General features: G+C 74.5%; 52 protein-coding genes and 2 pseudogenes (1 of these 54 running past the window's edge). 27 read left to right on the forward strand and 27 right to left on the reverse strand.

Translation table 11 applies throughout. The annotated features are described in order from the left end of the window. Positions 1-215: pseudogene (locus CLV37_RS17125) on the reverse strand (superoxide dismutase); the annotation flags it as partial. 196 nt (positions 216-411) lie between these two features. On the opposite strand from CLV37_RS17125, the gene CLV37_RS17130 reads away from it, so the two are divergent. The 4 genes from CLV37_RS17130 (at position 412) to CLV37_RS17145 (ending at position 5,733) form a co-directional block, all read left to right on the forward strand. Then, positions 412-1,131 (forward strand): HAD family hydrolase, encoded by a 720-nt coding sequence (locus CLV37_RS17130; RefSeq protein ID WP_106212635.1) that lies wholly within the window; start codon positions 412-414, stop codon positions 1,129-1,131. A 134-nt stretch (positions 1,132-1,265) separates the two neighbouring features. Beyond that, entirely contained in the window at positions 1,266-1,649 is a 384-nt protein-coding gene (locus CLV37_RS29045) for a cold shock domain-containing protein (protein WP_106213073.1), read from the forward strand. After that, positions 1,646-2,635: a DUF3027 domain-containing protein gene (locus CLV37_RS17140; RefSeq protein ID WP_245885458.1), complete on the forward strand. Its 990-nt coding sequence runs from the start codon at positions 1,646-1,648 to the stop codon at positions 2,633-2,635. The genes CLV37_RS29045 and CLV37_RS17140 overlap by 4 nt, the downstream gene beginning before the upstream one ends. 8 nt (positions 2,636-2,643) lie before the next feature. Then, a complete protein-coding gene (locus tag CLV37_RS17145; RefSeq protein WP_106212637.1) occupies positions 2,644-5,733 on the forward strand; it encodes a sacsin N-terminal ATP-binding-like domain-containing protein in 3,090 nt (1,029 codons plus the stop codon). A gap of 16 nt (positions 5,734-5,749) precedes the next feature. Here the strand turns inward: CLV37_RS17145 and CLV37_RS17150 are convergent, their stop codons facing one another. Then, on the reverse strand, positions 5,750-7,033 hold the full coding sequence (locus CLV37_RS17150; RefSeq protein WP_146149453.1) for an MFS transporter: 1,284 nt from the start codon (positions 7,031-7,033) through the stop codon (positions 5,750-5,752). Positions 7,034-7,137: 104 nt separating this feature from the next. Here CLV37_RS17150 and CLV37_RS17155 point away from each other — a divergent pair, with 104 nt between their 5' ends. The 5 genes from CLV37_RS17155 to CLV37_RS17175 all read left to right on the forward strand — a co-directional run bounded on the left by CLV37_RS17155 (position 7,138) and on the right by CLV37_RS17175 (position 13,806). Beyond that, a complete protein-coding gene (locus tag CLV37_RS17155; RefSeq protein ID WP_146149454.1) occupies positions 7,138-7,743 on the forward strand; it encodes a CGNR zinc finger domain-containing protein in 606 nt (201 codons plus the stop codon). 168 nt (positions 7,744-7,911) lie between these two features. Next, the gene (locus CLV37_RS17160; RefSeq protein WP_211298734.1) at positions 7,912-8,850 is read left to right on the forward strand and encodes an ABC transporter ATP-binding protein; all 939 of its coding nucleotides are present in this window, start codon (positions 7,912-7,914) and stop codon (positions 8,848-8,850) included. After that, positions 8,847-10,202 carry an ABC transporter permease gene (locus CLV37_RS17165; protein WP_106212644.1) on the forward strand — a complete coding sequence of 452 codons (1,356 nt, stop codon included), beginning with the start codon at positions 8,847-8,849 and terminating at the stop codon, positions 10,200-10,202. Before CLV37_RS17160 ends, CLV37_RS17165 begins: the two co-directional genes overlap by 4 nt. 2 nt (positions 10,203-10,204) lie before the next feature. After that, on the forward strand, positions 10,205-13,018 hold the full coding sequence (locus tag CLV37_RS17170; protein ID WP_106212646.1) for a bifunctional YncE family protein/alkaline phosphatase family protein: 2,814 nt from the start codon (positions 10,205-10,207) through the stop codon (positions 13,016-13,018). A gap of 95 nt (positions 13,019-13,113) precedes the next feature. Then, entirely contained in the window at positions 13,114-13,806 is a 693-nt protein-coding gene (locus CLV37_RS17175; protein ID WP_106212648.1) for a hypothetical protein, read from the forward strand. Between the two features lie 10 nt (positions 13,807-13,816). Here CLV37_RS17175 and CLV37_RS17180 read toward each other — a convergent pair whose 3' ends face one another. Then, positions 13,817-14,065: a DUF2530 domain-containing protein gene (locus tag CLV37_RS17180; protein ID WP_211298735.1), complete on the reverse strand. Its 249-nt coding sequence runs from the start codon at positions 14,063-14,065 to the stop codon at positions 13,817-13,819. Between the two features lie 45 nt (positions 14,066-14,110). Between CLV37_RS17180 and CLV37_RS17185 the strand changes: the two genes are divergently transcribed. Together CLV37_RS17185 and CLV37_RS17190 are read left to right on the forward strand one after the other, a co-directional pair. Further along, positions 14,111-14,866: an SDR family NAD(P)-dependent oxidoreductase gene (locus CLV37_RS17185; protein ID WP_106212650.1), complete on the forward strand. Its 756-nt coding sequence runs from the start codon at positions 14,111-14,113 to the stop codon at positions 14,864-14,866. Between the two features lie 127 nt (positions 14,867-14,993). Then, the gene (locus CLV37_RS17190) at positions 14,994-16,175 is read left to right on the forward strand and encodes an aminotransferase-like domain-containing protein (RefSeq protein WP_245885459.1); all 1,182 of its coding nucleotides are present in this window, start codon (positions 14,994-14,996) and stop codon (positions 16,173-16,175) included. Here the strand turns inward: CLV37_RS17190 and CLV37_RS17195 are convergent. Continuing rightward, positions 16,164-18,386 (reverse strand): putative bifunctional diguanylate cyclase/phosphodiesterase, encoded by a 2,223-nt coding sequence (locus CLV37_RS17195; protein WP_106212654.1) that lies wholly within the window; start codon positions 18,384-18,386, stop codon positions 16,164-16,166. The genes CLV37_RS17190 and CLV37_RS17195 overlap by 12 nt on opposite strands. Before the next feature lie 162 nt (positions 18,387-18,548). Here CLV37_RS17195 and CLV37_RS17200 point away from each other — a divergent pair, with 162 nt between their 5' ends. From CLV37_RS17200 to CLV37_RS17210, 3 genes are all read left to right on the forward strand, one after another. Continuing rightward, on the forward strand, positions 18,549-19,031 hold the full coding sequence (locus CLV37_RS17200; RefSeq protein ID WP_106212656.1) for a MarR family winged helix-turn-helix transcriptional regulator: 483 nt from the start codon (positions 18,549-18,551) through the stop codon (positions 19,029-19,031). Next, positions 19,028-20,323, forward strand: a complete 1,296-nt coding sequence (locus tag CLV37_RS17205; protein ID WP_106212658.1) for an MFS transporter — start codon at positions 19,028-19,030, stop codon at positions 20,321-20,323. Before CLV37_RS17200 ends, CLV37_RS17205 begins: the two co-directional genes overlap by 4 nt. 159 nt (positions 20,324-20,482) lie before the next feature. Continuing rightward, the gene (locus CLV37_RS17210; protein ID WP_106212660.1) at positions 20,483-21,673 is read left to right on the forward strand and encodes a class I SAM-dependent methyltransferase; all 1,191 of its coding nucleotides are present in this window, start codon (positions 20,483-20,485) and stop codon (positions 21,671-21,673) included. Here CLV37_RS17210 and CLV37_RS17215 read toward each other — a convergent pair. Together CLV37_RS17215 and serC are read right to left on the reverse strand one after the other, a co-directional pair. Further along, entirely contained in the window at positions 21,658-21,957 is a 300-nt protein-coding gene (locus CLV37_RS17215; RefSeq protein ID WP_211298736.1) for a DUF1540 domain-containing protein, read from the reverse strand. The two genes, CLV37_RS17210 and CLV37_RS17215, sit on opposite strands and share 16 nt — an antisense overlap. 76 nt (positions 21,958-22,033) lie before the next feature. Beyond that, on the reverse strand, positions 22,034-23,185 hold the full coding sequence (gene serC, locus CLV37_RS17220) for a phosphoserine transaminase (protein WP_106212662.1): 1,152 nt from the start codon (positions 23,183-23,185) through the stop codon (positions 22,034-22,036). A gap of 64 nt (positions 23,186-23,249) precedes the next feature. On the opposite strand from serC, the gene CLV37_RS17225 reads away from it, so the two are divergent. Further along, positions 23,250-23,648: a DUF1810 domain-containing protein gene (locus CLV37_RS17225; protein ID WP_245885460.1), complete on the forward strand. Its 399-nt coding sequence runs from the start codon at positions 23,250-23,252 to the stop codon at positions 23,646-23,648. Positions 23,649-23,661: 13 nt separating this feature from the next. Here CLV37_RS17225 and CLV37_RS17230 read toward each other — a convergent pair whose 3' ends face one another. Next, a complete protein-coding gene (locus tag CLV37_RS17230) occupies positions 23,662-24,456 on the reverse strand; it encodes a sugar phosphate isomerase/epimerase family protein (RefSeq protein WP_106212666.1) in 795 nt (264 codons plus the stop codon). A 143-nt stretch (positions 24,457-24,599) separates the two neighbouring features. Here CLV37_RS17230 and CLV37_RS17235 point away from each other — a divergent pair, with 143 nt between their 5' ends. Continuing rightward, entirely contained in the window at positions 24,600-25,607 is a 1,008-nt protein-coding gene (locus CLV37_RS17235) for a YeiH family protein (protein ID WP_106212668.1), read from the forward strand. Between the two features lie 39 nt (positions 25,608-25,646). On the opposite strand, the gene CLV37_RS17240 is transcribed toward CLV37_RS17235, so the two are convergent. The 3 genes and pseudogenes from CLV37_RS17240 to CLV37_RS17250 all read right to left on the reverse strand — a co-directional run. Beyond that, on the reverse strand, positions 25,647-28,673 hold the full coding sequence (locus tag CLV37_RS17240) for an alpha-mannosidase (RefSeq protein WP_106212670.1): 3,027 nt from the start codon (positions 28,671-28,673) through the stop codon (positions 25,647-25,649). A gap of 71 nt (positions 28,674-28,744) precedes the next feature. Continuing rightward, complete coding sequence (locus tag CLV37_RS17245; RefSeq protein WP_170127330.1) at positions 28,745-29,740, reverse strand: LacI family DNA-binding transcriptional regulator; 996 nt, start codon at positions 29,738-29,740, stop codon at positions 28,745-28,747. A 208-nt stretch (positions 29,741-29,948) separates the two neighbouring features. Continuing rightward, a pseudogene (locus CLV37_RS17250) lies at positions 29,949-31,271 on the reverse strand (2-isopropylmalate synthase); the annotation flags it as partial. A 189-nt stretch (positions 31,272-31,460) separates the two neighbouring features. On the opposite strand from CLV37_RS17250, the gene CLV37_RS17255 reads away from it, so the two are divergent. The 4 genes from CLV37_RS17255 to CLV37_RS17270 all read left to right on the forward strand — a co-directional run bounded on the left by CLV37_RS17255 (position 31,461) and on the right by CLV37_RS17270 (position 33,996). Next, entirely contained in the window at positions 31,461-32,129 is a 669-nt protein-coding gene (locus CLV37_RS17255; protein ID WP_106212674.1) for a FadR/GntR family transcriptional regulator, read from the forward strand. A gap of 103 nt (positions 32,130-32,232) precedes the next feature. After that, positions 32,233-32,889, forward strand: a complete 657-nt coding sequence (gene pdxH / locus CLV37_RS17260; RefSeq protein ID WP_106212676.1) for a pyridoxamine 5'-phosphate oxidase — start codon at positions 32,233-32,235, stop codon at positions 32,887-32,889. Positions 32,890-32,954: 65 nt separating this feature from the next. Next, on the forward strand, positions 32,955-33,278 hold the full coding sequence (locus CLV37_RS17265) for an L-rhamnose mutarotase (RefSeq protein ID WP_106212678.1): 324 nt from the start codon (positions 32,955-32,957) through the stop codon (positions 33,276-33,278). Between the two features lie 4 nt (positions 33,279-33,282). Then, positions 33,283-33,996: a FadR/GntR family transcriptional regulator gene (locus tag CLV37_RS17270; RefSeq protein WP_106212680.1), complete on the forward strand. Its 714-nt coding sequence runs from the start codon at positions 33,283-33,285 to the stop codon at positions 33,994-33,996. Here CLV37_RS17270 and CLV37_RS17275 read toward each other — a convergent pair. The 11 genes from CLV37_RS17275 to CLV37_RS17325 form a co-directional block, all read right to left on the reverse strand. Next, complete coding sequence (locus tag CLV37_RS17275) at positions 33,947-35,395, reverse strand: alpha-L-fucosidase (protein WP_425433625.1); 1,449 nt, start codon at positions 35,393-35,395, stop codon at positions 33,947-33,949. The two genes, CLV37_RS17270 and CLV37_RS17275, sit on opposite strands and share 50 nt — an antisense overlap. 107 nt (positions 35,396-35,502) lie before the next feature. Continuing rightward, positions 35,503-36,834: an alpha-L-fucosidase gene (locus tag CLV37_RS17280; protein ID WP_106212682.1), complete on the reverse strand. Its 1,332-nt coding sequence runs from the start codon at positions 36,832-36,834 to the stop codon at positions 35,503-35,505. Between the two features lie 49 nt (positions 36,835-36,883). Then, on the reverse strand, positions 36,884-37,681 hold the full coding sequence (locus tag CLV37_RS17285; protein WP_211298737.1) for an amidohydrolase family protein: 798 nt from the start codon (positions 37,679-37,681) through the stop codon (positions 36,884-36,886). Further along, positions 37,678-38,631: an aldo/keto reductase gene (locus tag CLV37_RS17290; RefSeq protein ID WP_106212684.1), complete on the reverse strand. Its 954-nt coding sequence runs from the start codon at positions 38,629-38,631 to the stop codon at positions 37,678-37,680. The genes CLV37_RS17285 and CLV37_RS17290 overlap by 4 nt, the downstream gene beginning before the upstream one ends. A gap of 1 nt (position 38,632) precedes the next feature. Continuing rightward, a complete protein-coding gene (locus CLV37_RS17295) occupies positions 38,633-39,382 on the reverse strand; it encodes an SDR family NAD(P)-dependent oxidoreductase (protein ID WP_211298738.1) in 750 nt (249 codons plus the stop codon). 28 nt (positions 39,383-39,410) lie between these two features. After that, entirely contained in the window at positions 39,411-40,775 is a 1,365-nt protein-coding gene (locus CLV37_RS17300; protein ID WP_106213091.1) for an L-fuconate dehydratase, read from the reverse strand. Next, positions 40,775-41,617, reverse strand: a complete 843-nt coding sequence (locus tag CLV37_RS17305; protein ID WP_106212686.1) for a fumarylacetoacetate hydrolase family protein — start codon at positions 41,615-41,617, stop codon at positions 40,775-40,777. Before CLV37_RS17305 ends, CLV37_RS17300 begins: the two co-directional genes overlap by 1 nt. A 19-nt stretch (positions 41,618-41,636) precedes the next feature. Then, positions 41,637-42,545, reverse strand: a complete 909-nt coding sequence (locus CLV37_RS17310; RefSeq protein ID WP_106212688.1) for a carbohydrate ABC transporter permease — start codon at positions 42,543-42,545, stop codon at positions 41,637-41,639. Then, positions 42,535-43,467, reverse strand: coding sequence for a carbohydrate ABC transporter permease (locus tag CLV37_RS17315; RefSeq protein ID WP_211298739.1), 933 nt, complete (start codon positions 43,465-43,467; stop codon positions 42,535-42,537). Before CLV37_RS17315 ends, CLV37_RS17310 begins: the two co-directional genes overlap by 11 nt. A gap of 19 nt (positions 43,468-43,486) precedes the next feature. Further along, the gene (locus CLV37_RS17320; RefSeq protein ID WP_170127331.1) at positions 43,487-44,761 is read right to left on the reverse strand and encodes an ABC transporter substrate-binding protein; all 1,275 of its coding nucleotides are present in this window, start codon (positions 44,759-44,761) and stop codon (positions 43,487-43,489) included. 158 nt (positions 44,762-44,919) lie between these two features. Continuing rightward, a complete protein-coding gene (locus CLV37_RS17325; protein WP_211298740.1) occupies positions 44,920-45,507 on the reverse strand; it encodes a YdcF family protein in 588 nt (195 codons plus the stop codon). 141 nt (positions 45,508-45,648) lie between these two features. Here CLV37_RS17325 and CLV37_RS17330 point away from each other — a divergent pair, with 141 nt between their 5' ends. Further along, the gene (locus CLV37_RS17330) at positions 45,649-46,866 is read left to right on the forward strand and encodes a pyridoxal phosphate-dependent aminotransferase (RefSeq protein WP_106212692.1); all 1,218 of its coding nucleotides are present in this window, start codon (positions 45,649-45,651) and stop codon (positions 46,864-46,866) included. Positions 46,867-46,909: 43 nt separating this feature from the next. Here CLV37_RS17330 and CLV37_RS17335 read toward each other — a convergent pair whose 3' ends face one another. Next, on the reverse strand, positions 46,910-47,653 hold the full coding sequence (locus CLV37_RS17335; protein ID WP_106212694.1) for a class I SAM-dependent methyltransferase: 744 nt from the start codon (positions 47,651-47,653) through the stop codon (positions 46,910-46,912). Positions 47,654-47,717: 64 nt separating this feature from the next. Between CLV37_RS17335 and CLV37_RS17340 the strand changes: the two genes are divergently transcribed. Then, a complete protein-coding gene (locus CLV37_RS17340; RefSeq protein ID WP_106212696.1) occupies positions 47,718-48,080 on the forward strand; it encodes a VOC family protein in 363 nt (120 codons plus the stop codon). Between the two features lie 4 nt (positions 48,081-48,084). On the opposite strand, the gene CLV37_RS17345 is transcribed toward CLV37_RS17340, so the two are convergent. After that, positions 48,085-48,324 (reverse strand): hypothetical protein, encoded by a 240-nt coding sequence (locus tag CLV37_RS17345; RefSeq protein WP_106212698.1) that lies wholly within the window; start codon positions 48,322-48,324, stop codon positions 48,085-48,087. A gap of 103 nt (positions 48,325-48,427) precedes the next feature. Here CLV37_RS17345 and CLV37_RS17350 point away from each other — a divergent pair, with 103 nt between their 5' ends. Beyond that, a complete protein-coding gene (locus CLV37_RS17350) occupies positions 48,428-48,949 on the forward strand; it encodes a mycothiol transferase (RefSeq protein ID WP_106212700.1) in 522 nt (173 codons plus the stop codon). 75 nt (positions 48,950-49,024) lie between these two features. Here CLV37_RS17350 and CLV37_RS17355 read toward each other — a convergent pair whose 3' ends face one another. Both CLV37_RS17355 and CLV37_RS17360 read right to left on the reverse strand, forming a co-directional pair. Continuing rightward, positions 49,025-49,228 carry a cold-shock protein gene (locus tag CLV37_RS17355; protein WP_106212702.1) on the reverse strand — a complete coding sequence of 68 codons (204 nt, stop codon included), beginning with the start codon at positions 49,226-49,228 and terminating at the stop codon, positions 49,025-49,027. Between the two features lie 168 nt (positions 49,229-49,396). Beyond that, on the reverse strand, positions 49,397-50,482 hold the full coding sequence (locus CLV37_RS17360) for a fatty acid desaturase family protein (RefSeq protein WP_211298741.1): 1,086 nt from the start codon (positions 50,480-50,482) through the stop codon (positions 49,397-49,399). Between the two features lie 258 nt (positions 50,483-50,740). On the opposite strand from CLV37_RS17360, the gene CLV37_RS17365 reads away from it, so the two are divergent. Together CLV37_RS17365 and CLV37_RS17370 are read left to right on the forward strand one after the other, a co-directional pair. Beyond that, on the forward strand, positions 50,741-53,005 hold the full coding sequence (locus tag CLV37_RS17365; RefSeq protein WP_106212704.1) for a HelD family protein: 2,265 nt from the start codon (positions 50,741-50,743) through the stop codon (positions 53,003-53,005). Between the two features lie 15 nt (positions 53,006-53,020). Next, entirely contained in the window at positions 53,021-54,025 is a 1,005-nt protein-coding gene (locus CLV37_RS17370; RefSeq protein WP_106212706.1) for an asparaginase, read from the forward strand. Positions 54,026-54,040: 15 nt separating this feature from the next. Here the strand turns inward: CLV37_RS17370 and CLV37_RS17375 are convergent, their stop codons facing one another. After that, positions 54,041-54,820, reverse strand: coding sequence for a nitrilase-related carbon-nitrogen hydrolase (locus tag CLV37_RS17375; RefSeq protein WP_106212708.1), 780 nt, complete (start codon positions 54,818-54,820; stop codon positions 54,041-54,043). A 71-nt stretch (positions 54,821-54,891) separates the two neighbouring features. Here CLV37_RS17375 and CLV37_RS17380 point away from each other — a divergent pair, with 71 nt between their 5' ends. Beyond that, the gene (locus tag CLV37_RS17380; protein WP_211298742.1) at positions 54,892-56,307 is read left to right on the forward strand and encodes an MFS transporter; all 1,416 of its coding nucleotides are present in this window, start codon (positions 54,892-54,894) and stop codon (positions 56,305-56,307) included. 11 nt (positions 56,308-56,318) lie between these two features. Here CLV37_RS17380 and CLV37_RS17385 read toward each other — a convergent pair whose 3' ends face one another. After that, entirely contained in the window at positions 56,319-57,065 is a 747-nt protein-coding gene (locus CLV37_RS17385; protein ID WP_106212710.1) for a sulfite exporter TauE/SafE family protein, read from the reverse strand. Positions 57,066-57,133: 68 nt separating this feature from the next. On the opposite strand from CLV37_RS17385, the gene CLV37_RS17390 reads away from it, so the two are divergent. Continuing rightward, positions 57,134-57,671 carry the 5' portion of a sigma-70 family RNA polymerase sigma factor gene (locus CLV37_RS17390; RefSeq protein WP_106212712.1) on the forward strand. Its footprint extends 464 nt past the window's final position, so the window shows 538 of its 1,002 coding nt (coding positions 1-538); the start codon lies at positions 57,134-57,136; its stop codon lies off the right edge, out of view.

Below are 57,671 nucleotides of genomic sequence, written 5' to 3' on the forward strand. Positions count from 1 at the left end.
CCGCCGAGGTTGAAGGCCAGGTTCTTCTCGTGCAGGTTGACCGTGGCCAGGTCGTCCTTCGAGCGGGCCTCGGCCAGCTTCTCCAGGGCGGTGTTCACGCCCGCCACGTAGGTGGCGTGGTGCTTGTCGTGGTGCAGCTCCATGATCGCCCCGGAGATGTGGGGCTCGAGCGCGGAGTAGTCGTAGGGCAGATCCGGAAGGGTGTACTCAGCCATGCCTTCTCCTCGTCAGCGTCGATCTGGGCGGGACGAGGGCCGGACTCGTGGACCCCGCCTCGCACCCGCGACCTTCGCGCAGCCTCCGACGGTGCGCAACCGGCCGCCCGAAGCGTCTCACCGCGTGATCTCCGGACCGTCGCCGGGGTGGGGCGCAGCGGCCGGGTCCGCGCGACGCACCCCGTAGGGTCGGGGCATGAGCTCCGTGCCCGGGACCGACGACACCGCAGCCCCTCCCCGGCCGAGCTCGGCGGTACCGGTCGTCGGGTTCGACCTGGACATGACGCTGGTGGACTCCAGCGCCGGGATCGCCGCGACGATGCGCGCCGTCCTGGCCGAGGTCGGCGTCGAGGTGAGCGCCGCGGACGTCTGGCCGTACGCCGGGATGCCGCTGGAGCTCATCGTCGCCGGCCTGGCCCCCGGCCGCTCCGCGTCCGAGGTCGCCCGGCTGACCGCGCGGTACCGCGAGCTGTACCCCGCCCTCGGCGTGCCCACCGTCCGCTCCTACCCCGCCGCGGCCGCCGCCCTGAGCGCGCCGGCCGGGCACGGGGGCCGCAGCGTCGTCGTGAGCGCCAAGCACACCCCGAACGTCCACCGGGTCCTGGCCGGCACCGGCCTCGCCTCCTCGATCGCCGCGCAGGACGTCACGGGCGACCTGTTCGCCGAGGACAAGGGCGTGCGGCTGCGCGAGCTGGGCGCGACGGCCTACGTCGGCGACCACCCCGGCGACGTGCGGGCCGCCCGGGTGGCCGGGGCGGTCGCGGTCGCGGTGACGACGGGCTCGCACGACGCGGCCGCGCTGCGCGAGGCCGGGGCCGACGTCGTGCTCGGCGGGCTCGAGGACTTCCCCGCCTGGCTCGAGGGCCACGCGACCGACCTGCGCGACGGGAAGCGGACGGTGCCCGGCCCCCGTTAACCTGGTGGGGACGGCTCACGTCCAGGCGGACCTCCCGGTCCGCCGGTCGTGGTCCCGCTCAGACCCGAGAACGCACCCCGCCGGTGCGCGCGGCCCCCCGCAGCGCCCGGCACCGCAAACTGGAGAAGGTTCCCGTGCCGACTGGCAAGGTCAAGTGGTTCGACGCCGACAAGGGTTTCGGCTTCCTCGCCGCCGAAGGGGGCGACGAGGTGTTCGTGCACGCCTCCGCGCTGCCCGCCGGCACGACGACGCTCGCGAAGGGCACCCGCGTCGAGTTCGGCGTCGTGCAGGGCAAGAACGGCAACCAGGCGCTGTCGGTGCGCGTCCTGGACCCGGTGCACTCCGTGAGCCGCGCGACGCGCAAGAAGCCCGAGGACATGGTCCCGATCGTGGAGGACCTCATCAAGCTGCTCGACGGCCTCTCGGGCTCCTTCCGCCGCGGCCGCTACCCCGACAAGGCCGGCGCGGCCAAGATCGCGACCGTCCTGCGGGCCGTCGCCGACGACATCGAGGCGTGAGCGTGACCCAGGAGACGACCGACCCCGCGACCGACCCCGCGACCGACCCCGCGACCGACCCCGCGACCGACCCCGCGACCGACCCCGCGACCGACCCCGCGACCGAGGTGGCCCCGGGACCGGTCAAGCGCGTCCGCAAGCCGCGCAAGCCGACCCTCGACGCCGCCACGGCCGCCGCGGTGGACCTCGCCCGCGAGGCCGCCGAGGAGATCGCCGAACCGGGCACCGTCGGCGAGCACCTCGGCGCGGTCGCCGAGGGCGACCGCCTGGTCAGCCACACGTTCGCGTGCCTGCTGCCGGGCTACCGCGGCTGGCGCTGGACGGTCACCGTCACGCGCGCCTCGCGGGCCAGGAACGTCACGGTCAGCGAGGTCTGCCTGCTGCCCGGCGAGGACGCGCTCCAGCCGCCGGTGTGGCTGCCCTGGTCCGAGCGGCTGCGCCCCGGCGACGTCGGGCCCCAGGACACGTTGCCGCGCAAGGCCGACGACCCGCTGCTCGAGCAGGGCTTCGAGGCGACCGGGGACGACGACGTGGACGCGGTGGCGCTGTGGGAGCTCGGCCTGGGCCGTGAGCGCGTCCTGTCCGCGCAGGGCCGCGACGAGGCCGCCGCCCGCTGGTACGAGGGTGACCGCGGCCCGAGGAGCGAGATCGCCGAGCACGCCAAGGCGCCGTGCTCGACGTGCGGGTTCTTCGTGCCCGTCGCGGGGTCCCTGCGGCAGGTCTTCGGCGTCTGCGCCAACGAGTGGTCCCCTGAGGACGCCCGGGTCGTGAGCGTCGACCACGGGTGCGGTGCGCACAGCGAGACCGACGTCGAGAGCGCCGCCGAGGAACCGTCGGCCCCGCTGATCGACGACCTGTCCCCCGACGGTCTCGAGCTCTTCGGGCCCGACGAGCTCGCGCCCGACGACGCGACCGGCGACGCGACCGAGGGCGCGACCGGGGACGAGCCCGGGCAGGCTCCCGGGGCCGTCGAGGCCACCAGCTGAACCAGGCCGTGCGCGCCGTCGAGGACCCGTTCGGCACCGCGGACGTCGTCGAGCGGGTCCTCGCCGCCTGGAACGCCTCCCCCGAGCGGTTGCGGGAGGACGCCAACGCCGAGGAGGACGCCGCCCTCGGCGCCTACCGCGACCGGCTCGTGGTGGAGCTGGCCCAGAACGCCGCCGACGCCGCCGCGGCCGCCGGGGTGCCGGGCCGGCTGCTGCTGCGCCTGGTCGACGACCCCGCCGGCGGGCCCGGCCGGTTGCTCGCCGCCAACACGGGTGCGCCGCTGAGCGCCGAGGGCGTCGGCGCCCTCGCCACCTTGCGCGCGAGCGCCAAGCGCGACGAGGGCGGCTCCGTCGGCCGGTTCGGCGTCGGCTTCGCCGCGGTCCTGGCGGTCACCGACGCCCCGGCCCTGCGGTCCTCCACGGGCGCGGTCCGCTTCAGCCGCGAGGACTCCGCCGAGCTGGTCCGGACCCGGGGCAGCGCCGGCGCGCAGCGCGAGCTGCGGGCCCGCGCCGGTCACGTGCCGGCCCTGCGGCTGCCGTTCCCGGCCCCGCTCGCCGCGCCCGTGCCCGAGGGGTACGAGACCGTCGTCGAGCTGCCGCTGCGGGACGCCGCGGCCCGCGACCTCGTGGAGTCGGCGCTGCGGGACCTGGCCGCCGACGCCGCCACCGACGCGGCCGCCGACGTCCTGCTGCTGGCCCTGCCCGGCCTGGACGAGATCGTCGTCGACCTGCCGGGTGCACCGGTGCGGGCCGTGGCCGACGTCGAGCAGCGGTGGCGAGTGGTGCGCCGCAGCGGGCGCCTGTCCGCCGCCGACGTCGCCGGCCGCGGGGTCGAGGACCGCGGCCGGCTCGGCTGGCACCTGACGTGGGCCCTGCCGGTGGACGGGGCGCCGGGTCCCGGGGTCGTGTGCGCGCCGACCCCGACCGACGAGGACCTGCCGTGGCCGGCGCTGCTGGTGGCGACCTTCCCGCTGGGCCCGGACCGGCGCCGGCTGGCCCCGGGCCGGGCGACGGAGGTGCTGCTGGACGCGGCGGCCGACGCCTACGGGGACCTGCTGGCGCAGGTCGCCGCCGAGGGCGGCGACGCGCTGTCCCTGCTGCCGTACGGGGCTGCGGCGGGACGGGTGGACGCCGAGCTGCGCCGCCGGGTGCTGGACCGGGCCCGCGACGTCCCGCTGCTGGTGTGCGTCGAACGCGTCGACGGGGCCCCGCTGGCGGTCCGGCCGAGCTCGGCGGTCGCCCTGACCGGGCCGGGCTCCGACGACCCCGCCCTGCTGGCTGCGCTGGCCCCGGCGCTGGCCGGGCTGGTCGCCGCCGGGCGCGGCACCGACCGGCTGCTCACCGAGCTCGGGGTGACGCGGATGGGCCTGGCCGAGGTCCTGGACGTCCTGCCCGGTCTGGACGGGCCGGGGTCGCGGGCGTTGTTCGCGGCGCTGGCGCCGCTGGCGGGCGACCCGCTGGCCCGGGAGGCGCTGAGCGGGCTGCCGGTCCCGCTGCTGGGGGGCCGGCGGGTGCACGGTGTCGCGGGGGTCGTCCTGCCGGACGGGGACCTGGACGTCGACCCGGAGACGGCCGGGCTGCTGGCCGGCTTCGGGCTGCGGGTGGCCGCGCCGGAGGTGGCCGCGGGTCCGGCGCGGGACCTGCTCGTCCGCCTCGGGGCCCGGGAGGGTGGCGCGTGGGCGGTCCTGACCGATCCCGCGGTCCGTGCGGCGGTGCAGGCCTCCCCCGACGCCGACGACCCCGACGAGGTGGCCGCGGCGGTGCTCGACGTCGTGGCCGCGGCGGTGGGGCCCGACGGTGACGACGAGCCCACCGACGTCCCCTCCGGCACCGCCGAGCGCGCCGCCCGCGTGGCGCGGGAGCTGGCGTGGTTGTCCGACCTGGCCCTGCCCGACGACCGCGACGACCTGGCCCCGGCGGGGGCGCTCGTGCTGCCGGGGACGCTGGCCGAGCGCGCCCTGGACCCCGCGGCGGTGGCCCCGGTGCACCCGGACCTGCTGCGGGAGTGGGGTCCGGACGTCCTGCGGGCGGTCGGGGTGCTCGCGGGCCCGGCCCTCGTCGAGGCCGACCTGGATCTCACCGACGTCGGGACCGCCGCCGAGGCCGGTCTTGTGGACGTCGAGCGGTACGTCGAGGAGGTCTGGGGCGAGGCGCTCGACGCGCTGGACGACCCGGTCGCCGGTCCGACCGTCCACGGCGCGGGGTCGGTGCGCGACCTCGACCTCGTCGTCGACGCGTGGCCCGAGGTGCTCGCCGCGCTGGTCGCCGACCCCGCGGGGCTGCGCGCGCTGACCGCTCCCTGGGTGGTGGGGGGCCACCGGCGCCCCGGCCACCTGGCGTGGTGGTTGCGGCGCCACGGGCCGCTGCCCGCCGTCTCGCGCGACCCGGCGGGGACGGCCCCGGACTGGTTGCCGCCCGCCCCGGCCTGGGTGGGCGAGCTGCCCGCGAGCGCCCGCCGCGCCCTCGGCGTCCTGCCCGACCTGGCGGCCGCCGGGGTCGACGACCTGGAGCCCCTGCTGGACGCGAGCGCCGCGCGGACCCCCGCGGCCGCGGACCTGCTGGCCCTGTGGGCCCTGCTCGGCCGGTCGGCGCAGGACGCCGGGCGGCTCGCGCCCGAGCGGCTCGCCGCGCTCGACGCGGACGGGCGGGTGGTGTCCGCTGACGCCGACGACGTCGTCGTGCCCGACTCCCCGGCGTGGGCCGCGCGCACGGACCTGGGGCCGCGCCTGCTCGTCCCGCACGCCGCCCGCGTCGCCGACCTGCTCGACGTGGACCTGGCCTCCGACCGTGCCGAGGGGGTCCTGGCCCACCCGGGCGGGACGCAGCGCCCGGTCCCGGCCGCCGCCCACGCCCTGGTCCCCGGGCTGCCCGCCACGTGGACGTCGGTGCCGACCCTGACGTGCGACGGGGTCCCGGTGCCGTTCTGGGTCGGTGCGGACGCGGACGCGGACCACGTGGTGGCCACGGGCACCGCCGCCGCGGCCGACGGGCTGGCCCAGGCCGCGGGGGCGTGGTGGGCCCGGGGGGCGCTGGCCCGGCTGCTCGCCGGTGACGACCCGGCCGGCGTCCTCGGCGGGGAGCTGCCGGGGCTGACCTGAGCGGCCGGGCGCCGTCTCACCCGCGGCGACCGTCGCCGGTGCCGCGCAGGCGCAGCGCGGCACCCGCCGCGGCCGCGAGCACGGGCAGGGCGCCGGCCCCCACGAGGAGGACGGCGGTCCCCCGGTCGGTCAGGAGGCCGGCCAGGGCCGCTCCCGCGGCGGCGCTGCTCACCTTGAGCCCGGCGGCCAGCGTGAAGACCTGCGCCCTGGAGCCCGGCGGGGCGTGGTGGTCGCGGGTGGTGAACAGGGCCCCGGTGAACGGGCCGGTGAAGGTCCCGCTGACGGCGAACAGGACGGCCGCGAGCGCCGGACCGGGTGCCACGGCGGTGAGGGCCACGGGGCTCCCGACGCCCAGCAGGCTCAGCAGGCACCAGCGTGCCGCCCGGGCGGGTGGAGCCGGTCGCCACGTCCACGCCAGCGATCCCAGCAGCGCGCCGGCGGCGTTGAGGCTCAGCAACCAGGCCGCGAGCTGCGGGTCGCCGGCCCGGGAGGCCAGGACGACGGCGACGACGGGCAGAGCGCCCAGGCCCACCTGAGCGGTGCTGCTGGCGAGGGTGACGGCGGCCAGCGTCGGTTCCCCGAGGATCGCCCGGGCGCCGGCGGTCGCTGCACCGGTCCTGCCCACCCGCGCCGGACGGGCGGCGCCGACCGCAGGACCGGTGCGTCCGGGCAGCGTGAGCAGCAGCGCGGCGCCCAGGGCGCAGCTGAGCGCGAGCAGGCCCAGCGCGACCCGCGGGGAGGTCAGCGTCGAGACCACGCCGGTCAGCGCCGGGCCGGCGATCCCGCACACGTTGTAGGTCAGGGAGTCCAGTCCGAACGCCCGGGCCGTCCCGACCCCGGCCCCGGCCCCGGCCCCGGCCCCGGCCCCGGCCCCGGCCCCGGCGGTCAGCGTCGGTACCCGGCTGGACAGACCGCCGGTGAGCGCCGGGCCGCAGCAGCCGCCCGTCAGCAGGACGACCAGGACGACCGGGTCGGGGACCCGTCCCAGGCCGACCGCGGCGGCGGCCAGGGCGAGGCCGAAGACGACCGCCGCCCCGGCCAGCCACCGGTGGGGGTGGCGGGCGCGGTCGGTCACGACGCCCACGGCCGGGGCGGCCACCACGTGGGGGACGAGCAGGGCCGCCACGAGCAGACCGCTCAGCGCCGGACCGCCGTGCCGGGCCCCCGCGAGGACCAGGGCGACCCGGGCTCCTTCGTCGCCCAGGCGCACCAGCACCGCGACCGCGCCGTAGCGGGCGAGGGGCGTGCGCAGCAGCGCGGGGTTCACCGCTGCTGCGGGCGAGGTGGGTGACGACGTCATCGACGGCTCCTGCCGGTGGGCCGGCGACCACGTGCGTCACCGGTCGAGGAGGTGATTGCGGCCCGAGCCTTGCAGTCCGATCCGTCACCGGTCAAGGTGGTGACGTGGAGGAGCACGTGGACGTGGACGCGGACAGCGGTGACACCGGCCCGGGCGGGTCGGTGTTCGAGTTCGTCGGCGGTCGGGCGTGCCTGGACTTCGTCGGCACCGTCGCCGAACGCCGCACCACCGCCCTGGAACGGCTGCGGGTCCCCGCGGACCTGCAGCGCTGGATCGGGCAGGCGCACCTGCTGGACCGCCCTCCCGCGGTGTCCGCGGCCCAGCTCGTCCGCGCCCGGGAGGTCCGTGAGGCGTTGTTCGCCGTCCTGGCCGCCGCGCTGGACGGCACCCCCGCCCCACCGTCCGCGCGGGAGCTGCTGAACACCACCGCGCTCCGGCCCCCGGTCGGTCTGCACCTGGGGGACGCAGGCGCCGTCGAACGCAGCGGCGACCTCGACGCGGTGCTGTCCGGGCTCGTGCGCGACTGCTTCGACCTGCTGTCCGGCCCGCAGCGGGCGGCGCTGTCGTGGTGCGACGACGAGCGGTGCACGCGGGTGTTCGTGGACACCTCCCGCGGCCGGAGACGACGCTGGTGCGGCATGAGCGGCTGCGGCGACCGGGCGAAAGCGGCGGCGTACCGGCGGCGGCGCGCGGGGGTCCCGACCGGCTGACCCGGTCCCGGACAGCACCCGCCCGGGCCGGGGACCCACCGCTCGTGGCACGAAGCCGACCCTCACCAGTTGCCTCCAGCAACGTTCATCTGCCGTTCCCCGCACGGTCCCCCGGCGGGGAGGACGGGCTCCTAGCGTCTGGCCCTGAGCCGGGACGAGGAGCGGTCTGTGACGCACGTGGGGACCATCAGGGCGCGCGGCGTCCACCAGCGGTTCGGGGACGTCATCGCCCTGGACGGCGTCGACCTCGACGTCGCCGAGGGCCGGGTCCACGGGCTCGTCGGCCCCAACGGGGCCGGCAAGACGACCCTGCTGGGCCTGCTGCTGGGCCTGTCGGCGCCCGACCGCGGCAGCGTGGAACTCCTGGGCACCGTCCTGCGCCCCGGGGCGGGCGTGCCCGAGGGTGTCGCGGGGTTCGTCGACGGCCCCGGGCTCTACCCCCAGCTCACCGCGCGCCAGAACCTCACCGCCGTCGCGGACCTGCGCCGGCGCGAGCGCCGGGGCGTGGACGAGGCCCTGGAGCAGGTGGGGCTCGGCGACGTCGCCGACGACCGCGTGCGCGGGTTCTCCCTCGGCATGCGCCAGCGCCTCGGGCTGGCCGCCGCCCTCCTGCTGCAGCCGCGCGTGCTCGTCCTGGACGAACCCTCCAACGGCCTCGACCCCGCCGGGGCCCGCCACGTCCAGCGCGTGCTCGCCGGCCTGGCCGCCGGGGGCACCTCGGTGGTCCTGTCCAGCCACCGGATGGACGACGTGGCCGCGCTGTGCAGCGACGTCACCCTCCTCGCCGGGGGCCGGGCGGTGTTCAGCGGGCCGATCGGCAAGCTGGCCGCCGAGTCCGGCGAGCTCGACCACCGGCTCGTGACGTCCAGCCCCGGGACCGCCCGGCGGGTGGCCGCCGCCACCCCGGGGGTGCGGCTCCTGCCGGACGACGACCTCGTCCGGGGCCGCGAGAGCGACGCGCTCCTCGTGCGCGGCTCGGTGCCGGCGCTGGAGGACCTCGTCGCCCGGCTCGTGCGCGCCGGCGTGGGGGTGCGGGAGGTGGCGCCCGTCGTGAGCCCGCTGGAGGCGGCGTTCCTGGCCCTGACCGAGACGGGGGAGCACTCGTGACGACCCTCGCCGCGCCGTCGGCCGCGCGCAGCCGCCCGGCCCCCGCCCTGCCCGGGTACCGCTTCGAGCTGCTCAAGCTCACCGCCCAGTGGCGCACCCGCGCCCTGCTGCTCGTGGGCTGGCTGGGCCCCGGTGTCCTGGTGGCCGCCATCAGCCGGCAGAGCACGCTGCCCACCGACACCGTCTTCGGGCGCTGGATGGGGCAGAGCGGCTGGGCCGGTCCCCTCGTCGTGCTGTCCTTCTGCTGCAGCTGGGTCCTGCCGCTGGCGACGTCCCTGGTGGCCGGGGACGTGTTCGCCGCCGAGGACCGGCTCGGGACGTGGCGCCACCTGCTGACCGTCGTCGGCTCCCCCCGGCGGATCTTCACCACCAAGGCGCTCGCCGCCGCCACCGTGCTGCTGGTCGTGGTGCTCGGCCTGGCCGTCTCGAGCACCGCCGGCGGGCTGCTGGCCGTCGGGCCCCACCCGCTGGTGGGCCTGGACGGACACCTGCTGGGCCCGGCGCGCGCGGGGGCGACGGTGCTGTTGGCCTGGGCCGCGGTGCTGGCCCCCACGGCGGCCTTCGCCGCGGTCGGCCTGCTCGGCTCGGTGGTCTTCGGCCGCTCCCCCGTGGGTCTGCTCCTGCCGGCGCTGCTGGCCCTGGTGCTGCAGCTCGTGCAGCTGCTGCCGCTGCCGGTCGTCGTCCGGGCCGCGCTGCCGGGTTTCGCGTTCACCGCCTGGCACGGGCTGTTCACCTCCCCCGCTCAGACGACCCCCCTGCTGCTGGGGGTCGGGGTGGCCCTGGCGTGGGCGGTGCTGGCGACGGCGCTGGCGCGCCACCTGTTCCTGCGCCGCGACTTCACCGGCCCGGCCCACGACGGCTCCGGTGCCGGGGTCGCGGTCCGCGCGGTGCTCCCCCCGGTCGGGTTGCTGGCCGCGACGATCGGGCTCCTGGCCGCCACGACGCCGGTCACCGGCGCCGGCGTCACCGGCCCGCAGCTGGAAACCTCGCTGGCGACGAGCTACGCGCACCTGTACCGGTTGCAGACCCGGGAGCTGGGCCGGCCCGACGTGCCCGAGGCGCAGCTGCGCACCGGTGCCACCTGCGACAAGGGCGGCGACCGGGTCGAGGACAGCGGCCCGGGCAACGACTGGCGCTGCGTCGTGAGCTGGCACATCCCCGGCGCCACCGCGACCGGCTCGGCCGTCTACCAGCTCGACGTCACCGCCGACGGGCGCTACGTCGCCGACGGGGACGGACCGCAGACGGTGAACGGGTTCTTCCCCGTCCCCACCGTCACGGGGCCCGGCCCCAACCCGCTCTGGCAGTTCGACGGCTCGGTCGACCTGCTCGCCACCACCACGAAGGGCTGAGAATGAACCACGTCACACGGCGCCGCGCACCGCGGGCCGTCCGGCGGCGGCTGCCGCAGGTCCTCGGCCGCCGGGCCCTGCCGCTCGCCGCCGCGGGGACCGCCGTCCTCGTCGTCACCGGCGGCGGGGTGGCCTACGCGACCACCACGGTCTTCGGCCACCACCGGGTCGGCTCCACCTACGGCACCGGGCTGCAGATCTCCTCCGACCAGGTCCTCAAACCCCTCGGGGACCGGCTCGTCACGGACAACGGCAAGATCATGGGGTCGGCCGTCAGCCCCGACGGGCGGTTCCTGGCCGCGGCGAGCACCGACAAGTCGATCGTCCTGCAGATCTTCGACCTGAAGAGCTACGAGCTCGTCTGGACGGTCGGCACGGGCGCCGCGGCGAACGCGAAGATCGCCGACGGCAGCGTCGGGCAGGAGGCCCCGACGTTCTCCCCGGACGGGAAATTCGTGTGGCTGGCCCAGACCGACGGGCTGACCCGGTTCCCGGTGAACGCCGACGGGACCCTGGGCGCCGGGACCGTCGTTCCCCTGCCGCAGGTGAACGGGCAGTCGGCGCTGCCGGGCGGGGCCGCCTACTCCGCCGACGGCGGGACGCTGTACGTGGCCCTCAACGGGCAGAACTCCGTCGCGGCGCTGAACCCCTCGACCGGGAAGGTGCAGCGGACGTGGGCCGTGGGCACCGCCCCGCGCCAGGTCGCCCTCGTGGGCGGCACGCTCTACGTCAGCGACGAGGGCGGGCGCGCGCCGCGACCGGGTGAGACGGCGATCAACTCCTACGGGACCGCCGTGCCCGCCGACCCGTACCTGGGGACCTCCACCACGGGCACCCTCAGCGTCATCGACACCGCCCACCCGGGGGCCGCGGTCGGCTCGATCGACGTCGGTCTGCACCCCACCGCGCTGCACGTCTCCGGGGGCGCGCTGTTCGTCGCGAACACCGGCGACGACAGCGTCTCGGTCGTCGACACCCGCAAGGGCCGTGTCGTGCAGACGATCTCGACCAAGCCGTGGGCCTCGGCGGACGTCGGCTACCAGCCGACCGCGATCGCGACGACGAAGGACGGCCACCTGCTCATCACCCTGGCCCGGGCGAACGCCGTCGCCGTCTACACCTACGCGGGCCGCCCGCAGGAACCCGTCGGCTACCTCGGGCTGCTGCCGACCGACTACTACCCCGCGGACGTGGCGGCCGTCGGGAACCAGGTCGTCGTGACGAACACCCGCGGCATCGACGCGCGTGGTCCCGAACTCACGTTCAAGGAGGGCACCGGCACGACCCCGGCGACCGGCCACGGCACGCACAGCACGACCGCGTCCCTGACCCGGTTCCGGCTGCCCACGACGGCGCAGATCGCCAAGGACACCGCGACGGTGTTCGCCCAGAACGGCTGGGGGAAGGACGACGTCGCGCAGGCGAAGGGCCGCACCCCGGCCGCGGTCCCCGTCCCGGCCCGCGTCGGCGACCCGTCCACGATCAAGCACGTGTTCCTGCTCGTGAAGGAGAACCGCACCTACGACCAGGTGTACGGCGACGACCCGCGCGGCGACGGCGACCCGTCGCTGGCGCAGTTCGGGGCGAAGGTCACGCCGAACCAGCACGCGCTGGCCAAGCAGTTCGGCCTCTACGACAACCTCTACGACGTCGGGACGAACTCCGCCGAGGGCCACAACTGGCTCATGCAGGGCGACAACCCCGAGTACACCGAGTCCTCCGCCGGGGAGTACGTCCGCAGCTACGACACCGAGGACGACGTCCTGGGCCATCAGCGCTCGGGGTTCCTGTGGACGTCGGTGCAGTCGGCCGGGAAGACGGCGCGCAACTTCGGCGAGTTCACCCAGTTCGAGACCAAACCCGCCACCGCGACGTGGCAGTCGTACTACTGCGCGGCCACCGGCGTGGACCAGGGCGGCGACCCGGCCACCCTGTTCGACCCCTCGATCCGGCAGGACTCCGAGTCGCCGATCCCGTCCCTGAACGCGATCACCGACCACGCCTACCCGAAGTTCGACACCGACATCCCGGACCTGTACCGCTACCAGGTGTGGAAGCAGGACTTCGAGAAGAACGGCCCGGCGGCGCTGAACACGTTCTGGCTCTCCAGCGACCACACCGGCGGCACCCCGGACCCGCGCGCGCAGGTCGCCGACAACGACCTGGCGGTCGGCAAGATCGTCGACGAGATCTCCCACAGCCCGTACTGGAAGGACTCCGCGATCTTCGTGGTCGAGGACGACAGCCAGGCCGGGGCCGACCACGTCGACGGCCACCGGGCGCCCGTGCAGATCATCAGCCCGTGGGCCCAGCACGGGAAGGTCGACAGCACCTACTACTCCCAGCTGACCGTCGTGCGCACGATCCAGCAGATCCTGGGTGCGCAGCCGCTGAACCAGAAGCTCGCCGCGGCCACGCCCATGGCCTCCGCCTTCACGAGCAAGCCGGACCTCACGCCCTTCACCGCGGTCCCCAACCAGGTGCCGCTCACCGAGGGCGTGGCCACCGCACCCGCCTGCGGCGAGGACACCCTGGGCCTGACGGGGGCGAGGGCCGCGCAGCTCAAGGCCCAGGTCCAGCAGGAGACGGCGGTCCCCGCGAGCCAGCAGGCCGTCGCCGACCAGTGGGCCGCGTGGGCGAAGTCCCAGCACTTCACGGGCGCCGGCGCGGCTCCCGACCAGGCCAACCCCGAGCAGATGAACCGCTACACCTGGTACCGCACCCACGGCTGGACGGTGCCCTACCCCGGTGACTCGGTGATCTACGTGCCCGGGAAGGTGCCCGGCGCGTACGTCGCGAGCGCCGAGACGGACTGACGGCTCAGCCGCTGCCCGACGCTCCTCCACGACGGCCCGCCGGCCCCGCCGGCGGGCCGCCGTGCGTCCGCGGCCGGACCTGGTCGAATGGCCGGGTGGAGTTCACCCGCGGCCGGCACCCACGGCGCGGCGAGACACGACTGCCGGCCACCGTGGCCACCGCCGTGGCCATCGCGCTGTACGCCGTCCTGCCCGAGAAGCTGATCCCCGGCCCGCGCCTGGCCGTGCCCGTGCTCGAGGTCCTGCTCCTCGTCGCCGTCGTCGTGGCCAACCCGGTGCGCAGCGGACCGCGGACGCGGTGGTCGCGCCGCACGTCCATCGCGCTCACCGTGCTGGTGCTGGCCACCAACCTCTACGCGCTCACCGTCCTGCTGCACGCCCTGGTGGCGACGAAGGCCGGCGGGCCGCCGCTGCTCCTGGCCGCGCTGCAGATCTGGGTCACGAACGTCATCGTCTTCGGACTGCTGTTCTGGGAGCTGGACCGCGGCGGCCCGGTGGCCCGGCAGCAGACGCGGCGGGACCGGCTGCAGGCCGCGGACTTCCGCTTCACGCAGGACGAGGACGACGACACCGTCGAGGAGGTCCGCCGGGGCTCCAGCGCCGTCAGCGGATGGATCCCCGGCTATGTCGACCACCTCTACGTGTCCCTGACGAACTCCTCCGCCTTCAGCCCGACCGACACCATGCCGCTGACCCCGCGCGCGAAGGTGCTCATGGGCTTCGAGGCGACGACCGCGCTCATCACCTCGGTGGTCGTCATCGCCAAGGGGGTCGGCTCGCTGCAGTGACGGCGACGGGTCAGCGGTCCCGGCGCCCGCGGCGTTCGCGCCGGTGGACGTACCCGAGCCCGACCAGCCCCAGCAGCAGTCCCGCGACGCAGGACCCGAGCCAGCGCCCCTCTCCCGTGCCGCGCACCTCCGGCACGGCCAGCGCGACGACGAGCAGCACCGCCCAGACGCCCAGCCCGACCAGCACGGCCCGGCGGTCGTCGGTCCGCAGCGGCGGGGGCGGGGGCTTGGCCTTGGACGGCGGCAGGAACAGGGGCACGGGGTCAGTGTCCCCCCTCGCGGGTCCGTCTGCTGGGATGACGGCATGGCTCCCCAGGACACGGTTCAGGACACCCGCCGGCGCACGGCCCTCGTCACCGGCGCCAGCAGCGGGATCGGTGCCGCCACGGTGCGCGCCCTGGCCGCCGCCGGTTTCGCCACGATCGCCGCCGCCCGCCGGGTGGACCGCCTGGAGGCGCTGGCCGCGGAGGTCGGCGGCCGGGCCGTCGCGCTGGACGTGACCGACGCGGACTCGGTGGCCGCGATGGCCGCCGCGGTCGGCGACGTCGACGTCGTGGTGCACTCCGCGGGCGGCGCGTTCGGCAGCGACACGATCGAGAACGGCGACCCCGAGGGCTGGAAGGCCATGTACGACGTCAACGTCGTCGGCCTGCTGCGGGTGCACCAGGCGCTGCTGGCGGGGATGCGGCGCGGCGGCGACGGGCACGTCGTCGTCCTGGGGTCCATCGCCGGTTTCGAGGTCTACCCCGGCGGGGCCGGGTACACCTCCGTCAAGCACGGGGTGAACGCCGTCGTCCGGACGCTGCGCCAGGAACTGCTCGGCGAACCCGTGCGGGTCACCGAGATCGCCCCCGGGATGGTCGAGACGGAGTTCTCCGTCGTCCGCCTGGGGTCCCAGGAGGCGGCCGACAAGGTGTACGAGGGGCTGAAGCCGCTGAGCGCCGAGGACGTCGCCGACGTCATCGCGTTCGCGGTGACGCGCCCGTCGCACGTCGACCTCGACAAGATCGTCCTGCGCCCGATCGCGCAGGCGGACGCCGCCCACGTGCACCGGGCCTGAGGTCCGCAGGGCGTAGGATCCCGGGCAACGCTCCTCACCCAGGTCGCGTCCCCCCGCTGCGCGCGGCGTCACGATCGCTGCACCGCACCGGGTTCCACCCGAACGCCACCACCTGGGGAGCAGACCCGTGCCGAAACCCGCGCTCAACCGCCGCCTCGCCGGGGTCCGGTCCTCACCGGTCCGCGACCTGCTCGCGCTCACGTCCGCGCACGACGTGATCTCCTTCGCGGGCGGTCTGCCGGCCCCCGAGCTGTTCGACGCCGAGGGGCTGCGCGCCGCCTACGACCGCGCGCTGAGCGGGCCGGCGGCGCGCCGGAACCTGCAGTACGCGGCCACCGAGGGCGACCCGCGGCTGCGCGAGCTCGTCGCGGCGCGGCTGACCCGGCGCGGCCTGCCGACCGCGGCGGACGACCTGCTGATCACGACGGGCTCGCAGCAGGCGCTGACGCTGCTGACGACCGCGCTGCTGGAACCCGGTGCGGTCGTCGCGGTCGAGGAACCCAGCTACCTGGCTGCGCTGCAGTCGTTCTCCCTGGCCGGCGCCGACCTGGTCGGGGTCGCGAGCGACGACGACGGGGCCGTGCCGGAATCGGTCGCGGAGGTGTTCGCGACCCACCGGCCCGCGGTGCTCTACCTCGTCCCGAACTTCGCCAACCCCACGGGCCGCACGCTGTCCGCCGACCGGCGCGCCCGCATCGCCGAACTGGCCGCGGCGCACGGGGTGTGGGTCGTCGAGGACGACCCCTACGGGGAACTGCGGTACTCCGGGGAGCACCTGCCCCCCCTCGCCGCGCACCCGGCGGCGGCGGACCTGACGATCCACCTGGGCAGCTTCTCCAAGATCGGCGCCCCGGGCCTGCGGCTGGGCTGGGCCAGGCTGCCCGGCGCGCTGCGACCGGCCGTCGTCGTCGCCAAGCAGGCCGCGGACCTGCAGACGTCGACGGTCGACCAGGCCGCCGCCGCGGAGTACCTGGGCGCCACCGACCTCGACGCGCACGTCGCGGGGGTCGTCGCGGCCTACCGCGAGCGCCGCGACGCGCTGCTGGACGCGCTGGGGCGCGAACTGCCGACGGGCAGCACCTGGTCGCGACCCGAGGGCGGCATGTTCACGTGGGTGGAACTGCCCGACGGCCGGGACACGGCGAAGCTGCTGGAGGCGGCCCTGGCCGAGGGCGTCGCCTTCGTGCCCGGGGAGGCGTTCTACGCCGGCCCGGCGAACCCCTCGACGTTGCGGGTGTCGTTCACGACGTACACCCCCGACCGGATCGCCGAGGGGGTCTCGCGGCTGGGCCGGGCGCTACGGGCGTGAGGTGACCGGGAGGCGTCCGGCGTCCACGGGCCGGCCGAACAGGTACCCCTGGGCGCGGTCGCACCCCATGTCCCGCAGCATCTTCGCCTGCAGCTCGGTCTCGACCCCCTCGGCCGTGACGACCATGCCGTGGGCGTGGGCGAGGCTGATGAGGGCCCGGACGACGGCCTCGGCGCGGTCGGAGGAACCCAGCGGCCGGACGAAGCTCATGTCGATCTTGAGGAAGCTCAGCGGGAACCGGTCGAGGTAGGACAGCGAGGAGTAGCCCGTCCCGAAGTCGTCCAGGCCGACGCGGGCGCCGATGCTGCGCAGCTCGCCCAGGCTGGCGCGGGTGGACGTCGACAGGTCGATGAGGGTGCGTTCGGTGACCTCGGCCAGCAGCGAGCTGCCCGCGGCCCCGGTCGACTCGACGCTGTGGGCGAGCCGGTGCGCGAAGGCCGGGTGCTCGAGCGTCTTGCCGGAGACGTTGAAGGAGACCTGCAGGCCGACGCCGTCGCGGCGCCACTCGCGCAGCTGGCGCAGGACCTCCCCGAGGACCCACGTGTCGACGTCGACGATGAGCCCGGTGTCCTCGGCGGTGTCGACGAAGTGCTTGGGTTCGAGGATGCCCTGGACGGGGTCGTCGAGGCGGACGAGGGCCTCGGCGGCGACGAGCTCGGAGGTGCGCAGGTCGACGATGGGCTGCCAGACGACGCGCAGGCCGTCGGTGCGCAGGGCCCGGCGGACGCGGTGCTCGGCGTCGTGGCGGGCCTGGGCCTCCTCGCGCATGGCGGAGTCGTACAGGGCGACGCGGTCGCGGCCGCCGTCCTTGGCGCGGTACAGGGCCATGTCGGCGCTGCGGAAGAGGTCGTCGGCGGTCCCCTCGTGCCCCACCGCGACCCCGGCGCTGGAGGTGCAGACGAAGGGTTCGGGCAGGCCGGGCAGCAGCATGGGCGAGCGCAGCCGGCGGATGATGTCGCGGGCGACGAGGGCGGCGGCCTCGGGCCGGGTGAGGCCGGGGACCATGACGACGAACTCGTCGCCGCCGAGGCGGGCCAGGGTCGCCCCGGGCGGGGCGGCGTCCTCGAGGCGGACGGCGACCTGGCGCAGCAGGGCGTCGCCGATCTGGTGCCCGAGGGTGTCGTTGACGAGCTTGAAGCGGTCGAGGTCGAGCAGGACGAGGGCGACGGCGTCGTTGGCGCTGGCGCCCGCGAGCGCCTCGGCGAGGCGGACGTCGAGCACGGAGCGGTTGGCCAGCCCCGTCAGGGAGTCGCACTGGGCGAGGCGGACGAGTTCGCCGGTGGACTTCTCCCCGGCCGAGACGTCCATGACCAGGCCTTGGACGACCGAGGAGCTGGTCGTGGCCAGGGGGACGCTCATGCCGAGGAAGGTGCGTTCGGTCCCGTCGGGAGCGGCGACGCGGAACGGGTACGGGGCCGACGTGCCGGCGTGGGCGGCCGGGTCCTCGACCCCGGTGAAGGGGCCGCGGTCGTCGGGGTGGATGCGCAGCCGCCAGGTCTCCAGGTCCGGGTCGGCTTCGGCGCCGGTCATCCCCAGCATCTCGCGCAGCCGGTCGTCGAGGGCGACGACGCCGGTGGCGGGGTCCCAGGACCACGACCCGAGACCGGCCAGCCGCAGCGCCCCGGACAGCAGCAGCTGCGAGCGGGTGGACTCCCCAGCGGCGCGCAGGGCCTCGGCGGTGGCGGTCAGGGCCCGCCAGGCGGCACCGGCGGCGACGGCGAGGACCTCCAGGCTCGGTGCGTGGGAGGTGGGTACGCCCCAGACGGCCAGCCGGGGGGCGCGGGGGTGGCCGGGGACGAGCTCGACGACGGCCGAGGGCGACATGCGGGTGAGGTCGGCGCCGGTGAGGCGGCGGCCGGGCACGAGCAGGAGGTCGCCGCGGGCGGCGAGCACCTCGAGCTCGCGGTGGCGCGAGCGGGCCACGGTCTCCAGCAGCAGGACGCGCTGGTGGCCGGCGTCGTGGACCTCCGCGACGAGTTCCTCGCCGAGGGCGGCGAGGTCACCGCACTCGCTGAACCGCCGCTGGGCCCGCACGAAGGCCTGGCCCGGGTCGACCGCGAGGGCGTCGGCGCCGAGGGGCCCGTCGACGACGAGCTCGACGTCCGCGTCACGGGTGCGCAGGGCGGGACCGGACTCGGCGACCGCCGCCGCGGCACGTTCCAGGGCGCGTCGGGCTCGGCGGGTGGCCGAGGTCGCCGGAGATCCACTCACTCGCTCGCTCCACCGTCCGCGACGCGGGCCCGAGGACCCCCGTCTGTCCATCACACAACGTGACCAACTCTAACGCGCTGTGGGGAATCGCGGTACCTCGCAGCGGGGTCGCCTGAACTGCTTCACCTCGCTAATTAGCCGACCTCACGATATGGTGGCCTCATGCCACCAACTGCCGACGACACCCCCGCTCCGGACACCGGGGCGGGCGTGGACGTGGCGGTCGCCCCGCTCGACCAGCTCGCCGTCGACCTGCGCGTCTCGCTGCTGCGCACGGCCCGCCGCCTGCGCGCCCAGAAGAGCGTCGACGAGCTCACCGACGGTCAGTTCTCCGTGCTGTCGCAGCTGTTCAACGCCGGCCCCCGCACCCCCGGCGAGCTCGCCGAGGCCGAGCACGTGCGCCCCCCGTCCATGACCCGCACCATCGCCTCCCTCGTCGAGGCGGGCCTGGTGGCCCGCACCGACCACCCCGACGACGGCCGCCAGGTGCTCGTCTCGCCCACCGAGGCCGGCCGCCGCGTGGTCCTGGAGACCCGCGAACGCCGCGCGGCCTGGCTCAGCCGCCGCCTCGAGGACCTGTCCCCCGCCGACCGCGCGACGCTGGCCGAGGCCGCCCGCATCCTCAACGCGGTGATCGGCGCGTGAACCAGACCTTCCGCTCCCTGCGGCACCGCGACTACCGGCTCTGGGTCAGCGGCGCCGTCGTCTCCAACGTCGGCACCTGGATGCAGCGCGTGGCGCAGGACTGGCTCGTCATCCAGGTCCTCACCCACGGCTCGGGCACGGCCGGCGGCATCACGACGGGCCTGCAGTTCGGCCCGATCCTGCTGCTGGCCCCGATCGCCGGGACGATCGCCGACCGGTTCCCGCAGCGACGCACCCTGATGGTCACCCAGTCCGTCATGGGGTTCCTCGGGCTGGTCATGGCCGCCCTGGTCCTGTCCGGTCACGTGCAGCTGTGGCACGTCTACGTCCTGGCGGTCCTGCTGGGCTGCGCGTCCGCCATCGACGGCCCCGTCCGCCAGACGTTCGTCGGCCAGCTCGTGCCCCGCGAGGACCTGCCGAACGCGATCGGCCTGAACTCGGCGTCGTTCAACTCCGCCCGCCTCATCGGGCCGGCCCTGGCCGGGGTGCTCATCGCCTGGATCGGCACCGGTCCGGTGTTCCTGCTCAACGCGCTGTCGTTCGTGGCCCCGCTGGTCATGCTGCACCTCATGCGGCCGGTGGACCCGGTGCCGCGCGAGAAGCCCGCCAAGGGCACGGGCGGCATGCGCGAGGGGTTGCGGTACGTCCGGGCGCGCCCCGACCTGGTGGCGATCTTCGCGCTGGTCGCCGTCGTGGGGACCTTCGGGCTGAACTTCCAGCTCACCAGCGCGCTCATGACGAGCGTGAAGTTCGGCACCGACTCCGCCGGCTACGGGCTGGCGGGCACCGTCCTGGCGGTCGGTTCGCTGGCCGGGGCGCTCGTGGCGGCCCGGCGCGACCGCCCCCGCTACCGGCTCGTCGTGGGCGCGGCCGTCGCGTTCGGGGTGCTCGCCTCGCTGGCGGCGCTCATGCCGACGTACGCGCTGTACCTCGTCGTCCTGCCCTTCATGGGCCTGGCGTCGCTGACGCTGCTGACCGCGGCGAACGCGACGGTGCAGATGAGCACCGAACCGGCCGTGCGCGGCCGGGTGATGGCGCTGTACATGTCCCTCATGCAGGGCGGCACGGTCGTCGGCGGACCCTTCGTCGGGTGGGTGGGCACCGCGTTCGGGCCGCAGTGGTCGATCCTCGTCGGCTCGATCCCCTCGGCGCTGGTGGGGCTCGCGGTCGGCTGGTTCTTCCTGCGGCGCGCGCGGGTCCGGGTCCGGTACTCCTGGCGCGGCACCCCGCACCTGCGGCTGGTGCCGGCCGCGCCGGCCCCCGACGGCGACCGGGACCCGGCCGCCGCCTGACCCCCGCGATCGAGGAACTCCCCTCGGCGATCGAGGAATCCCCCCGGCGATCGAGGAAACGCTGCCCCCGCCGGGGCCGGTGCGTCCTTGATCGCCGGGTCGGGGTCCTTGATCGCCGGGGTGGGCGGAGGAGCTCGCCGGGCGCGGGAGAATGGGAGCGTGCCCACCGACCTGACCGCCGCCCTCGCCGACGTCCGCACCCTGCTGCTGGACGCGCCGAACCTGTCGCGGGCGGTCGCGGCGGGCCGGCGCAAGGGGCTGGAACCGCCTGCGGCCGAACGGGTCGAGGTCCGCCCCGTGGCGCTGAAGAACGGCCCGCACCTGCAGTTCACGGCCCGCACGGGGCCGGTCGTCTCGACCCGCAACGTGCCCGTCGCCGACGCGGGGGCGGCCGTCGACGAGCTGCTGGCCGAGCCCTACGGCAACCTGCACGTCGAGACCGCGTCCGAGGTCGTCCAGGTGCGGGTCACCAAGAAGGGCGACGCGCAGGTCCACCGGGCCGCGGCCGAGCACGCCGCCGGCCCGGCCCGGCACGACAAGGCGAAGCAGCGGCTCGTGGACCCCGACGACCCGGTGTTCCGCGTCCTGGGCGCCGGCGGCGACAAGCGCCGGCAGGTCGAGGCGTTCGTGCGCCAGCTCGCCCCCCTGGCCCCGACGGTGCTCTCGCGCGACGGCGAGCGGGTCCGGGCGGTCGACCTCGGGTGCGGCAACGCCTACCTGACGTTCGCGGCCCACCGCTGGCTCGGGCAGGCCGCGCGGGAGCGGGGCAAGGAGCTGGTCACGGTCGGCGTCGACGTGCGCGAGGACGTCGTCGCGACCGGCCTGAAGGCGGCGCGGGAGGCGCAGCTGGCGGGCCTGGAGTTCGCGGTGGGGTCCATCGCGGGCGCAGAACCCTTCACCGGTGCCCGGCCGGACCTCGTGATGGCCCTGCACGCGTGCGACACCGCGACGGACGAGGCGCTGGCCCGCGCGGTGCGCTGGGGCTCGCCGCTGGTGCTCGCGGCGCCGTGCTGCCACCGCGACGTGCAGCGGCAGCTGCACGAGAACCGCACCGCCCTGGTGCGGCACGCCATCCTGCGCGAGCGCTTCGCCGACGTCCTCACCGACGCGCTGCGCTCGCTCGTGCTGCAGGTGCTCGGCTACAAGGTCGAGGTGGTGGAGTTCATCGACTCCGCCCACACGCCCCGCAACGCGATGATCCGCGCGGTGCGCACGGGCGCACCCCGCGGGTCGCGGCTGGCGGACCTGCTGGCCGAGTACGACGACCTGACGCGGACGTGGGGCGTGGAACCCGCGCTGGCGCGGATGCTGGCCCCCGAGCTCGAACGGGTCCGTCAGGCCGCGCTGTAGGTCAGGCAGCGGGTCTGGCCGGAGTCGGCGGTGCCGACCTCGATGGTCGCGGCGTGGCAGGTGAGGTCGGAGTTGTGGGAGCAGTCGGCGAGCTGGCACGCGCCCACGTGACCCTCGACGGTCGGCGAGTGCTTGGTCGGGATGCCCAGGAACGTGGCGCAGTGGTTCGCGCCGTGGTCGCCCACGGTAATGGCCGGGGCGTGGCAGCTCGTCGAGGCGTTGAACGTGCAGCCGTCGACGGAGCACTGGTGGATCGGGGTGAGGTCCAGGTTCACGGTCGCCATGGCGTCGAAAGTAACCAGGAAAGGCGTTCACGGCTAGCCAGGAACGCCTTTCCTGACAACGGCGGAGAAATGCAGGTCAGGCTTTCCTGAGTTCGGCCACGACGTGGTCGACGCAGGCCGTCAGGGCCCGCACGTCGTCGGGTTCGACCGCCGGGAACACCCCGATACGCAACTGGTTGCGCCCCAGGCTGCGGTACGGGAAGACGTCGACGATGCCGTTGTGCCGCAGCACCTGTTGAACCTGCACGGAATCGACCGACTCCTCGAGGTCGATGGTCGCCACCACGTGCGAGCGCGCCTGCGCCTCGGCGACGAACGGCGTGGCCCACTCCCGCTCGCCGGCCCAGTCGTAGACGATCCCCGAACTCGTCGCGGTGCGCGCCGCGGCCCAGGCCAAGCCCCCCTGGGCGAGGATCCACTCGACCTGCTCGGCGAGCAGGACCAGCGTCGCCACGGCGGGGGTGTTGTACGTCTGGTCCTTGCGCGAGTTCTCGATCGCGATCTGCAGGTCCAGGGAGGCCGGCGTCCACCGTCCCGTCGCCCCGACCTCGCGGACGCGGTCCAGGGCGGCCGGGGACAGGATCGCGATCCACAGCCCCCCGTCGGAGGCGAACACCTTCTGCGGGGCGAAGTAGTACGCGTCGGTCTGGGTCAGGTCCACGGCCAGGCCACCAGCCCCGGACGTGGCGTCCACGACGACGAGGGGACCGCCCTCGTCGGCGGTGGGCCCGGCGGGCCGCACGACGGGGGCCATGACGCCGGTGGAGGTCTCGTTGTGCGGCCAGGCGACGACGTCGACGCCGTCGGCCACCTCCCCCAGCCGCGGCAGGGTCCCGGGTTCGCCGCGCACGACGACGGGGTCGGCCAGGAACGGGGCCGCGGCCGCGGCCGCCGCGAACTTCGCGGAGAACTCCCCGAGCACGAGGTGCTGGGAGCGTTCGCGGACCAGGCCCAGGGTGGCGACGTCCCAGAAGGTCGTGCTGCCGCCGTTGCCCAGGACGACCTCGTACCCGGCGGGCAGCGCGAACAGCTCGGCCAGCCCGGCCCGCACGCGCCGGACGACATCCTTGACGGGCGCCTGCCGGTGCGAGGTGCCCATGACCGTGCGCCCCGCGGCGGCGAGCGCGGCGATCTGCTCGGGACGGACCTTGGACGGTCCGGACCCGAAGCGGCCGTCGGCGGGCAGCAGGTGGTCGGGGATGCGCAGGTCGGTGGCAGCGACGGTCACGGGAGAATCCTGCCGCACGCGGGCCCCCGCCCCGGACGACGGCGGGGTGGCGCACCATGGGGCCGTGGACCTCGACCGCTTCGTCCCCGCCTCCGACGGCACCCACGCCCGCGCGCTGACCGAGCTGCGCGCGGGCCGCAAGACGTCGCACTGGATGTGGTGGGAGTTCCCGCAGCTGCTGCTGGGCAGCTCGCCCACGTCGGTGGCGTACGCCCTCGCGGGCGTGGACGAGGCGCGCGCGTACCTGGCGCACCCGGTGCTGGGCGCCCGGTACCGGGAGAACTGCGCGGCGCTGCTGGGTCAGGGCTCGCGCGACGCCGAGGCGGTGTTCGGCGGGATCGACGCGGTGAAGCTGCGCAGCTCGGTGACGCTGTTCGCCGCGGCCGGGGACGACCTCGCCCAGCGGGTGCTGGACGAGTTCTTCGACGGCGTCCCCGACGCGGCCACCACCGCGCGGTGGTGAGGCGCGGGCTCGCTCAGACGAACTCCTCGAACCGCTTGCGCACGGTGCGGGCGACGTCGTCGGGGTCCTGCGCCCACCAGTGGCTGGAGAGGATCTCGACCTCCACGGGCCCGGTGTAGCCGGCCTCGGCGACCAGCCGCGACATCCGGGGCAGGTCGATGAGCCCGTCACCCATCATCCCGCGGTCCAGCAGCAGGTCGGCGGTCTCGGGCAGCCAGTCCGAGACGTGGTAACCGAGGATCCGCTCGCCGGCCCGGGCGATCTGCGCGTCGAGCTCGGGGTCCCACCACACGTGGTAGGCGTCGACGATCACGCCCACCTCGGCGTCGAAGGCGTCGGACAGGTCCAGGGCCTGGCGCAGCGTGTTCACCACCGAACGGCGGCTGATCATCATGGGGTGCAGCGGTTCGACCGCGAGCTTCACGCCCGCGGCGCGCGCGTGCGGCAGGAGGTCGGCGATGCCGTCGCGGACCCGTTCCCGGGCGGCGGGCAGGTCGTGGTCGAGCGCGGGGCCGCAGACGAGCACGAGGCAGTCGGCCTCCAGCGTCGCCGCCTCCTCGACGGCGCGGCGGTTGTCCTCGCGCACGTCGACGGCGGGGTCGGTGAACATGCCGCCGCGGCATACGGAGCTGACGTGCAGGCCGGCGGAGCGGACGAGCTCGGCGGCCCGTCCGAGGCCGACCCCGGCGATCTTGTCGCGCCACAGCGCGATGGAGCCGATCTCGTGCCGCTCGCAGGCGGCGACCGCCTCGGGCAGGGCGAGGGAGTTCAGGGTGATCTGGTTCAGGCTCAGCCGTGCGGGCTCCATCGTCCACTCCGTCGTCGATCTGGGAATGCGCTTTCCCGCACCTTCCCACAGCGGGGGTGACCGGTCAACGTCACAGGCCCGGGTTGTGACCCCACGGTTCGCGGTGAGTTTCGCGCGGTCGCCGTCAGGCGCACCCTGGCAGGGTGCTCCGCGCCGTACCCCGCCCCGCCCCCCTGACCGCCCTCGTCCCCGGGCTCGCCGTCGTCGTCGCCGCGACCCTGCTCGCCTTCGGCGTCCAGACCGTCTCGCACGTCCTGACGGCCTCCACCGCGGCCGTCGCCCTGGGCGCCGTCGTGCGCAGCACCGGGCTGTTCCGCCCCTCCTGGAAGCCGGCGACGGGGTTCGCCTCCAAGCGGCTGCTGCGCGTCGCCGTCGTCCTGCTGGGGCTGCAGCTGCCCCTGTCGCAGGTGCGCGACCTGGGCTGGGGCGGGATCGCGCTCGTCCTGGGCGTCGTCGTCGTGACGTTCCTCGGCACCCAGCTCATCGGCCGCGCCCTGGGCCTGTCCCCGGCCCGGTCGCTGCTCGTGGCCACGGGGTTCTCCATCTGCGGCGCGTCCGCCATCGCCGCCGTGCGGCCCGCCACCGACGCCGACGAGGAGGACGTCTCGACCGCCGTGGCGCTGGTGACGCTGTGCGGCTCGCTGGCGATCGTCGTCCTGCCGCTGCTGCGCGGTCCCCTCGGCCTCGACGTGCACGAGTTCGGCGCCTGGGTCGGGGCCAGCGTGCACGACGTCGGGCAGGTCGTCGCCACGGGCGACCGCGTCCCGGGGGCCCTGACCACGGCCGTCGTCGTCAAGCTCTCGCGCGTCCTGCTGCTCGCCCCGCTGGTGGCCCTCGTCGTGCTGAACCGGCGCCGGAGCGTGGGGGCGGACACGCGCGAGCGCCCGCCGGTCCTGCCGTTCTTCGTCGCGGCCTTCGTCGTGGCCGTCCTGGTGCGGGCCACGGGCCTGCTGCCCGACGCCGCGCTCGGTGCGGCGAACCGGGTGCAGTCGGTGCTGCTGGTGGCCGCCCTGTTCGCGCTGGGCACCGGGATCGACGTGCCGCACCTGGTGCGCACGGGCGGGCGCTCGCTCCTGCTGGGGCTGTCCTCCTGGGTCCTGGTGGCCGGGGTGGCCCTGGCCGGGGTGCACCTCCTGCACGTCGGCGCCTGACCCCCGCGGTGCAGGGGTCAGGCACCGCTCACGCGGGCGTCACGCGCGGGTCAGGCGCAGCGTGAGGATCTGGAACGGGCGCAGCGTGAGCGTCGCGCCCCCGTCCCGCACCGTCGTCGCCCCCTGCTCCAGCGGGCGTTCGAGCAGGTCGACCTCCGTGACCGACCCCACCGGGAAACCCCACCGCACGGTGGTGCGGACCCGGCCGCCGAGCGCCTCGTAGAGCCGGACGACGACGTCGCCCGAGCCGTCCTCGGCGAGCTTGACCGCCTCCACCACGACACCGCCGTCCTCGACGGCGACGAGGGGTTCGACCGGTCCGGCGCCCTGCACGACCCGCGGGGCGAGGTTCTGCCGGTACCCCTCGCGCACGGCGTCGGTGATCTGCGCGCCGACGACGAGCGAGTACTCCAGGTGGTGGCTGCCCTGGTCGGTCTCGGGGTCGGGCGACAGCGGGGCCCGCAGCAGCGACAGGCGCACCGTCGTCCCCGGCCGTCCGCCCTCGACGGCGCTGCGGGTCACGTCGTGGCCGTAGGTCGCCGAGTTCGTGACCGCGGCGCCGTACCCGGCCTCGCCGACGTGCACCCAGCGGTGCGCGCAGATCTCGAACCGGGACGCGTCCCAGCTGGTGTTCTCGTGGGTGGCGCGGAACACGTGCCCGAACTGGATCTCCGAGGCGGACCGGTCGGCGTGGACGTCGAGGCCGAACGCGGCCTTGAGCAGGGCCTCCCGGTCGTGCCAGTCCACGTCCAGGGAGTACGCCAGGCGCGCTTCGCCGCGGGGCAGCCGGACGGTCTGGACGAGGGTGCTCGCCCCCGTCGACCGGGTCACCACGACGCTCGCGCCCCGCCCCGGGTCCCCGTCGTCGGGGTGCACGACGACGGACTCGGCGTCGGTGAGGTCGCGCACGACGTTGCGGTAGTGCGCGTCGACGTCCCAGGCGTCCCAGCGGTTGGGGGTGTCGCGGTGCAGCTGCAGCAGTCCCGCGCTCGTCCCGGGCAGCAGGACCTCGCGGTCCTCCAGCAGGTCCAGCACCGAGACGACGTTCCCGCCGGCGTCGACCCGCACCCGCAGGAGCCCGTTGTCCAGCACCGTGTCCGCCCCGTCGGACGTGGTCGACACGGGCGCCCCGGCGGTCTCGGCGACGGCCAGGCCCAGGGCGGGGACGCCGTCGCGGGCGTGCGGGGCGGCGTTGGCCACCAGCCGCTGCGACCCCTCGCCGGCGAGCGCGCGCAGGGAACCGGCGACGAGCTCCTCCAGCTCGGCGCTGACCCGGGCGTGGGTGGCCGCGGCCTCGCGGTGCACCCAGGCGATCGAGGAGCCGGGCAGGATGTCGTGGAACTGGTGCAGCAGCACCGTGCGCCACAGCTCCTGCAACCGCGCGGCCGGGTACTGCGCCCCCGTGCGCACCGCCGCCGTGGCGGCCCACAGCTCGGCCTCGCGCAGGAGGTGCTCGTTGCGGCGGTTGCCCTGCTTGGTCTTCGCCTGCGACGTGTACGTCCCGCGGTGCAGTTCCAGGTACAGCTCCCCCGACCACACGGGCCGGTCGGGGTAGTCCGCCTCGGCAGTGGTGAAGAACTGCTCCGGGGAGTGCAGCGACACCCGGGTGGACCCGTCGAGGCTGCCCAGCCGGTCGGCGCGCTGCAGCATCTCGCGGGTGGGGCCCCCGCCGCCGTCGCCCCAGCCGAACGGGACGAGCGACCAGTGCGCGCGGCCCTTCTCCTGGAAGTTCCTGGCCGCGTGGGCCAGTTCCCGCGCGGACAGCTCGGAGTTGTAGGTGTCGACGGGCGGGAAGTGGGTGAAGATCCGCGTCCCGTCGATGCCCTCCCAGTCGAACGTGTGGTGCGGGAACTTGTTGTCCGCGTTCCAGGAGATCTTCTGGGTGAGGAACCAGCGGACCCCCGCCAGCTTCATGATCTGCGGCAGCGCCGCGGAGTACCCGAAGGAGTCCGGCAGCCACGCCTCCTGCGTGTCGACGCCGTACTCGCGCAGGAAGTAGCCCTTGCCCTCCACGAACTGCCGCACCATGGCCTCGGAGCCGACCATGTTCGTGTCGGACTCCACCCACATGCTGCCCACCGGGACGAAGCGCCCCTCGGCGATGCGCCGGCGCACCTTCTCGTGGACCTCGGGCCGGTGCTCGGCGATCCAGGCGAACTGCTGCGCCGAGCTCATGGCGTAGACGAACGAGGGGTGGACGTCCATGAGCTGGGTGACGTTCGCCGTGGTCCGCGCGACCTTGCGGACGGTCTCGCGCAGCGGCCACAACCAGGCCGAGTCGATGTGCGCGTGCCCCACCGCGCTGACCCGGTGCGCCGAGGCGCGCGCCTTCGCCGCGAACAGCGGCGCGAGGACCGAGCGGGTGCGGGCGGCGGACCCGGCGACGTCGTGCGGGTCGAGGGCGTCCAGCGCCCGGTCGATCCCCCGCAGCAGTTCCCAGCGCCGGGCGTCTTCCGGCGGCAGTTCCAGCATGAGGCCGCCAAGCACCTCCAGGTCGGCCAGGAGCTCGGCGACCTCGGTCTCGCGCACGCACACGTCGGCGCGGGCCAGGACGTACAGCGGCTGCTGCGGGGCGGTCAGCACGTCCCCCAGCGGCGTGGGGTCGAAGGCGTGCCCCCCACCGCCGAGGACGTCGGGGTTGGAGGCGGCCTCGACGAAGAACTCGAACTCCTGCGTCCCGGCGGGGACCGGGATCCAGGTCGACAGGGGGTTGATCGACTTCACGGGTTCACCCGCGGGCGTGTACACGAGGCCCTCGGCCTGGAACCCGACGTGGTCGGCGACGGTCCCGAGGTCGAAGACGACCTCCACCGGCCGGCCCGCCCACTCCGCGGGAACCTGCCCGCGCAGGCGGAACCACGTCGTCCCCCACGGCAGCCCCCACGGCGTGCCGACGGCGAACTCCTCGTAGGGCGCGGCGAGCCCCTCGGCGACGGGGACGGGTTCGCCCGGCGCGTGCCACGCCGCGACCTGCAGCGCGGTCGCGCCGGAGTGCACGGCGGGGCGCACGCGCTGCACCACCGCCCGCTCGAGCCGGGCTTCGGTGGCCTGACGGTGGTCGTGCACGACGTCCTCCTCGACGGTTCCTGCTGCTGGGTCTCGCTGCTGGGTCTCGCTGCTGGGTCCTGCTGGGAGTCCTACCGGTGGACCTGCTGCCGGTCCCCGAACTCGGCCAGTTCGACCGGGACGGTGATCCGGCGCGGGGCGACGTCCACCCCGTCCAGCCGCTCGAGCAGGAGCCCGGCGGCCTGCCGCCCCACGTCCACCGGGTCGTACGTCACGAGCGCGACCCGGTCGACGAGGACCTCGGCGAGCTCGACCGTGTCGAAACCGGCGACGACGACGTCCGCGCGGGCGCGGTGGACGGCCAGCAGCGCCCCCACCGTCATCCGGTTGTTGTCGCAGAAGATCGCGGTGGGCGGGTCGGCCAGGGCCAGCAGGTCCTGCGTGGCGAGGCGCGCCTCGTCGCTGGAGTGCTGGGCGAAGTGCAGGAGTTCACGGTGCTCGGGGACGCCCGCGGCCTTCAGCGCGGCCCGGAACCCGGAGTACCGCTTGGACCCGGTGCCCGAGCCGCGGTCGCCGCCGACGTAGGCGATGCGCCGGTGCCCCCGCTCGAGCAACCGCCGGGTGAGCCGGCGGCTGCCGCCGACGTTGTCGAGCAGCACCACGTCGCCCTTGACGCCCCTGGGCAGGCGGTCGACGAACACGACGGGCGCCCGTTCGGCCAGGGCGGCGTAGCGGCCCGAGGCGTCGTCGGCGCCGGGGATCATGAGGACGCCGTCGACGCGGCGGCTGAGCAGCTCGCCGACGATCTCCTTCTCGCGGACCTCGTCGCGGTCACCGAGCGCGTCCCGGCCCGTGGACAGCAGCAGGACGACGTAGCCGGCCGCCGCGGCGACCTCCTCGACGCCGTGGGCGAGCTCGGCCGAGAACGGGTTGGTCAGGTCCTCGACGACGAGCGCGATCGTCGCCGTCCGCTGGCCGGGCCGCAGGGTGCGGGCGCTCTCGTTGCGCAGGAAGCCCAGGGCGGCCACGGAGGCCTCGACCCGCTCGCGCGTGGCGGCGTCGACGTACTTCTCGGCGTTGACGACGCGCGAGACGGTGGAGATGCTGACCCCGGCGTGCTCGGCCACGTCCCGCATGGTGGGCGGTCGTCCTGCTCCCACGTCGACCCCTCCCCGGCGAAGCGCCTGTGAACGTTCCCAGCGCAGGGTAGACGACTCCCCCTCCCGGCGTCACGACTCCCGCCCCCGGCGTCGGCCGACCTCCCGCCGGAGGCACACCTCGCGCCCGGGACTGCGCTCCCCCGGGACGCGGGGTGTGCCTGCGGCCCGGTCAGCCGGCGGTGTGGAGGGCGAGGACCTCGGCGGCGCTGACCTCGCGACCGGTGGCGTCGGTGCGCTCCTGCACACGGCGGGCCAGCGCGACCTGCTCGGCCCGCGTCAGCTCGATCCCGTAGGCGCTCTCCAGCAGGTGGGCGACCCCGCCCTTGCCGGACTGGGAGTTGACCCGCACGACCGCCTCGTAGTCGCCGCCGAGGTCGGCGGGGTCGACGGGCAGGTACGGCACCCGCCACGCGATCTCGCGCTCGGGCCTGCCCTGTGCGGCGGCGCGGGCGCGGTGCTCGGCGAACCCCTTGCGGATGGCGTCCTGGTGGGTGCCGCTGAACGCCGTGTGCACGAGGTCGCCGGCGTACGGGTGCCGGGGGTGCACCGGGATCCGGTTGCACTCCTCGACGACGCGGCGGACGTCGTCGATCCGCGAGAAGTCGACCATCGGGTCGACGCCCTGGGCGTGCAGGTTGAGGGCCAGCGTGACGAGGTCGACGTTGCCCGTCCGTTCCCCGTTGCCGAACAGGCACCCCTCGACGCGCTGCGCGCCGGCCAGGACGGCGAGCTCGGCGCACGCCACCCCGGTCCCCCGGTCGTTGTGCGGGTGGACGGACAGGACCACCGAGTCCCGGCGGTCCAGGTTCCGGTGCATGAACTCGATCTGGTCGGCGTACACGTTGGGCGTCGCGACCTCCACGGTGGCGGGCAGGTTGAGGATCACCGGCCGGTCCGGGCTGGCCTCCCACAGCGCCGTGACGGCGTCGCACAGCTCCAGGGCGAACCCGGGTTCGGTGAGGTTGAACACCTCGGGGGAGAACTCGAAGCGCACGTTCGGCAGGTCGCCGGCGAGTTCGAGCACGTCGCGGCAGCCGGCCAGCACCAGGTCGGTGAGCTCGGCGCGGTCGCGTCCCAGGACGACGTCGCGCCACACGGGCGCGGTGGCGGTGTAGAGGTGGACGACGACGTCGTTGCGCAGGCCGCGCACCGACTCGACGGTGCGTTCGACGAGGTCCCGGCGCGCCGCCGTGAACACGACGACCGTCACGTCCGGCGGGGCGAGGTCGGACCCGGCCAGCAGCCGGACGAAGTCGTGGTCGGTCTGCGAGGCGGAGGGGTAGCCGACCTCGATCTCCTTGTACCCCGTGGCGACGAGCTGTTCGAAGAACCGGCGCTTGCGCAGCGGGTCCATGGGTTCGGCCAGGGCCTGGTTGCCGTCGCGCAGGTCGACGGGCACCCACAGGGGGGCCTGCTCCAGCCGCCGCGACGGCCACGTCCGGCCGGTCAGCGGCACGTCGACGCGGGAGAACACGTCGCGGTAGCGGTGCGAGGGCATCGGGGACGGTTGCTGACGGTTCCAGTTCACGGTGGGCTCCTGCGGTCGGCGGGTCTCGGCGGGGATCGACCGGCGGCACCACGCACCACGACGGGGGCCGGTCGGTCAGGACCCGTCGTGGCGACGAAGGAGGAGCAGCACCCGGCGACCGTACCACTCCTCAGACAAGTAGCGGAGTAAGGTGCTCTCGTGGAGATCGTCCGACGTGAACCCCTGGCCGACCGGGCCGCCGACCTGCTGCTCGAGCGCATCCGGTCCGGGGAGTGGCCCCTGGGGGCGAAGCTGCCCGGCGAGACGACCCTCGGGCCGCAGCTGGGCGTCGGACGGTCCACGGTGCGCGAGGCCGTCCGCCGGCTCGCCGGCCGCGGCGTCCTGGCCAGCCGCCAGGGCGCGGGGGTGTTCGTCACCGCCCTCGACGTCCCGCCGGAGCGCGGCGCGGTCCTGCAGCGCGCCGGGATCGTCCACGTGCTGCAGGCCCGGCTCGCCGTCGAGTCCGAGGCCGCCGGCCTCGCCGCGCGGGCCCGGACCCCGTCGGACCTGCGGACCCTGCGCCGGGCCCTGGCCGGCCGGGCCGCGCACCGGGACGAGGCCGAGGGCCACGTCGACGCCGACACCGCGTTCCACCGGGCGGTCGTGGCGGCTGCGCACAACCCCGTGCTCCTGGACCTCTTCGACTCCTTCGTCCCGCGGTCGCGGCAGGCGATGGTCGAGATGCTGCGGATCGGCGGCCCCTTCGGCTCCGAGGCCGACCAGGACGTCCACGCCGCCCTCGCCGACGCCGTCGGCGACCGCGACCCCGACCGCGCCCGCGCGGTGGTCCGCACCCACCTGGAGGCGCTCGTCGCGGCGCTGAGCTGACGCGACGGCCCGGGTGTCGCGGTGGTCGCGGAGCACGCGGCGCGGCCCGCCCCCGCCCGGCGGCCCCGACGCCCAGGGGCGGCCCCGGTCCTACCCTGGGCCCATGGAGGATCCTGCGGGCCGACGGGTCGACTACGGCGAGCGGCGCTTCGAGGAGACCGACCTCGCCGCCACCCCCCTGGCGCAGTTCCAGGCCTGGTACGACGGGGCCGTCGCGGCGGGCGTCGTCGAACCGAACGCCATGACCGTGGCGACGGCCGACGCCGACGGGGTGTCGGCGCGGACCGTGCTGCTGAAGGCGGTCGACGCCCGGGGTTTCGTGTTCTTCACCAACTACCGCTCCCGCAAGGCGCGCGGCATCGCCCACGACCCGCGGGTGTCGCTGCTGTTCGGCTGGCACGGGCTGCACCGGCAGGTCGCGGTGCGGGGCCGGGCCGAGCAGGTCCCGCGCGCCGAGACCGAGGCCTACTTCGCGACCCGGCCGTACGGCTCGCGCATCGGGGCCTGGGTCAGCGAGCAGTCGCAGCCCGTCGCGAGCTCGGCCGAGCTGCAGGCGCGCGAGGCGGAGCTGCGCGCCCGCTGGCCGCAGGAGGTGCCCGCTCCCCCGCACTGGGGTGGTTTCCTCGTGCGGGCCGTCGAGGTGGAGTTCTGGCAGGGCCGGACCTCCCGCCTGCACGACCGGCTGGTGTTCGTGAACTCCGGCGCGTCGACGGACCTGGACGGGGTGGGGAACTGGCGGGTCGAACGCCGCCAACCCTGAGGGTTCGCCGAGATCGAGCAGGGATCGAGCAGGGATCGAGCAGGGATCCGCAGTATCGTCGCTCCATGGAGAGGACGCTGCACACGCGCCTGCACGCCGACGCGCTCGAGGCCTACGACCGGCTGCACGCCCGGGTGCCGGACGACCTGCTCCAGGCCCTCGCGGACGCCGGGGTCCGCGACTGGCGGATCTGGCGCGACGGGCGCGACGTGTTCCACTGGCTCGACGTCGAGGACTACACCGCGATGCGGGAGTTCCTGCGCGAGCACCCGGCGAACCTGGCCTGGCAGGCGCAGGTGACCCCGCTGCAGTCCACCCCGGACGACTACGACGGCGGCGACGACGGGCTGCCATTCGTGTGGAGCTTCGCCGAGCAGCGCAGGGGCTGAGGACGTGGCCGTCACCGACGAGGCGATCGAGAAGATCAAGCGGATGATCCTCGGCGGTGAACTGCGCCCGGGCGACCGGCTGCCCCGCGAGGCGGAGCTGTCCGCGGTCCTCGGGTTGTCGCGCAACTCCCTGCGCGAGGCCGTGAGGGCACTGGCCCTCATCAACGTCCTCGACGTCCGGCAGGGTGACGGGACGTACGTCTCCAGCCTGGAACCGGGCGTGATGCTGGACGCGATGACGTTCGTCGTCGACGTCCAGCGCGACGACTCGCTGCTGGAGTTCCTCGAGGTGCGCCGGCTGCTGGAACCGTCGGCCACGTCGATGGCGACGACCCGCATGAGCGAGGAGGAGATCGCCGGCCTGGCGACGCTGCTGGACGACCTCGGCCCGGACCCGTCGGTGGAGGACCTCGTCGCCAACGACCAGGAGTTCCACCGCCGGATCGCGCTGGGGTCGGGGAACTCGGTGCTGGCCTCGCTCATCGAGAGCTTCTCCGCACCCCTGCACCGGGCCCGGGTGTGGCGCGGGCTCACCCAGGAGTCCGCGACGACGCGGACCCTGGACGAGCACCGCGCCATCCAGCAGGCGATGGCCGCCCGCCAGCACGACGTGGCCCGCGCCTGGGCGCATGTCCACGTCGCGGGGGTGGAGCAGTGGCTGCGGTCGGTCAGTTCAGACCGTCGTGGGCCTTCTGGACCTCCTGCGGCCGCAGGGTGACGCGGACGACCGAACCGCCGGCCGGCAGGTCGACCTCCAGCGCCTCGTCGGTGCGGCGGGCGCTGACCTCCCCCGGGCCGCCCAGCACGGTGAGGTCGTCGTAGTCGCCCAGCAGCCCCGCCCCGGTGCCCCAGGACCGGATCCGCAGCACCCCGCCGTCCACCGGCCCCAGCGGGATCGCGTACAGGTGGGTCCCGGCGGAGTCCGTCCGGGTCGTGAACCGTACGTCCCGTCCCGTGTACTCGCGGGCCGTGGCGTCCACGAAGGACCCGGCGGCGAGCCGGGTGGGTCCCTCCCCCGGGATCGTCCACGGCCGCGAGCCGTAGATCGCCTGGCCGTTGACGGTGAGCCAGTCGCCGATCCCGTGCAGGATCTCGACCTCCTCCGGGGCCAGCGTCCCGTCCGCCTTCGGGCCGACGTTCAGCAGCAGGACGCCGTTCTTGGCGACGACGTCGACGAGTTCGGCGACGAGTTCGCCCACGGTCTTGTACTGCTGGTCGGGCACCCAGCTCCAGGAGGTGCGCCCGACGGAGGTGTCGTTCTGCCACACCCGCGGGTGGATGCCCTGCAGGGCGCCGCGCTCGACGTCGTAGACCGCCGCCCCGTCGGGGTAGGCCTGCCACTTGTAGTTGATGACGACCTCGCGCCCCCAGCGGGCCGCGGAGTTGTAGTAGTAGGCCGCGAGCAGCTTCAAGTAGGGGGCGAAGGCCGGGGTCTCGATCCACCAGTCGAACCAGAGGACCTGCGGGCGGTGCCGGTCGATCAGCTCGACGGTCCGCAGCAGCCAGTCCTCGAGGAACTGCTCGTTGGGGGCCGTCTCCTGCCGCAGCGCGGGGCCGTAGAAGGCGGCGTTCGCCGGGTCGCGCACGTCGGAGTCGAACTCGGTGCCGCCGTTCATGAACCACCAGTGCTCGGCGCGGTGCGAACTGGCGCCCAGCACCATCCCGGAGGCCCGCACCGCCTCGCCCAGCTCCCCGACGACGTCGCGGCCGGGGCCGCGCACGGCCGCGTTCCAGTCCGAGCGCTCGGTCGCGTACATCGCGAAGCCGTCGTGGTGCTCGGCGACGGGGACCACGAACTGCGCCCCGGCCCGGTGGAACGTCGCCGCCCACGCGGCCGGGTCGAACTGCGGGGCGCGGAACTGCTCGACGAAGTCCTTGTACCCGAACTCGGTGTGCGGTCCGTACGTGGCGACGTGGTGCTCGAACTCCTTCGTCCCCTGCTTGTACATGTTGCGCGCGTACCACTCGTTGCCGAAGGCGGGCACGGAGTAGACGCCCCAGTGGATGAAGACGCCGAACTTGGCGTCCTCGTACCACCGGGGCGCGGTGTACTGCTGCAGGGACTCCCAGGTGGGCTGGTACGGGCCGGACGTGGCGACCTCGCGGACGCGCGCCAGTTCGGCGTCGTCCTTGCCGACGGTGGGTCCGGTGGTGCTGTGCACTGCGGTGCTCTCCTCGGTGCTGTCGGTGATGTCGGTGGTGCTGCGGGTGGTGCCTCGGTCGTTCACAGCAGGTCCAGGTCGACGACGACGGGCCCGGGAACCTTCGGCGCGGGCACGTCGACGACGACCCGGCCGGAGTCCTCGCGGGCCGTCACGGGCGTCCCGTCCGGGGTGCGGGCCGAGGCGACGTCCACCCCGGGCAGGTCGAGGACGACCTCACCGCTCGCGTCGACCACGGCGTGCGCGACGGACCCGGTGCGGGTGTACCGGACCCACGGGTCGTCGGAGGCGGTGGCCCCGTCGAGGACCGTGGTGCCGTGCACGGCCGGGGAGTTCAGCGCCATCCAGTCGGCGACGCCCTCCAGGCACGCCCGCTGGAGCGCGGGGATGCGCCCGGCCTCGTCGGGGCCGACGTTGAGCAGGAAGTTCCCCCCGCGCGAGACGACGTCCAGCAGGTGCTTCACCGCGCCGGGTCCGTCGAGGTAGTGCGAGGCGTCCTCGACCTGGTTGTAGCCGAAGGAGAAGCCGACCCCGCGGCAGTTCTCCCACGCCCCGGCGGACTCGGCCTCGCGACCGGCCTGGTACTCGCTGGTCCGGAAGTCCCAGTGGGTCAGGCCGAACCGGTCGTTGACCACCCCCTCGGGCACGGCGGCGTAGTACTTCTCGAACAGGTCGAGCAGGCTCTTGGGTCCCGCGGTCTTGCCCGCGTCGGGGTACTCGATGTCGGCCCACAGGACGTCCGGGGCGACCTTGTCGATCAGGTCGCTCAGGTGGTCGAAGACGTAGTCGGCGTAGGCCCGGTCGACGGGCCGGTTCTCCCCCGCGTCGCCGGTCAGCGGCGGCGAGTCGGCGAAGTGCCAGTCCAGGCCGGTGGAGTAGTAGGTCCCGAACTTCAGCCCGGCCGCGCGGGTCGCCTCGGCGAGCGCGGCGACCAGGTCTCGCTCGGGCCCGCGGCGCACGGTGTTCCGGTCCCCCGTGCCGGGCGCGTCCCACAGCGTGATGCCGTCGTGGTGCTTGGTCGTCGGGACGACGTACCCGGCACCCGCGCGCCGGAACAGGTCGACGAGGTCGGCCGGGTCGAACGCGGAGGCGCTCCAGCGGTCGAGGAAGTCGTCGTAGGGCGCGCCCCCGTGGACCGTCCGGTGGTGCTCCTGCGCGGGGCTGCCGTCGATGCGGATGGTGTTGAAGTACCACTCGGCGTAGGGGTTGTGCTTCATCCACTCGGTGCGCTCGATGGTGCCGAGCTCGCCGATGGGTTCGGCCCACGCGGGGACCGAGTAGGCGCCCCAGTGGATGAAGACGCCGAACTTGACGTCCCGGTACCACTGCGGGACCTCACGGACGAACTTCTCGTAGGGTTCCGGGCGCTTCGGGGCGTCGGTGAACATGGCCACGGTGCGGGTTCCTCTCCAACGACGGTCTCAGGACGTGTTCACGGTCGGGTCACAGTCGGTACGTGCGCACCGCGTTGCCCGCCAGGACGGCGGCGCGGTCGGCCTCGTCCAGCGGGTCGAGCAGGGACCGGGTGCGCTCCACCACGGTCCGGTAGTCGTGGGCCAGGGTGCTGACGGGCCAGTCGGTGCCGAAGACCAGCCGGCCGGGTCCGAACGCGTCCAGCAGGTGGTCGACGGCGGGTGCCAGCCGGTCCTGGTGCGCGAGGGTGAACAGGCCGGACAGCTTGCCGGTGACGTTCGGCTGCGCCGCCAGGCGCGAGACCCCGTCCCGCCAGGCGGCGAGGTCCGGGGTGCCGAGCGGGGGTTTGGCGCCGTGGTCGAGGACGAACGACGTCTGCGGGCAGCGTTCGGCGAGGTCGACGGCGGCGGGCAGCTGGTCCCAGCGGACGAGCAGGTCGACGACGAGGTCGCCCACCGACCCCAGCGCGGCGACGACCTCGGGCCGGCGCAACCAGTCGGGGTCGGCCTCGTCCTCCACCTGGTGCCGGACGCCCTTGAGCAGGTCGCGGTGCCGCAGGCCGGCCACCTGCTGCGGGACGTCGCGGGTGTGGTCGACCCACCCCACCACGCCGGCGACCAGCCCGCCGGAGGCCGCGGCGACGTCGAGGAACTCCTGGGTCTCGGCGAGGTCGGAGACGGTCTGCACGAGCACGGTCCGCCCCACTCCCGCCTCCTGCGTCACGCGGCGCAGGTCGTCGAGGGTGAACGGGGCGGCGAGCTCGGCCGGCATCCAGGGGTAGGCCCGGGTGCGGGGGTCCCACAGGTGGTGGTGGGCGTCGACGATCACGCTGCCACCCTCCCGGCCACGAGCCCCTCGCGGTCCAGGGCCTCCCACACCCCGGCCGGGGCCGGCGCGAACAGCCCGGCGTTGCGGTGCACCTCGGCCGGTGAGCGCATGCCGAGGACCACCGACGCCACGGCCGGGTGGGCCAGGGCGTGCTGCACGGCCAGGGCCGGCAGCGTCGTCCCGTGCTCGCGGGCGACCTGGGCGATGCGCCGGGCCCGCGCCACGAGGTCTGCCGGGGCCTGCGCGTAGGCGTAGGTGGACTCCGGGGGCGGGTCGTCGTGCGCGAGCAGCCCCGAGGCGAAGACCCCGCCCAGGACGACCGCCGTGCCGCCCCGCTGCGCGGCCGGGAACAGGTCGGTCGCCGCGGACGCGTCGAGCAGGTGGTAGCGCCCGGCGACGAGCACGACGTCGAGGTCGAACTCCTCGACGAACGCGGTCAACGGGGCGGTCTCGTTCATCCCGGCGCCGACCGCGCGCACGATCCCCTCCTCGCGCATCCGCAGCAGTTCCGGGAAGGCGCCCCGGCGCGCGTCGTCGAGGTGGTCGTCGGGGTCGTGGACGAGGGCGACGTCGACGCGGTCCAGGCCGAGCCGTTCCAGGCTGTCCTCGATCGAGCGGCGGACTCCGGCCGCGGAGAAGTCCCACACGCGGGTGCGGGTGGCGGGCACGTCGAAGCCCTCGGTGTCCCGGCCCGCCGCGTCGCCGCCCGTGGGGACGAGGAGGCGGCCGACCTTGGTCTGCAGCACGAACCCGTCCCGGGGCCGGTCGCGCAGGGCGGCGCCGACGCGTTCCTCGGCCAGCCCCAGGCCGTAGTGCGGGGCGGTGTCGACGTAGCGGATCCCGGCGTCCCAGCAGGCGTCCACCGTGGCGCGGGCGTCCTCGTCGGACACGGCCGTGTACAGGTTCCCGAGGGCGGCCGAGCCCAGGCCCCAGCGCGGCAGAGCGAACACGTCAGTCCTCCGTGGGGGTGGGTCGGGCGGGCACGCGCAGGGAGTGCATCCCGCCGTCGACGGCCAGCACGACGCCCGTGGTCGCCGAGGACCGGGGGTCGGCCAGGTGGACGATGGCGTGCGCCACCTCCTCGGCGCTGACCAGCCGCCCCGTGGGCTGCCTGGCCTGCAGCGCGGCGCGTTCGGCCTCCGGGTCCTCGGCGGCGTCGAGCAGCCGCCGCACCCAGGGCGTGTCGGCGGTGCCCGGGTTGACGCAGTTGACCCGGATCCCGTCGTGCAGGTGGTCGGCCGCCATCGCGAGCGTGAGGGCCTGCACGGCGCCCTTGGTCGTGGAGTACAGCGCCCGCTGCGGGATGCCCGTCCACGCCGCGATGGAGCACGTGTTGACGATCGCGCCGCGCCCGGAGTCCCGCAGGTGCGGCAGGGCGGCGCGCGTGGTGCGCACGATCCCGAGCACGTTGACGTCGTAGACGCGGTGCCACTCCTCGTCGGGGTTCGCCGTGACGTCCCCGACCGCGCCGATGCCGGCGTTGTTCACCAGGACGTCCAGGCCGCCGAGCCGCCCGGCGGCCGCGGCGACGGCCGCGCGCACCGAGGCGTCGTCGGACAGGTCCGCCTCGACGCACGCGAACTCCGCCGTGGCGTCCCGGTCCAGCACGACGACACCGGCCCCCTCCTGCGCGAACCGCCGCGCCGTCGCCGCGCCGATCCCCGACGCCCCGCCGGTCACCAGGACCCGCAGACCCTTCACCGGCGCACCCCGGCGAACCGTCGCCCGCTCACGCGGGGACCTGCCGGCCGGGGGCCGTGGTGATGGGCACGGCCGCGGTGTCCGTGGCCGCGGTGGCGGCCGTCCACTCGGCACCGTCGGGGAAGGCGAAGTGCCGCAGTGTCCTCGGCAGGATCTGCGCGCTGAACCCCGGGGTGGTCGGGGCGCGGTAGGCGCCGCGCTCGACGACGACGGGGTCGACGAAGTGCTCGTGCAGGTGGTCGACGTACTCGACGACGCGGTCCTCGCGGGTGCCGGCGACGGCGACGAAGTCGAACATCGACAGGTGCTGCACGAGCTCGCACAACCCCACCCCGCCGGCGTGCGGGCACACCGGGACGCCGAACTTGGCGGCCAGCAGCAGGATCGCGACGTTCTCGTTCACCCCGGCGACGCGGGCCGCGTCGATCTGCAGGACGTCCAGCGACCCCGCCTGCAGGAGCTGCTTGAACACGATGCGGTTCTGGACGTGCTCACCGGTCGCGATCTTCACCGGGGCCACGGCGCGCCGGATCGCGGCGTGCCCGAGGACGTCGTCGGGACTGGTGGGTTCCTCCACCCACCACGGGTCGAACGGCGCGAGCCGGGAGATCCACTCGACGGCGTCGCCGACGTCCCAGCGCTGGTTGGCGTCGACGGCGATCCGCACGTCCGGACCGACGGTGGCGCGGGCCAGCTCCAGGCGGCGCACGTCGTCCTCGACGTGGGCCCCGACCTTGAGCTTGATCTGGGTGAACCCGTCGGCCACGGCCTCCCGCGCCAGCCGCACGAGCTTGTCGTCGGAGTACCCCAGCCAGCCGGGCGAGGTCGTGTAGGCGGGGAAGCCGGTGCGCAGGAGCTCGGCCCGCCGTTCGGCACGGCCCGGTTCGCTGCGCCGCAGCAGCTCCAGCGCCTCCTCGCGCGTGAGCGCGTCGGTGAGGTAGCGGAAGTCGACGAGGGCGACGAGCTCTTCGGGGCTCATCCGGCTCAGCAGGTCCCACAGCGGCAACCCGGCCCGTTTGGCCCGCAGGTCCCACAGGGCGTTGACGACCGCGGAGATCGCCATGTGCATGACGCCCTTCTCCGGCCCCAGCCACCGCAGCTGGGAGTCGTCGACGAAGGACTTCCACGTCGCGCCCATGTCGTCGAGGGCGGCGTCGACGTCGCGGCCCAGCACGTGCCCGGCCAGGGCCTCGATGGCGGCCACCTGCACGTCGTTGCCGCGCCCGATGGTGAAGGCGAAACCGTGCCCCTCCAGCCCGTCGCCGGCGTCGGTGCCGATGACGACGTAGGCCGCGGAGTAGTCCGGGTCGGGGTTCATCGCGTCGGAACCGTCGAGGTCGCGCGAGGTGGGGAACCGCACGTCGTGCGTCGTGAAGCTCGTGAACCTGGCCATCACGCCGCCCCCAGCACCTGGCGCATGCGGCCCAGGCCGTCGATCTCGCACTCCACGACCTGACCGGTCCGCAGGTAGGGCTTCGGGTCCGGCTGCCCCAGCGCCACACCCGCGGGGGTCCCCGTGTTGATGAGCGCGCCGGCCTCCAGGACCGTGAACTGCGACAGGTACCGCACGAGCTCACCGACGCCGAAGACCATGTCCTTCGTGGTGCCGTCCTGGCGCAGCTCGCCGTCGACCCAGCAGCGCAGGCCGAGGGCGGAGGGGTCGCCGACCTCGTCGGCCGTGACGAACCACGGCCCGAGCGGGTTGAACGTCTCGCAGTTCTTGCCCTTGTCCCACGTCCCGCCGCGCTCGATCTGGAACTCGCGCTCGGAGACGTCGTGGGAGACGACGTACCCGGCCACGGCGGCCAGCCCCTCCTCGGCGGAGTCCAGGTAGCGGACCGTGCGGCCCAGGACGACGCCGAGCTCGACCTCGTAGTCGGTCTTGGTCGACCCCCGCGGCACGAGGACCTCGTCGAAGGGGCCGACGACGGTGGAGGGGATCTTGAGGAAGACCACCGGCTCGGCGGGCACCTGGGCGCCGGTCTCGGCGGCGTGGTCGCGGTAGTTCAGCCCGATGCAGACCACGGCGTGCGGGCGCGGGACGGGCGACCCGGTCCGCTGCCCGGTCACGTCCACCACGGGGGCGCTCCCCAGGGCGGCGCGGGCCCGGTCCAGGTCCTCGAACGTCCAGGCGGTGTCCGCCGCGAGGACGCCGGACAGGTCGACGTGGGTGCCGTCCTCGCGCAGCGCGACGGGTCGTTCGGCCCCCGCGGGGCCGGTGCGCAGCAGTTTCACGGTCTCTCCAGGAGGTGGTTCAGCGGCCGCCGAGGCCGGACAGGGCGATGCCCCGCACGAGGTACTTCTGCAGGACGAGGACGAGCAGCACCGTCGGTGCCATCGAGATCGTCGCAGCCGCCATCAGCAGCTGCCACTCCTGGCCGTTCTGACCGAGGAAGAGGTTGAGGCCCAGCGGCACCGTCGTCGTCGAGACGTCGTTGGTGATGATGAGCGGCCACAGGAAGGAGTTCCAGTAGTTGATGAAGGTGAAGACGGCCAGGACCGCGAAGGCGGGCGCGGCGATCGGCGCGATGACCCGGGTGAGGATCCGCACGTGGCCGGCGCCGTCGATCTTGGCGGCCTCCTCCAGCTCCGTCGGGATGGTCAGGAAGAACTGCCGCAGCAGGAACGTCCCGAAGGCCGTGAACGCCCAGGGCAGGATGAGGGCCTGGAACGAGTTGACCCACCCGAGGTCCTTCATGATGAGGAACATCGGGACGACGACGACCTCCTGCGGGACCATGAGCGTCCCGAGGTAGAGCAGGAAGATCGCCTCGCGGAACCGGAACCGCAGCCGCGCGAAGGCGTAGGCCGACAGCGCGGAGGTGACGAGCGTGATGAGGGTGCCGGCCACCGCGACGAAGAGGGTGTTGAGCATGAACCTGGCGAAGGGCAGGTAGTCCATCGCCTGGGTGTAGTTGGAGAACAGCAGCCGGTCCCCGAGCAGCTTGGGCGGGGTGGAGAAGATCTCCCCGCCGGACTTCAGGGAGCTGGCGACCATCCAGACCAGCGGCATGGCGAACAGCACGCCGACGAGGGTCAGCAGGACCTGGGAGACGACGCGCCGGCCGCGGTGCCGGCTCCGCGGGCCGGTGGGAGCGGGCACCGCGCCCCGGCGGGACCCGCGCGCCCGCACCGCCGGGTGCGCCGAGGTGTCACTGGTCATAGTGGACCCACTTCTTCTGGCCGAGGAACTGGATCGCCGTGACGACCATGATGAACACGAACAGCACCCAGGCGATGGCCGAGGCGAAGCCGAGCCGGAAGAACTGGAAACCGCTCTGGTACAGGTACATGACCAGCGTCGTCGTCGAGTTCCCGGGGCCGCCGCCGGTGAGGACGTAGGACTGCGTGAAGACCTGGAACGAGGAGATGAGCGTCAGGACGGTGGCGAAGAAGATGCTGGGCGACAGCAGCGGCAGGACCACGCTGAAGAACCGGCGGACCGTTCCCGCCCCGTCGATCTCGGCGGCCTCGACCAGGTGCTGCGGGACGGCGTCCAGCGCCGCGGAGAACACCAGCAGGTTGTAGCCGAACCCCTGCCAGACCGACAGCAGCACGACGGCGGGCATCGCCCACGACGACGAGCCGAGGAAGTTCGGGGCCCCCACGCCGAACAGGGACTTCATCGTGGAGTCGATGAGACCGTTCGGCGTCATGAGCAGCGAGAACACCACGGCGTTGCCGACCATGGGCGTGACGGCCGGGATGAAGAACAGCACGCGGTAGAACCGCCGCCCCGCGACGCGCGGGGAGATCCAGACCGCCAGGCTCATCGAGACGACGACGTTGATCGGGACGTACAGGACCACGAACAGCAGCGTGTTGAGGATCGCCGTGCGGAACGTGTCGTCGGTGGTGAACAGCTCGACGTAGTTGCCGAACCCCGCGAAGGACGGCGAGCCCAGCACCGGCCAGTCGAAGAAGCTCATGACGAGCGAGGCGACCACCGGGAACAACGTGAAGGCCAGGAACCCCAGCGCCCCCGGGGTCAGGAACCCCAGGGCCGCCTTCCCGTCGCCCTTGCGGATCTCGGTCGTGCCCCGCCGCGTGCCCGCGGGGACGACCGTCGCTGCCGAGATCGCCACCAGAACCCCTCTCCCCGGCCTACTTCGACTTGTCCTGGGCCTGGACCCGGGTCAGGAGGTCGTCGACGCTGCCGTCGCCGTTGAACGCCGGCACCGCGTACCGCGAGTACGTGTCGTTGACCTGCGTCCACGTGGCCGTCGTCTTGTAGGGGATGGAGTTCTCGATGGAGTAGTCCATGACCGTCTTGGCGTCGCCGAGGTCGTTGCCGTCGTACCAGGACTGCTGCTGGGCCACCCGGGCCGGGAACGCCCGGCCCTGCTGACCCAGGTAGGACTCGGCATCCGTGCCGGTGAGGACGGCGACCGCCTTGGCCGCCCGGTCGGGGTCCTTGGCGGACTTCGACACGCCGAACCCCGAACCGGCCGTCATGGTCTTCGACCCCGAGGACCCCGCGGGCATCGGCGCGATGCCGACCTCGAACTTGGCGGTGGCCTTGGCGTTGATGAGGCTCCACGGACCGTCGATGCACATCATCGCGTTGCCGGACTGGAACTGGTTGGTGGCCGCCGCGCTGGACGTGGCGCTCGGCAGCGGGGCGGCGACCTTCTCGGTCGACACGAGCCCGCGGTACCAGGTCAGGACCTTGCGCCAGTCGTCGTTGTCGACGTCGAGCTTCCCGGAATCGTCGACGGCGGCCTTGCCCGTCTCCGACAGCACCCAGGGCAGCACTCCGTCGATGGAGGAGCTGGCGAAGTAGCCGTACTTGCCGTCCGTGGTCAGGGCCTTGGCCGCCGTCATGAAGTCGGCGGTGGTCCACCCCTGCGCGGGCAGCGGCAGCCCGGCGGCCTGGAACGCGGTCTTGTTGTAGAAGATCATGTACGGACCGAAGTCGTAGGGCAGGGCGACGACCTTGCCGTCGACCTTCAGGCCGTCGTAGATGCTGGATTCGAACGTGTCGTCGGCGATGCCGAGGGAGGAGAGCTTGTCGTCCAGGGGGACGAGGAGCTCGGCGAACTGCGGCGCGCGCAGCGACTGCATGCCCACCAGGTCCGCGGAGGCACCGCTGGCGGCCTGGGAGGTGAGCTTGGTCCAGTAGTCGTTCCACGCGGCGGTCTGGAACGTCACCTTCGTGGTGGAGTCGGCCTTCGTCACCATCTCGGCGACGTGCTTCCAGGCGTCGACCTCGGCGGTGGAGCCCGACCACATGAACCACGTGAGGTCGCCGTCGCCGCCGGAGGACGAGGAACCGCCGGAGTTGCCCCCGCACGCGGCGAGGGCGGCCAGTGCGCCGGCACCACCGGCGTAGGAGAGCAGGGACCTGCGCGACAAACCCTTCGGGAACTGCACGGACATCGGGGCGGCCTCCATGACGTCGATGTCACCGCGGCGGGCCCTGCTGGCCGAGCCGCTCGAAGCGCCGAGGCAGACCTCGGATGTCTGAAGGGTGGACCTGCCGCAGAGTCGTGTCAAGGACACTCCGAACGGCGTTTCTCAGCCTTTTCATCGGATGTCTAGAGCGGGAGGCGTAGCCACAGCGAGCGTCCCACGTCGTACAGCACCGTCAGCGCCTTCAGGTCCCACCGCTCCCCGAACCGGTAGTCGGCGGCCCGGACCAGCCGCGCGGCTAGGTCCGGGCGCTGGCGCGCCAGGTAGCGGCGGGCCCGCAGCGCGTGCACGGGCGAGGAGGCGATCGCCACGCGCCGCGCGCCGTCGAGCCGGGCCAGGGTGAACTCGACGTTCTCCCACGTCGTGCTCGCCTCCTCCTCCGTGCGCACCCGGTCCGCCGGCACCCCGAGCCCCTCGACGGCGTGGCGGGCCATGACGGCCGCCTCGCTGGGCAGACCGTCGCGGGCGTAGCCGGAGAACACCAGCACCGCCCGCCCGGGGGTGCGGACCGCGATCCGCGTCCGCCAGCGCTGCATGCGGCTCACCGAGCCGTCGGGCCGCGGGGGGCAGCCCAGCACCACCACGACGTCGGGCTCGCCGGCCCGGTGCCCGCGCGCGAACCCCCGGCGCGAGGCGAGGGCGTGGGCGGCCTCCACCCCCAGGAAGGTCCCCGCCGCGAGCGCGAGGAGGGTCCGGGACCGGGCGGGAGGCACCGGACCAGCATGCCCTCGCCCCGGCCGGGCGCGGCGGCGGGTAGCGCTACCCGCCGACACTCCGGGGTGTTACCGGAGCCGGTGCCGTCGACGCCCCGTGCCAAGCTGGAGCGGCCCAGCAGATCCCCGAGAAGGCCGGTCATGGAACTCGAGCAGTCGGACAAACTCGCCAACGTCCTCTACGACGTGCGCGGCCCCGCCCTCCGGCGGGCCCAGCAGCTCGAGGAGGCCGGGCACCGCATCCTGAAGCTGAACATCGGCAACCCCGCCCCCTTCGGCTTCGAGGCCCCCGACGAGCTGCTGCAGGACATGATCGCCAACCTGCCCGTCGCGCAGGGCTACAGCGACTCCAAGGGCATCCCGTCCGCCCGCCGCGCGGTCGTGCAGTCCAGCCAGCTCAAGGGCGTGCCCGACGTCGACGTCGCCGACGTCTACATGGGCAACGGCGTCAGCGAGCTCATCGTCATGGCCGTGCAGGCGCTGCTCAACGACGGGGACGAGGTGCTGGTCCCCGCGCCGGACTACCCGCTGTGGACGGCCGCCGTCAGCCTGGCCGGCGGCCGGGCCGTGCACTACCTGTGCGACGAGTCCCAGGGGTGGGAACCGGACCTGGACCACCTGCGCGCACAGGTCTCCCCGCGCACCAAGGCCATGGTCGTCATCAACCCGAACAACCCCACGGGCGCCGTCTACGGGACGCAGGTGCTCGAGGGGATGCTGCAGGTCGCCCGCGAGCACGGGCTGCTCGTCCTGTCCGACGAGATCTACGACAAGATCCTCTACGACGGGGCGACCCACGTCTCGACGGCGTCGCTGGCCCCCGACCTGCTGTGCATCACGTTCAACGGGCTGTCGAAGGCCTACCGCGTCGCCGGGTTCCGGTCCGGGTGGATGTACCTGTCCGGCCCCAAGTCGCACGCGACCGGTTTCATCGAGGGCCTGGACCTGCTGGCCAACATGCGGTTGTGCGCCAACGTCCCCGCCCAGCACGTCGTGCAGGCCGCCCTGTCCGGGCACCAGTCGATCGGGGACCTCGTGCTGCCCGGCGGCCGGCTGGCCGACCAGGCCCACCGGACGTGGGAGCTGCTCAACGCGATCCCCGGGGTCAGCTGCGTCAAACCGCGGGGGGCGCTGTACTGCTTCCCCCGCCTGGACCCCGAGGTGCACCGGGTCGAGGACGACTACCAGCTCATCGTCGACCTGCTCGAGGAGCAGCACGTCCTCGTCGTGCAGGGCACCGGGTTCAACTGGCCCAGGCCCGACCACTTCCGCATCGTGACGCTGCCGCGCGTGGAGGACCTGGAGAACGCCGTGGGCCGGATCGGGGCGTTCCTGGGGGCCCGGACCGCCCGTGGCTGACCGGCACGTTGACTCCCCGGTCCCTTTCACCGGGACCGGGGAGTCAACGTGCCGTCACCGGCCGGGCGCGGGTGGCCTCCACCACGAACTCGAGCCCGGGCCGGTCCGGGGCCTGCCCCACGTCCTGGACGGTGAAGCCGTTGCGGCGCAGGGACCCCTCGAGTTCGGGCAGGTCCCGGAACCGCAACGTCGACTCCGAGACGACGACCGTCCCGGCGAGGTCGAAGGTGTTGCGGAAGGTGACCAGGGCGCCGGTGACGTCGAGCAGCTCGAAGCGCTTGGTGACGTGACCGGTGCCCGGCACGTCGCGGTGCTGCGTGGCGGTCGACCAGTTCTCCCAGTCGCGCGCGGCCGGGCGCCGGGTCTCGAACACCAACCGGCCGCCGGGCCGCAACGCCCGGGCCACGCCGGCGAGCGCCGCGTCCCACCCGGTGTCGGTGGTGAAGACCTGGGCGACGTTCCCGGTCATGACCGCGAGGTCCGCCTCGAGGTCGGGTGCGAGGGCGGGCAGGTCGGCCGCCCCGGCCTGCAGCCACCGGACCCGCGGCTCACGGTCGCGGGCGACGGCGAGGCTGGCGGCGGCGGGGTCGACCCCGACGACGTCGAGGCCGGCGCGGGCCAGGCGGGCGGCCAGCACCCCGGTGCCGCAGCCGACGTCGACGACGCGGCGGGCGCGGGGCTCGCGGGTGGCCCGGACCAGGTAGGGGTCGAGGTCGGGGCGCGCGGGGTCCTCGAACAGGTCGTGCAGGACCGCGAGCCGGGGGTCGGCGAAGAGCGCGTCGGGCACGTGCCGATCCTCACCCGGGACCGCTCGACGGGTCACGCGGGTTTGGCGTGTGGGACCGTGCGGGATGGCCATCGCCCGGTTCAAGGACCTCTGCCTCGACGCGGCCGACCACCAGGCGCAGGCCGACTGGTGGTGCGCGGTGCTGGGCTACGTGCGCCGCGACCACGACGGGGAGGGCGACCGCGACCCCTCCTGGCCGGTGCCGATCGAGGATCCCTCCGGCGCCGGTCCGCTGATCTGGGTGAACCCGGTCCCCGAGCCCAAGACGGTGAAGAACCGGATGCACGTCGACGTCGTCGGGGACCGGGACGCGCTGCTGGCAGCGGGGGCGACGCTCGTGCTGGCCCGCGGCGAGGACCGCCGGTGGGACGTCCTGGCCGACCCGGAGGGCAACGAGTTCTGCGCCTTCGACCCCTGCGAGGTCTGAGGGGTCAGCGCACGCCGGTGAGGAAGTCCGTCAGCGTGCGCGGCTGGACGTGGACGACGACGCGGCGCAGGTCCCCGTCGAGGTCGAAGGCGACGGCGACGTCGGGCACGTGGACGCCGTACAGCTGCAGGTCGAGGGCCAGGGCCTCGCTGAGGAAGTCGCCGGGTTCGACCTCGAGGGCGTCGCGCCGGGCGCGGTCGTCCAGGGAGGACCACCACTGCTCGAGGGCTTGGGTCTGGGTCACGGGGGTTCCATCGCTGTGCGGGTGCACACGTTTCGGGGCTTCCCCCGTCCGGAGCAGGGCGCCCGGGGGTGCGCGCGCGCCGGTCCGGCGCTAGGCAGGGGGCATGGACTCCAAGGACCTGCTGCTCGACCTCTACGGACGCATCCCGGACGCCGTGCACGCCGCGGTCGACGGCCTCGACGACGAGACGCTGGCGGCGCGGCTGGACCCGGGGGCCAACAGCATCGCGTGGCTGGTGTGGCACCTGGCGCGGGTGCAGGACGACCACGTCAGCGAGGTCGCGGGCACGGAGCAGACGTGGGTCGCGGACGGGTGGGCGCGGCGGTTCGCGCTGCCGTTCGCCGACGGCGAGACCGGGTACGGCTTCAGCGCCGAGCAGGTGGGGCAGGTGCGGGTGGGCGCGGACCTGCTGGCCGGCTACCTGGACGCGGTGCACCAGCGGACGACCGGGTACCTGGCGGGGCTCAGCGCGGCCGACCTGGACCGGGTCGTGGACGTGCGGTGGGACCCACCGGTCACCCTGGGGGTCCGGCTGGTCAGCGTCGCCGACGACGACCTGGAGCACGCGGCGCAGGCGGCCTACGTGCGGGGGGTCCTGGAGCGGACCGCGGCCGCGCGGGACTGACCGGGGCCGGACGCAGGACGACCCCCGTCCCACGAGGGGGCGGGGGTCGTCCCGGCGTTCGTCAGATCGCGAGGATCAGAGACGGACGACGTTGGCAGCCTGGGGGCCCTTGGCGCCCTGGGTCACCTCGAACTCGACGGTGTCGTTCTCCTCGAGGTTGCGGTACCCGTTGCCGGAGATCGCGGAGTAGTGGACGAAGACGTCCGGTCCACCGTCGGTGGGGGCGATGAAGCCGAAGCCCTTCTCACCGTTGAACCACTTGACAGTTCCCTGAGCCATGAGGCCTCCTCGGGTCTTGCGCCCCGCCATGAAGCGGGACTCGCCGCCGAGGGAGCTGACCTTTGTGGTCGGCGTGCGTGCCCCTCGGTGATCCCCCGGGCGCTACAAGCACGACGAGAAACTGCGACTGGCACAAAACCTAGCACGGATCCGACCCGTTGTGGCTAGTCAGCTCGCACGCAGTTGCGAGACCAGCGGACAGCGGAACGGGTCGCGGGCGGCCAGCCCCACCTCGTTGAGGTAGCGCACGATGTCCGCGAAGGCCCGCGGCAACGACGTCTCGGTGTACGAGATGCCGTGCTCGGCGCAGAAGCGGAGCACGAAGGGGCGCGCCGCACGCAGGTTCGGGCGCGGCATGGAGGGGAACAGGTGGTGCTCGACCTGGTGGTTCAGCCCGCCCATGAACAGGTCCACGAACCAGCCGCCGGAGATGTTGCGCGAGGTCAGGACCTGCCGGCGGATGAAGTCGACCTTCGTCTCGCGCGCCACGATCGGCATCCCGACGTGGTTGGGGGCGAACGCCCCACCCATCGACAGGCCGAACGCGGCCATGTGCACCCCGAAGAAGGCGGCGCCGCGGCCCGGGCCGAGCAGCAGCACGAGCGCGGCGGCGTAGACGGCCCAGTGCACGACGATCAGGGAGGTGTCGACCCAGCGCCGCTTGCCGGCGCGGCCGCGCACCATCGTGCGCACCGAGTCCACGTGCAGGTTCAGGCCCGCCAGCAGGAGCAGCGGGTAGAACCACCAGCCCTGCTTCTGCGTCGCCCACCGCAGCGCGCCCCGACGGCCCGCTGCGGCCTCCTCGTGGAAGGAGACGACGTCGGACTCGATGTCGCTGTCGGTGCCCCGCTGGTTCGGCGCCTGGTGGTGCTTGTTGTGCTTGCCCATCCACCAGCCGTAGCTGAGACCCGTCAGCAGCGCCGCGAAGATCCGCGCGGCCCACTCGTTGCTCCGGTGCGTGGCGAAGATCTGCCGGTGCGCCCCGTCGTGCCCCAGGAAGGCGAACTGGGTCAGCACCAGCGCCAGGGGCGCGGCCGTCAGCAGCACGAGCCAGGAGTCGCGCAGCAGGAAGGCCCCGGCCAGGACCGCCGCGAAGGCGAGGGTCGTGACTGCGATGCGGACCCAGTAGTGCCCCGTGCGGCGGCGCATGAGCCCCGCCTCCTGGACGGCCGCCGTCAGAGCGGCGTAGGGGGTGGTCCTGCGGGCCCGGGCGGGGGCGACCCCGGGTTCGGGGTGGGTGGGGGTCGTCGTCACGGGTCTCCTCGGACGGGTCTGGGGGCGGGTGGTGACCGGCCGGTCGGGCGGTCACCGCGGTGCCCGGGAGGTGGACCCGTGGGAGGCACAGCGGTACGGCGGAGGCACTGCGACCTCACGCAGCGTTGCTTCTTCCAGGCGAACGTACCGGTCCGCCGGTTCGTGCCCCGACGCGCGCGTCTAGTCTTCTTCGGTGCCGTTTCGCGGCACGCACCGCGCACCGTGCCCGTCGAGGCCTGTTCGAGGAGAGCCGCCCGAGTGAGCCAGTCGACCGAACCGAGCGTGACCGACCGCGACGCCGCCGAGGCGGGCGAGGTCGCCCGCGAGGACGCCCACGTCGGCACCCTCTACGCCCGGCTGGACGCGCTGCGCGAGCAGACCGCGGCCCAGCTGGCCGAGGTGCGCCGCACCCTGGCCACCGGCACCCACCAGAACCGCTTCGAGCGCGACGCCTTCGCGACCCTGTACGAGGACCGGCTCTCGCAGCTGTGGTCGGTGGAGAACCGGCTCTGCTTCGGCCGCCTCGACCTGCGCGAGGGCACCCAGGACCCCCGCCGCTACGTCGGCCGGCTCGGCCTGGCCGACGAGCGCGGGACGCAGATCCTCGTGGACTGGCGGGCCCCGGCGGCCCAGGACTTCTACCAGGCGACCGCCGCCGCCCCCCGCGACGTCGTGCGCCGCCGCCACCTGCTGACGGCCGGCCGGCACGTCACCGGCCTCGACGACGAGGTGCTCGTCGCCGCCGACGGGGAACGGACCACGGGCGACGCCGCGCTGCTGGCCGCCGTCACGGCCCCGCGCACGGGCCGCATGGGCGACATCGTCGCGACGATCCAGGCCGAGCAGGACCGGGTGATCCGCGCCTCCGACCGCGGCGTCCTCGTCGTCCAGGGCGGCCCCGGGACGGGCAAGACGGCCGTCGCCCTGCACCGCACGGCGTTCCTGCTCTACACGCACCGCGACCGGCTGGCCCGCAGCGGGGTCCTGCTGCTCGGGCCCAGCCCGGTGTTCCTGCGCTACGTCGAGCAGGTGCTGCCGGCCCTCGGGGAGACCGGCGTCGTCACCCAGACCCTCGGCGAGCTGTACCCCGGGGTCCTCGCCCGGGGCGAGGACTCCCCCGAGGCCGCCCGCGTGAAGGGGTCGCTGCGGATGGTCGACGTCCTCGACGCCGCCGTCGCCGCCCGCGAGCGGGTGCCCGAGGCGCCCCTGCGGTTCGACCTCGACGGCACGCGCGTGCAGCTGCGGCCCGAGGCGATCGCCTCGGCCCGCACCCGCGCCCGGCGCACCCGCAAGCCCCACAACGTGGCCCGCGTGACGTTCGTGCGCGAGGTGCTGAACTCCCTGGTCAACGCCCTGGCCCGCGCCCGCGGCGTCGACCTCGGCGAGGAGCGCGAGGACCTCGTCGCCGAGCTGCGCGAGGACCGCGACGTGCGCCGCGAGGTCAACCTGTGCTGGATGCCGCTGACCCCCGAGAAGGTGCTCGCCGGCCTGTACGCCGACCCCGCGCGCCTGGAGGCCGTCGCCCCGCAGCTGTCCCCGCGCGACCGCGCCGCGCTGCACCGCGCGGACGCCACCGCGTGGACCGAGGCCGACGTCCCGCTGCTCGACGAGCTCGCCGAGCTGCTCGGGCCGCTGGAGGAGACCGCGACGGCGGCGCGCGCGGCCGCCGACCGCGAGGAGCAGATCGCCTACGCCCGCAAGGTCCTGGAGGACTTCGAGGCCTCCGGGGTGGGCAACCCGCTGGTCAGCCCCGAGCTGCTCGCCGACCGGTTCTCCGGGACCGGCCCGAGCGGGACGGTGGCCGAGCGCGCCGCCGCCGACCGCACCTGGGCCTACGGGCACGTCGTCGTCGACGAGGCGCAGGAGCTGTCCGCGATGGCGTGGCGGCTGGTCGAGCGCCGCTGCCCGTCGCGGTCGATGACCCTCGTCGGCGACGTCGCGCAGACGTCGAACCCCGCCGGGGCGCGCAGCTGGGCCCAGGCGCTCAAACCCGTCGTCGACGACCGCTGGCGGCTGGAGGAGCTCACCGTCAACTACCGCACGCCCGCGAAGATCTCCCGGGTCGCCGCCGACGTGCTGCGCAGCGCCGGGATCGCCGCCAACCCCCCGACGCCCGTGCGCGAGGGCGAGCACGACCCCGTCGCCGTCCCGCTCACGGGCCTGGAGTCCGTCGTGGAGCACGTGCGAGACCGGTTCGCCGCGCTCGACGAGGGCCGCATCGCCGTCGTCGCCGCCGAGGAGCACGGGCCGCTGGGCTCGGACGCCGTCCGGGCGGCCGTGGCCGCCGTCCTGCCCGCCGGGGCGGTCGCGGCCTCCCCCGACGACCTCGACGCGACCGTGTCCGTCCTCGACGTCCACCGCGCCAAGGGCCTGGAGTTCGACGTCGTCGTGCTGCTCGAACCGGCCGCCGTCCTGCGCCGGCCGCGGGGCGCGAACGACCTGTACGTGGCCCTGACCCGCGCCACCCAGGAGCTGCACGTCCTGCACGCCGAACCCCTGCCGCGGGGCATGGACCACCTCTGAGGGCATGATCGCCGGGTGAGCACGAAACCTCGCGTGGTGGTCCTGCTGACCGGCGGGACGATCGGCAGCGCCGGCCGGGACGAGTTCGACCGCCTCGACTACGTCGACGCCGGCCGGATGCTCGACGACGAGCAGGCCCGGGCGCTGTACCGCTTCCCCGACGACCTGGCCGACGAGGTCGACGTCGGCTTCGAGCGGTTCTCCGGCGTCCCGAGCACCGCGTTCGACGAGGTGGCCTGGGCGCGCCTGCGCGCGCGGGTCCTCGCCCTGGCCCCCGAGGTGAGCGGGGTCGTGGTGACGCACGGGACGGCCACGCTGGAGGAGACGGCGTACGTCCTGCACCTGACCACCCCGTCGCCGGTGCCCGTCGTCCTCGTCGGTGCCCAGCGACCGCCGACGGCCCTGGGCTCGGACGCGCAGGTCGGGCTGCTCAACGCCGTGCGCGTCGCCGCCTCCCCCGCGGCCCGCGGGCACGGGGTCCTCGTCGCGATGGACGACCGTGTGCTGTCGGCCCGCGACGTGCTGAAGACGTCGAACTCCGGCCTCGACGCGTTCCGCGCCCGTGACCACGGCCCGCTCGGCGACGTCGACCCCTACGGACGGGTCTGGATGCACCGCAGGCTGCTGCGCCGGCACACCGTGGACTCGGCGTTCGCCGGCACCGCCCCCGGCGCCTGGCCGCGGGTGGAGATCGTGCCCGTGTGGGCCGGGGCCGACGCCCGCGTCGTCGAGCGCCCCGTCGCCGACGGCGCCCGCGGGCTCGTCGTCGCCTCGCTGCCGCCGGGCATGAACCCGCCCGCCGTCGAGGCCGCGCTGCAGCGGGCCGTCGAGGCGGGCGTGGCCGTCGTGGTGGGCAGTCGCGCCCTCACCGGGCGGCTCACCCAGCGCCGGGGCATGGACGAGCGCGGGCTGATCGGCTCGGACACGCTGTCCCCGCAGCAGGCGCGGATCCTGCTCGCGCTGTGCCTGGCGGCGGGGATGGACCGCGCCGGGATCGTCGAGGCGTTCGCCACGCACTGAGCCCCCGGCCCGGCCTCAGAACCGCCGGTTGAGCAGTACCGGCAGGCTCGCCCGGGCCGCGGCGACCTCGGCGAGGTCCAGGTCGACGACGAGGCGGCCGGGCGCGGACCCCAGCTCGGCCACGACCGACCCCAGCGGCCCCACGACCCGGCTGTGCCCGACCCCGGTGGGGGCCGACCCCTCGGCGTCCGGCGGTTCGGCCTGGCCGCAGGCGACGACGAAGCTCGTGCAGTCCAGGGCGCGGGCCCGGGCCAGCAGTTCCCACTGCTCGACCTTGCCGGGCCCGGCGCCCCACGAGGCGGCCACCACGACGACCTGCGCGCCCGCGTCGGCCAGGGTCTGGAACAGCCCCGGGAACCGCACGTCGTAGCAGGTCGCCAGCCCCACCCCGACGCCGTCGACGTCGAGCACCACCGGACGCGCGCCGGCCTCGACGGTGTCGGACTCGGCGAACCCGAAGGCGTCGTACAGGTGGATCTTGTCGTAGTGGTCGTGGACCCCGGCGCCGCGCGCCAGGAGCGTGTTGCGGACCCGGCCGCCCCGCCCGGGCGAGAACGCACCCGCCACGACGGTGATCCCGGCCGCGTCGGCCAGGTCGCCCAGCGCCGTGGCCCAGGGGCCGTCGACGGGTTCGGCGACCGGCCCGAGCGGGACCCCGAACCGGCAGGAGAACGCCTCGGGCAGCACGAGCAGCCGCGCCCCGGCCGCGGCGGCCGCGGCGATCTCGGTGCGGGCGAGGTCGAGGTTGGCCGCGGGGTCGGTGCCGCTGTTCAGCTGGGAGAGGGCGACGCGCACGGGCCCTGCCTACCACGCCGGGCCGCGCTCAAGACGTGAACCGGTTCAGCTCTACGCCGTAGCCTGGGCCGGTGACCGCTGCGACCGCCCCGACCGCTCCCCCGGGCTCCGTCGGCTGGTCCCGGCCGCTGGCGCTCGTCGTCGCGCTGGCGTTCTTCATGGAGAACCTCGACGCGACCATCCTGACCACCGCCGTCCCCTCCATCGCGGCCGGCTTCGGCGTCGCCGCGACCGACCTCGGCCTCGCGGTCACGGCCTACCTCGTCGCCGTCGCCGCCTTCATCCCGTTCGGCTCGTGGCTGGCCGACCGCCTCGGCGCGCGCCGGGTGTTCCTCGCCTCCGTGGCCGTCTTCACGTTCGCCTCGGTCCTGTGCGCGGCGTCGGGGTCGGTGGGCGCGCTGACCTGCGCGCGGGTGCTGCAGGGCGTCGCCGGCAGCATGCTCGTCCCGATCGGGCGGCTCGTGGTGCTCAGGGGCACCCCCAAGGCCGACCTCGTCCGGGCCATCGCGTACCTGACGTGGCCCGCGCTCGTGGCGCCCGTCGTCGCGCCGCTGCTGGGCGGGGTGCTGACGGAGTACGCGGGCTGGCCGTGGATCTTCTGGGTCAACGTGCCCGTCGGGGTGCTGCTGGCCGTGGCCGCGTGGCGGGTCGTGCCGACGGCCGCCACGACGCGCCGCCCCCTGGACGTCGTCGGGCTGGTGCTCGTGGTCGTGGCCGTCACCGCGCTGGTGCTGGGGATGGAGTTCGTCGCGCAGCGCTCGACGACCGTCCCGGGGGCCGTCCTGCTGGTGGGGGCGCTGGCCGTGGGCGTGGCCGTGGTGGCGTGGGTGCGTCACGTCGAGCACCCCGTCCTGGACCTGGCGACGCTGCGGATCGCGACGTTCCGCGCGTCGAACTCGGCCGGGTCGGTCTACCGGGCCGTCGTCAGCGCCGCCCCGTTCCTGCTGCCGCTGCTGCTGCAGGACGGTTTCGGCTGGAGCCCGGTGCGGGCCGGCGCGATGCTCGTGCTCGTCTTCGCGGGCAACCTGGGGATCAAACCGCTGACGACGCCGCTGATGCGCCGGTTCCGGCTGATCCCGATCGTGGCCGTGTCGACCCTGGTGCTCGCGGCGACCTTCGTGGCGGCCGCGCTGCTGTCGCCCGGCACCCCGGAACCGGTCGTCGCCGTGCTGTTCGCCGTCTCCGGCGCCGCCCGGTCGGTGGGTTTCACGGCCTACAACACGCTGCAGTTCGCCGACGTCCCCGCCGAGCGGATGGGCCCGGCGAACGCCGTCGCCTCCATCACGACGCAACTGGCCACGGGCCTCGGCGTCGCGCTCGCGGCGCTGCTCGTGCGCGCGGCGGACGTCCTCGCCCCCGGCGGCGACGCGCCGTTCGCCTACCGCGTGGCGCTGGTCGGGATGGCCGTCGTCGGCGTGCTGAGCCTCGTGGAGGACGCGTTCCTGCCCCGGGGCGCCGGTGACGCGGTGCGCGCGGGCCGACGCTGACCCGGGGCCGGTCAGCGCGTCACGAACAGCCGGACCGCCAGCGCGAACCCGGCGACCGCGATGACCACCCGCAGCACGCGCGGGTCGACCCGGCGCACGATGGCCGGGCCGAGCCGGCCGCCGGCGACGCAGCCGGCGCCGAGCGCGAGCGCCGCCCACCAGTGGACGGGCCCGAACGCGGCGAAACCCACCGCGGCGACGGTGTTCGCGGCGCCCGTCAGCATGTTCTTCAGCGCGTTGTTGCGGGCCAGGGACTGCGCGTGCAGCACCTCGGACAGCGCGAGCATGAGGACGCCCGCGGCGGCGCCGAAGTAGCCGCCGTAGATCCCGACGAGGAAGATCGCGGTGAGCACCAGGGGGTTGTTCGCTGAGAACCGGCCGGGCTGCAGGTGCTTGAGGCGCGGCTGCAGCAGCAGGGTCAGCGACGCCCCGGCGACCAGGAACGGGACGGCGAGCTCGAAGGCGCCCGGCGGCAGGGCCAGCAGCAGCACGGCCCCCACCGCTCCCCCGGCGGCGGCGATCGGCAGCAGGCGCCGCATCCGGGCACCCTGGCCGGCGAGTTCGGGACGTGACCCGGCGGCCGTCCCGGCGGTGACGCCGAGCAGGGCGACGCTGTTGGTGACGTTCGCGGCCAGCGGCGACAGACCCGTCAGCAGCAGCGCCGGGTAGGAGACGAGCGAGGCCAGGCCCGCGGTGCTGCCGACCAGCCCGGAGGCGACCCCCGCGAGCAGCAGCAGCGGGATCTCGGTGGGCGGCACGGGCCACCATCCAACCAGGGCCGTCCGGGTGCTCCCGTCGTGTCGGACGGCTGTGCTGTGCTGTGGGTGTGACGACGACCACCGGGAGTTCGAGCACCTTCACCCGCGACGACCTGGAACCGGCGCTGGCCGCGCACCGGGGCGAGCTGACGGGGTACTGCTACCGCATGCTCGGCTCGGCCTTCGACGCCGAGGACGCCGTGCAGGACACGCTGGTGCGCGCGTGGAAGGGCATCGCCGGGTTCGAGGGACGCTCGGGCCTGCGGTCCTGGCTGTACCGGATAGCGACGAACGTGTGCCTGACGATGATCGAGAACCGCGGGAAGCGGGCCCGGCCGATGGACCTGTCGGCGGCGGCGTGGGAACCGGTCGAGGCGTCGTTGGCCGCACGCCGCCCGGAGGACACCTGGCTGGAGCCGATGGTCGACGAACGGGTGCTGCCCGAGGCCGGCGACCCGGCCGAGATCGCGGTGGCGCGCGAGTCGATCCGGCTGGCCTTCGTCGCGGCGCTGCAGCACCTGCCGCCGCGCCAGCGCGCGGTCCTCGTCCTGCGCGACGTGCTGCGCTGGAAGGCCGACGAGGTCGCCGCGCTGCTGGACACGACGA

The sequence above is a fragment of the Kineococcus rhizosphaerae genome (assembly GCF_003002055.1).
In the GTDB taxonomy this organism is placed as follows: domain Bacteria; phylum Actinomycetota; class Actinomycetes; order Actinomycetales; family Kineococcaceae; genus Kineococcus; species Kineococcus rhizosphaerae.

Coding starts and splice junctions, on each gene's coding strand:
- CLV37_RS17350 (WP_106212700.1), top strand. CDS start 48,428: ATGGACTCCAAGGACCTGCTGCTCGACCTCTACGGACGCATCCCGGAC.
- CLV37_RS17200 (WP_106212656.1), top strand. CDS start 18,549: ATGCCACCAACTGCCGACGACACCCCCGCTCCGGACACCGGGGCGGGC.
- CLV37_RS17215 (WP_211298736.1), bottom strand. CDS start 21,957: ATGGCGACCGTGAACCTGGACCTCACCCCGATCCACCAGTGCTCCGTC.
- CLV37_RS17230 (WP_106212666.1), bottom strand. CDS start 24,456: ATGGAGCCCGCACGGCTGAGCCTGAACCAGATCACCCTGAACTCCCTC.
- CLV37_RS17320 (WP_170127331.1), bottom strand. CDS start 44,761: ATGTCCGTGCAGTTCCCGAAGGGTTTGTCGCGCAGGTCCCTGCTCTCC.
- CLV37_RS17130 (WP_106212635.1), top strand. CDS start 412: ATGAGCTCCGTGCCCGGGACCGACGACACCGCAGCCCCTCCCCGGCCG.
- CLV37_RS17340 (WP_106212696.1), top strand. CDS start 47,718: ATGGCCATCGCCCGGTTCAAGGACCTCTGCCTCGACGCGGCCGACCAC.
- CLV37_RS17310 (WP_106212688.1), bottom strand. CDS start 42,545: ATGACCAGTGACACCTCGGCGCACCCGGCGGTGCGGGCGCGCGGGTCC.
- CLV37_RS17265 (WP_106212678.1), top strand. CDS start 32,955: ATGGAGAGGACGCTGCACACGCGCCTGCACGCCGACGCGCTCGAGGCC.
- CLV37_RS17170 (WP_106212646.1), top strand. CDS start 10,205: ATGAACCACGTCACACGGCGCCGCGCACCGCGGGCCGTCCGGCGGCGG.
- pdxH (WP_106212676.1), top strand. CDS start 32,233: ATGGAGGATCCTGCGGGCCGACGGGTCGACTACGGCGAGCGGCGCTTC.
- CLV37_RS17150 (WP_146149453.1), bottom strand. CDS start 7,033: ATGACGTCGTCACCCACCTCGCCCGCAGCAGCGGTGAACCCCGCGCTG.
- CLV37_RS17355 (WP_106212702.1), bottom strand. CDS start 49,228: ATGGCTCAGGGAACTGTCAAGTGGTTCAACGGTGAGAAGGGCTTCGGC.
- CLV37_RS17330 (WP_106212692.1), top strand. CDS start 45,649: ATGGAACTCGAGCAGTCGGACAAACTCGCCAACGTCCTCTACGACGTG.
- CLV37_RS17185 (WP_106212650.1), top strand. CDS start 14,111: ATGGCTCCCCAGGACACGGTTCAGGACACCCGCCGGCGCACGGCCCTC.
- CLV37_RS17300 (WP_106213091.1), bottom strand. CDS start 40,775: ATGGCCAGGTTCACGAGCTTCACGACGCACGACGTGCGGTTCCCCACC.